This window comes from Cyclobacterium lianum, assembly GCF_900143075.1.
GTDB classification, from domain to species: domain Bacteria; phylum Bacteroidota; class Bacteroidia; order Cytophagales; family Cyclobacteriaceae; genus Cyclobacterium; species Cyclobacterium lianum.
Genome location: NZ_FRCY01000003.1, coordinates 173,014 through 230,684 on the forward strand (window position 1 = coordinate 173,014; position 57,671 = coordinate 230,684).

Sequence of the window (57,671 nt, forward strand, 5' to 3'; positions counted from 1 at the left end):
CAGGTCGCTCTTGCCTTCATCCTTTTTTCCCTCCTGTGCGCTAGCGTTAAAACCAAACATCGTCAAAAATAATAGGAAACCAATAGAAAATCTCGTCATATCTAAAACGTCTGAAAGTAAAATGGATACCAATTTATAAAATATGTAAACCAAAGCAGGTATTTGGGCAAAAATAAGCTTCCTCGTCTGAATGATCAGTTTAACCTGAAAATATTCCTGAAATATTATGTAAGCGGACAACAAACCGGGCTTCAATGACCCGGTTCGTATATCAATCTCAAAAAGGAACTGAATCTTTCATTTTTCCGGCTGACAGGTACACCGGTGACAATACCGATAAGCAGATTTTCTGCTATACCCAACCTCATTTGTGGACGGATTACCATATCAAACCGGCCTTCTTCCAGCGCTTTGTTAAATTCAATGCCGATAAAATTTCTGGTACCGCTGATCATGTAGTGAAAGTTGGAATTGATCTGCCAGGAAATATCCACTCCGGCATGGCCGTAATGGTCCTGAATAAAAGGACCGGTATAAATCAGGCTGTGGTAATTGGTTCCCCATCTCTTTGCAGCTATGAAAAACGGATTGTACGCATTACCCGAAAAAACTCCTTCATTCCGGTATTCAGAAAACTGCTTCATTTCAAACTCGTGAATATAGCCGATAGCAAGGGATGTTTTGTGCTTTTCAGAAACGAAGAAGGAATATTGCCCGGCAATTTTCAAACTATTTAAACGGTTTCCGGGAGCTCCTTCACTTCCATTTATCGGATAATAGAAAGAAAAAGGAAGCTCCACTTCCAGGCCCAGCCTGTCAACCGGTGCCCATTCGTATTCTACCAATGCCAGATATTCGTCAAACCGCTCCCGGTCAGTAAGGCCAAGCCCTATATTCCATTCCTTTTCACCCTTTCTGGCACCCAGATCCCTTATCAAATCGATATAAAGGGGTTCTGCATGCAACACCTTTGGTGGAGATTCACCCTGCTCTGCATCGGACAGATAAATACTGTCCAATTCAATTTTTTGAATATTTTCTTCTATTTGGGCCATAGCGATGCCATTCAGGCCAAACAGCAAATAACTGATTGCTACCAATCGTAAGATCATTTTGATATCGTTTGTGGATAAATGTTAAAAAAAAGAACCCCTGATCAAGCTCAGGGAAACCTGTACGCTCACTAAGAAAAAAATTTCGGAGGAGGTGAAAGCGTTTTACGGTAGCCGGATGGCAGAAAATCGGTAAGGAATGGCAGGAAATTTTCGGCAAATACTAACGAATTCCGTAATTGAAAAGGTGTACATTCGCCGACAAAATGAAGGTCGGTTTTAAGCTGCTTTTTTTGGCTGGTTTCCTGACTGCCGTCAGCATCCTCTTGTTCAGGTATGGCATTTTCCATACCCATGCCTATTTCCAGAATGATTTCGACAATACTTTCCTGATCATTGATACTTAGATCCTCAGGAACATCGTCTCTATGCTCATCTGGCATATCCACGCTGCAGTTGAACAAATAGAGCGCCATCAAAATACAGACTTGCCTTAAAAATACAGAATTTCTGATGCACTGTATCATGAGCGCAAAGTTATAAATTTTATATATATGGCTCCTTCAATGTGGCAAGAAAACTCACCAAGTCTCTGATTTCTCTTCTGGAAAGGTACTGTTTCATGTCAGGCATACTGGAGGGCGCATCTCTTCTATCTATAATATGGGATTTCATTATTACCGTATCTGGTTGATTTCCCATTTTTACGGTAATGCTATTGTCATTTTCGGCCACCTTTATACCTGCCAGTTTCTTTTCAGTTTCCAGCTCTATCGTTACTACCCCGAATCCCGGGGCCAGCCTTTTGCTCGGGTCTATCAACGCCTCTAATAATTGTTGTCTGTTTAATTTTTCTCCGATGCCGTTCAGCTTTGGGCCGGCATTTCCGCCGAAATCGTCATAAGCGTGGCATTTGATACACTGACCTGTGGCATGCTGGAAAAAAATCCGTCTTCCTTTGGACTCATCCCCTCCATACATGCTGCCACTGTAGGTAGCCAGCAAATCGTCTTCAGACATCTCTGATTTGATTTTTTGGTACCGATTCAATAGATCCTCACTTTCCAGGCCTTCCATTGCTTCATAAAATTCCAGCTCTATTGCCGGAGGTAAAGTTCCCTCCTCCAATTGGTCGAGCAAATTTTCGAAAATGGGATAGGCGCTGCCGGCATCTAATCTGGCCAGGGTATTTACAGCTGCCTGCCGTTCTTCCACCGTACGTTTCTGGATAACGTCTTCGAGTAAAGAAGCCTTGGTCTCACCGGGTAAGTTTATCTGTTCCATGAGGCCCAATCCGGCCACCCTTACATTTTTTTCTGCATCAGACAGTGCCGTTTCTACCGCCTCTTCCAGCGGTGCCTTATCAATTTTTGCAATGGCCCGGATACTTTCTTCTCTCACCGATGCAGCCGGATCGGTTTTAAGTATAGCCAACAGCCTTTCGTTCGCCTTAACAATATTCAATTGGCCTAATGCTTTGACTGAAGCCTGCCTGATGGAAGGCTTTGCATGCTGGGTCAGTTGAATCAGCAGATCCTGACTGGCCGCCTGTAGTTCACTCAGGTTGCGGCTGATTTCACCTCTGTACCATCCATCTACCCTGTCCAACACCGATGGGGCGTGCCAGGTACTCAGTGCTTCCAATGCCTCGATTCTCATGTTTTCAGGAGCGGAATCTTGGTTGATATATGCCAGCAGGTTGCTCATGGCTTCATCAGAGCCCCAGCGCAAATTGGCATTGATCGCTCGTCTGAGGAGCGGCTCGGACTGGTACTCCCGTGCCATCAAAGTATTTGCAAGCGCCGGTATGGCTTCCGGTATAGAGAAATCATCATTTATCGCTCGGGCCGCTTCTGCTACAATGTACTCATCGCTGTCGCTCAAAAAGGCTGCAATATCCTTATGTCTCAATCGCCGTAGCGCAAGCACCGCACCCAGCCTTACCGCTGCGGATTGGTGCTGAGCCAGCTTGACAATGTCCTCCGGACTAGCTACCCTTGACAGTGCGAGGCTGGCAGCATGCCTGATGTAAACGTCCTCATCGTCATTCTCCTGCAGCAATTCCACCAATCCGTTTACTGCATCGCCGACACCTATCCTGCCCAGGGCTTCTGCAGCAAAGAACCTCACCCTGGCTTGTTCATCGTCCAATAAGGGCAGGATGTTTTTCCCGGCAGGACCGAATCGCAGATCACCCAGCCACTTCGCTGCCTGTGCCCTGATCTCATCGTCAGCATCATTGAGGTAAGGCAGCAATAATTCAGCAGCACTATTGTCTGTTCTGGCATATTGCGCGATCCCCCAAATCGAATGAATCCTTGCCAGGCGATTGTCAGTTTCAGCAAGCTTTGCCCGGAGGACATCTACACCCTTCGCTCCTCTTTTTACCAATTCGAATTGGGCCTTCTGCCTCACCCGCTGGTCCTCAAAACCCAACAGACCGGACAATTCGTCAAAAGACAATGCCTCGTAGTCCGCAGACAGATGACTTGCAGTCAGCTTACTGAGTTCCTGGTCGGATGTCTGGTCATTCAGTTTCCATATGCGTCCATAACCCTTATTTACCCATCCATCGATCCAATCAGAAAAATATAGTGATCCTTCAGGGGAAAAGTCCATTCCCGTGGCCAGCACACCTTCCAGTATTTGTTCCGATTCATCCAATTCGAACCCAGCCCCATTTGGGCTAAGGCTAAAAGCATGAATGCCGGACCTTGCTGGATTACCGGCAAATTCAGCAACAAAAAACTTATTTTTCCATTTTCCGCCCAGGGCTGTTCCCGGGTTGTACACCATACCGGTGGGTCCATTGACATAATTGGCAATGGTCGGGATGAAATAGGCTGCCTGCTCCTCGGTTCTCGTCAAATGCATCTTTTCATCCATCCAAACCTTGTACTCGTTGTTTTTGGGATCACGGTATTTTCCAAACTGCCAGTTGATACGCCAGCCGGTGTCAGAACCTTCCACCAGGTAAACTATCCTTTCCCGCTCACCCCTGTGGTCGCCATCGTTATCTACACTGATCAGATTGCCATATTCGTCAAAAGCAAACTCATGGGTGTTTCGAACCCCATAGGCGAAAATCTCAAAATCGCTGCCGTCCGGATTGGCTCTCGCGATCACACCACAGTTGGGGTATTCGTGGTGATTTCCCTCCTTGTCTACACCGTTAAAACCAATATCACCTATTCCCCAATAAATTTTGCCTTCCGGACCGACCTTGAGGCCAGACATGTTATGTCCCCCAAAGCCGATATGTACGCCAAAACCGTGTACCAGGGACTCTTTTTTATCCATTGTACCATCGCCGTTGGTATCTGTAAGCCGCCAAAGATCCGGCGCCACACCCACGAAGAGCGCATCATCGTAATACAAGACAGCGCCGGCGACATCCGACACTTCCTCGTTAAAATCTTCCACTACAAGTTGCGAGCGATCTGCCCTGCTATCCCCGTCGGTGTCTTCTAACATGAATACGTTTTCCTTTTCTACGGTAAGGTCTTTCCAATCATGCGAACCATCCCCGTTAATATCAGGCAGCCATTGATTTTTTTCGCTATTTTCCGGCGCCAATTCCTGATGCAGAAAATTTCGTCTGTCAGCGACATCCTGAAGTTTTATCGACGAAATTTCCCAGTCCTGGTGGCTTCGGATATCGAATTCCGAGATCTTTCTTCGGTTGGTTTTGGAGTAGAAAACGCGCCCCTGATCATCTATTTGCATGGATATAGGATCCGCTACCAACGAATCAACTGCCCAAAGATCCAATTCCAGATCCTCATGAAACTGAGGCTTTACGAGGTTTTTTATGGCAGCTGCCTGTTGGTCTACCTGATCTTTGCTCAATTGTTTGATTTCGGGCGGTGGTGAACCTTTGGAACAGCCAAAAATGGAAATCCCAACCGAAATAAAAATGGCAAAACTAATAACTAAATTGGGCTTATTGATACAATTAACTTTATCAAACATACAATAACAACAAATTATAATGCAGTCCTGTTAAGGGTTTTCTTTACTTTAATTAGTGGTTGGAATCGATTTAATAGTCATCTGTCAGCGTAGCCAGAAAACTAACGAGGTCTCTGATCTCCCTCCTACTCAGCAGCCCTTTCATATCCGGCATGGAGGAAAGGGCATTGGTCCTTTCTGCAATGTCAGCTTGCATTATTTTTCTTTCGGGATCATTGCCGATCTTCAATGTAATTTCATCCTCATTTTCAGCCAGCAATATGCCGGACACAGATTCATCACTTTTCAATTTGACGGTAACAACACCATAGCCGGGAGCTACACGTATGCTCGGGTCTATCAATGCCTGCAGCAATTGTTTCCGGTCGAGCTGTTTGCCTATGCCGTTTAATCTGGGCCCGGCATTACCTCCGAAATCATTGTAGGCATGGCATCGGATACATTGTGCCGTTTGATGTTGGAAAAAGATCCGCCTTCCTGCCCGGATATCTCCTCCCTGCAGGCTTCCGCTGTAGGTAGCCAGCAACTGATCTGCATTCAATGCCGCATTGATTCCCCTGTATTTTTTCAGCAAATCTTCATTGTCCAGTGCCTCTAATGCCTCTACCAGTTCTAATTCCATACCCGGTGCCAGTCTTCCCTTCTCCAATTGATCCAAAAGGTTTTCAAAGACAGGTACGGAATATGCTTCCTCAACTTGTGCCAGGGTCAGCACAGCAGCCTGCTTTTCCTCCATGGTCTGCCTCTCTATTACTTCCGCCAGTAGTTGTGCCATCAACTCCCCGGAAAAATCCATCGCTCCCATCAGGTCGAGACTGGCAACCCGCACATTTTTGGACCGGTCTGTTGCGGCCAACTCCAAAGCCAGATCAAGCTTCTCCCATTCAATAGCTCCCAGTGAACGAAGTGCTTCCTCGCGGACATTCTCGTCGGTATCAGTTTTAAGCCTGGTAAAGAGGCGCTCTGAAGATTGGGGTAGATTAATATTTCCTATCGTTTTTACTGCTGCCAGGCGCAAACCAGCATCTCTGTGATCTACCATATCTATCAATACATCGGCCGTCAGATTCCGGAGCATCATCGGGTCCCTTTTTACCTCACCACGAAACCTTCCATCAACCCTGTCCAGCACTGAAGGTTCAGCCCAGGTGGACAAAGTCTCCATCGCCTCAATGCGCATGGCTGCCGGGGCACTTTCGGCAGAAAGGTAGGCAATCAGATTTTCGAGCGCTGCCTGTGTGCCCAGCCTGAGGTTTGCATTAATGGCTCTTCTGAGTAACGGCTCGGATTGGAGTCCCTCTCTGTTCAGGATATCCGCAAGTGCAGGAATAGCAGGCTCGATAGAATAATCGTCATTGATTGCTCGGGCGGCTTCTGCGACTATGTATTCGTCTGCATCCTGAAGAAAAACGGCTATCCCCGGATCCGCCATCCTCCGTAATGCAACTACCGCCGCAATCCTAACCGCCCTGGACGGGTGATCACTTAATGCGATGATTTGACTGGTCTCGCCAATCCTTGACAAGGCAAGACTGCCCGCATGTCTCAGATAGACGTCCTTGTCGTCGTTTTCTTCCAGCATCTCAATTATAGGTGAAACACCCGCTTTGAATGCAATCCGTCCCAATGCCTCAGCCGCAAAAAACCTGGCTCTGGGATAGTCATCTTTCAGCAATGGCAGCATGGCGGTCCCTGCATTACGGAACCGCACATCCCCCAGCCACCTGCATACCTGAGCCCTGATCTCGGGATCATCGTCTTTCAAATAAGGCACCAGGGCCGCTGCCATCTCAATATTTTCCATACGGGCCATTTGAGCAATTCCCCAAATGCTGTGGACTCTGGCAAACTGATCGGATTCTCTATCCAACGCTCTCTGGAAGGCCTCAAAACCCTCTTTTCCCCGTAAAGCCAGGGCAAACTGGGTTTTTTGCCTCACCCGCTGATCTTCATGAGCCAGAAGGTCTTCCAATTCTTTTGTCGGTTTTGATTCAAAATCAGCTTTGATCAACCCTGCTGTTTCCTTGCGCAATTTGTCTGCCTTTCCATCAATGTCCTCCAGCTTCCAAACCCGACCATAGTCCTTTGTACCCCATCCATCTATCCAATCTGAAAAATACAGGCTTCCATCCGGGCCAAAATCCAATCCGGTGGCCAGAATTCCCCCCATGATTTTCCTGGTCTCTTTCAGGGCAAACCCTGCCCCTTCGGCTTGTAATTTAAAGGCGTGGATACCGGACCTGGCAGGATTGCCCACAAATTCGGCAACAAAAAATGTATTTTTCCAGGCTTTGCCAAGAGCGGTGCCTGGATTGTATACCATACCTGTAGGACCATTCACATAGTTGACAATAGGAGGTAAAAAATAAGCGGCCTGCTCTTCATGTCTGGGCAAATACATGCCTTCATCCATCCACACTTTATATCCATTATTTTTCGGATCTCTATACTTTCCAAATTGCCAGTTGATTCTCCAGCCGGTATCGGATCCATCCACCAGGTACACCAATCTTTCACTTTCTCCCTGATGATCCCCGTCGTTGTCTACAGAAATAAGGTTTCCGTATTCGTCAAAAACGAATTCATGGGTATTTCTCACTCCCATGGCAAAAATCTCAAAACCGCTTCCGTCCGGATTGGAGCGTGCGATGACTCCCCTGTTGGGGTATTTGTAGGTATTGCCTTCCTGGTCTGTGCCATGAAAACCGATATCGCCTATCCCCCAGTACACCCGTCCGTCCGGACCCATTTCCAGACCCGACATGCCATGACCGCCAAATCCTACATGCACCCCGTAGCCATGAGAGATCGAGGTTTTATCCTGAACCAACCCGGTTTTTTTATCCTCCTGAAGGCGCCACATGTCAGGCCCTGCACCGACAAACAGTTCGTCCCCGTATTTCATCACTGCTCCTGCCACGTCGGTTACTTCCTCGTGGAGGTCTTCAAATACCAACTGATATTTATCGGCAAGCCCATCGCCATCTGTATCTTCCAGCCTGTAGATATTTTCCTTTTCGACGGTCATGTCCCTCCAATCCCGTATCCCGTCCCCGTTCAGGTCTGCCAACCACTGGTTTTTTTCGCTGTTTTCGACAGAAAGTTCTGCTCTCAAAAAAGCCCTTTTATCTTCGACAGACTGTAAGGATATGGATCTGATCTCCCAATCCTGGTGCCCCCGAATGTCAAATTCAGAATTCTTCTGCCTATTGGTCCTGCTGTAATACAAATTGCCCTGATCGTCAAAATCAATAGAAATCGGGTCAAATACCAATGAATCCGATGCCCACAGTGAAACCTCCAGGCCTTCCTCCAGCTCCGGTTTTACCAGATTTTCGATTTCATTGGCCAGATTTCTGGCAGTTTCCTGATTTATTTGTTTGATTTTCAGGTCTTCAGGAGCAGGACTACACGAATAAAAAAATACCAACCCCCCGATGAATAAAGTCCTCACTTTTGGTGAGAAGCCTGATTTAACTGCATGCATGAATATTACCCAGGTAAATTTTACTTTGATTATTATAATAACGAATGCCTAAAACAAAGCACTATATTTTTCGCTGTGAAATATAAGCAAAAGATAAACAGTGAAAAATCAATTTTTTATAAAGTTGCTATTTGTATCGTACAACAGCTATTCCTCTCTTTTAATGGTAAGCTCAAGGTGGCCAGGGTCCCGCAGCTTCAACTCGCAATTATTGAGCGACCTGAAATTGTGGTAGGCAGTTTTCCAGATATGTCCTTTTTGCGCTTTTTTCAGATTCGGTTGCTTATCTGTCCCTCCGGAAAACCAGCCACCATGTTCGTGGTCGATCAGGTTATTTTGAATATAGGTCCATTGCTGTTTGAATTTGGAAAAGTAATCCAACGGGTCGTCAGGATATAAATCTGCCATGATTAGCAGGGTATTCAGGCCCTCAGCCTGAGCCCACCAATTTTTTGTATCCTTTACGATTTCCGGTGATTCTAATCCGGGGAAATAGTATCCGCCATCATAAAATCCGCCGGTCTGTTCGTCCCATCCATGGTTCAGGGCATGGTCCACCATGTGTTTGCCTATCTGCCAGGTTTTATCGTCGTTTGTCAGGCCCAACACATGTGATGCCTCCATCATTAAATAGGCAGTCTCCACATCGTGGCCAAAGGATACGTGGTCGATATTGTGGTGCTTTTCTATGACAGCCCGGCCTTTATCCTGAAAACTTACCGGAGCCCAATCCTCCTCCAAAAAAAGCTGAAGGTATCCCTCTTCCTGCACAATCTTATCTCTGATAATCTTAAGCAGCCCCTCAGTTCGTTTCTTCAATAAGGGATCTTTCCATACCTGGTACAATTCTGTGAAAGCTTCCAGCAAATGGATGGAGCTATTTTGATCTTTGTAACCAATCGTCTCCAGTGAACTGGTCTGCTCGTTTCTTTTAAGGGGCGTACCGTCCCGTCCCAGAGATTGAAAATAGCCACCATATACCGGATCATAGCTGTTTTTCTCCAGCCAATGGAACGCTCTTTTTGCCAATTCAAGTGCATTAGGGTCGCCTGTTGCACGGTGATAGGCCGCCAATCCATAAATACCAAATGCATTTCCGTATGCAGTTTTGGCTACCGGATTATCTGCGATCACATTTCCTTCCCTGTCCAGTAGTGTATGAAAACCACCCTCAGCATCATCCCAAAATTTTTCGGATATAAATCTCAAGCCCAATTTCGCCCCGGTTTTATAATGAACGGTATCCGGATACCGTTCGATGAGTTTGGACAATGTCCACAAATGCCTGGCCTGAGAAACGATCATTTTATTTTGAACAGCAGCGGGTGAAAAATCATACTCAAAACTACTGATATATCCTCCGTAGATCGTGTCATAGGCTGAAGGGTACCATTTGTTGATCATTTTCTTTTCAATGGAATGCTGGATCTCTGTCGCCAGAGTCAACCTTTCCGTACGCTGAGCGAAAACGGTACAGCAAAGCAGTAGAAAAAGTGCCGGCAGGGGGAGTATCGATGAATATCTCATGGAAGTTTGGGTTTATTAATTGACAGAACGATTATAGGGCGGAGTTGCTAAGCCGATGCACCAGATTTATCTGTTACTGAATTATTTCCGACGTACTTTCCAAACCCGGTACAGAACAATTACGAAAATAGGCAGGAGAATTACCGGCCAGTAGTCCATAAAGGGTATGCCCTCGTCCTGACTTTGGACTTGAGCCAGTGTCCCTGTATTGATGCTGAAAAGATGGACTGAGAGTAGAGAAATTGCCATATCGTAAACATTTAAATCCGGTTTCTCAATAAATATTTTATTCGATTCCTTGTTTTTTTATTTATGTTTTGAAATTTAATTAAAAAAATGGTATTACCCTTTAAATCTCGAATTTTTAATAGACAATACTGTAAAATCCGTAAAAAAGTGCTTTTTTTGCAGTGCCAAACTTGTTTCTACCAATCTACACCACTAACCGCTGGCAATTCTTTACACTACTGGATTTTCGAAGATTAGAATCTATCTATAAACCACCAATATGATTTTAGGAATATTAAAAGAACCTTCACCGGAAACCCGGGTCTCTCTTCACCCGGAGGCCGTAAAGGCATTAAATGCAGCAGGTAACAAAATCCTCATTGAGAAGGGCGCTGGCGAGGCATCGTTTTTATCAGATGAACATTTCTCTGAAGCGGGTGCGGAACTGCGGTCAAGAGCAGAGGTCCTGAAAGATGCAGAAATGATTTTCCAGATCAATCCCCTTTCCTCCGCGGATCATCCTCAGCTAGGCAAGGGTAAGATTTTATTCGGCGTGTACCAGCCTCTTGTGGAAAAGGAATTGATGCATACCCTGGCAAAAACCGGAGTAACGTTATTCAGCATGGATTCTATTCCGAGGATCACACGTGCGCAAAGTATGGATGTACTTTCCTCCATGAGTACCGTGTCGGGTTACAAAGCCGTGTTGCTGGCGGCAGCCCAGTTGCCCCGCTTTTTCCCTATGCTAATGACTGCAGCTGGTACCATAGCTCCGGCCAAAGTATTGGTAATTGGAGCGGGTGTAGCGGGACTGCAGGCAATTGCGACGGCAAAAAGGCTTGGAGCAGTAGTAGAAGCTTTTGATACGCGTCCATCTGTCAAGGAACAAGTGGAAAGTCTGGGTGGAAAATTTGTTGAGGTGCCGGGAGCGGTGGAAGACAAAGCGGCCGGTGGATATGCTGTAGAGCAGTCCGAAGAATACAAGCAAAAGCAGTCGGAAATGCTAGAGAAATCCATCGTCAAATCGGACGTGGTGATCACCACGGCGCTAATCCCCGGAAAAAAAGCCCCGGTACTGATCACCAAACCGATGTTGCAGAAAATGAAAGCCGGCGCTGTGGTAGTAGACCTGGCAGCCGCAAATGGAGGCAACTGTGAAGGGGCGGTAAACAAAGAGACCGTGATTGTAGAAGGGGTAACCATTATTGGCAACTCATCATTGCCGGCTACCATGCCGGAAGATGCCAGCAAAATGTATAGCAAAAACGTTCAGAATTTGCTCAAGCTGCTGCTGAAGGAGGATCAGATCAACCTGAATTTTGACGATGATATCGTTAAGGGTACCTGTATCACTCATGATGGCAACATTGTATATGAACCTTTATTAAAGTAAAAAAATGGAATCAATAATAGATTATATATCAAGCAACCAACAAGAGTTTTATGTTTTTATCCTTGCCATTTTTGTTGGGATAGAAGTCATCTCAAAGGTACCTACCGTATTGCATACCCCGTTGATGTCAGGATCAAACGCCCTGTCGGGAGTAGTAATTGTCGGATCAATCATTGTCCTGGGCAAAACCGATCCTGCAAATTACCTGGCTTTGGTCCTTGGTTTTTTTGCTGTTTTGCTGGCTACCCTGAATGTTGTTGGGGGCTTTGCAGTCACCAATAGAATGTTGGAAATGTTTAAAAAGAAACCCGGTAAAAAATAACATGATGATTTTACAGATAATAGATATTTGCTACCTGGTAGCGGTGGTGCTTTTTATCATAGGAATAAAATTGATGAGCCACCCTGATTCCGCGCGGAGAGGAAACGGCATAGCACTTTCAGGGATGGTTTTAGCCATTGTCGCGTCGTTTTTAACCCCGGGACTGAACAACCTTATCCTTATTTTTATTGCCATGGCACTTGGTACAGTCGGCGGGCTGTATTTTGCCAAATCCGTACAAATGACCGCGATGCCACAACTGGTATCCTTCTTTAATGGAATGGGCGGTGCTGCAGCAGCACTGATCGGACTGGTTGAGTACGGTGATCTGCCCGTGACTGATATTGGAAAAGGCGCCGTCCTGATGGCCAGCCTGATCATTGGATCGATTTCCTTCTCCGGGTCCATGGTGGCTATGGGAAAATTGCAGGGGGTAATCAAAGATATCCGCATCAATAAAATCCTGGGATTCCTGGTACTTGCAGCCGCTGTCGGGCTGGCCGTATATGTCCTGTATGCCGGTGAGCCACTCCCCATGTTGGTTTACCTGCTTATTTTACTCGCTTTGATCTACGGCTTGCTGTTTGTATATCCCATAGGCGGAGCCGATATGCCTGTAGTGATATCCCTTCTCAATGCCCTTACGGGTGTGACAGCAGCTACTACAGGCTTGCTGTATGACAATAAGGTGATGCTGATGGGCGGAATACTTGTAGGCTCGGCAGGTCTGCTGCTCACCCTCCTGATGGCCAAAGCCATGAACCGTTCGGTGTCGAATATTCTGTTTACTTCCTTTGGAACAGCATCAGGAGCATCGGCACCGGGTCAGTCCGGCGATCAGGTAGCCAAAGAGATCAATGCCTACGATACAGCGATACTTCTTGCTTATGCCAAGCGGGTAGTCGTTGTACCAGGATATGGACTTGCCGTAGCGCAGGCCCAGCATGCGGTTCATGATCTGGAGAAAATTCTCGAAGAAAAAGGTGTAGAAGTACTGTACGGTATTCACCCGGTAGCAGGACGTATGCCGGGCCATATGAACGTGTTGCTTGCTGAATCCGATGTGCCTTACGATAAGCTGATCGAGATGGACGACATGAACGAACAGCTTCCCAACACGGATGTGGTAATGGTGATTGGGGCCAATGATGTAGTCAATCCGGCAGCTAACGATGACCCTTCCAGTCCCATCTACGGTATGCCTATCCTGGAAGTAAATCGGGCCGCAAATGTAATTGTCATCAAAAGGAGCATGAGTTCTGGTTATGCAGGTATTCAAAACGCGCTGTTTTTTGATGCGAAGACCCGCATGCTTTTCGGAGATGCGAAAAAAGTCCTGAACGGACTGGTGAATGAAGTGAAAAACATGTAGAGAAAGTAGGGCTGTCCATCAAGCATGGGCAGCCTTATTATTGCCTTAACCGGACAGCAATGAAAACCCGGTAAATTTTAGGGATTCAGGGAGAAAATCCTTTCGGAAAGCACCCATTTCTCTCCGGGATCTGCCCAGGGAAGTGCTTTTTGTAACTTTCCCATCATTTCTTCCCATTCCTGTACGGCTTCATTTCCTGCGTCCATCCGGGCCTTATTTTCAAATGAAAACCCTTCATTTACCTCCATAATCATAAAAAGACGATTTCCGGTCAGGTAAATATCCATAACCTCTATCCCGGCATCACGAATACTTTTTTCGATGAGCCGAGGTATATTTTTGTGGTGCTCTTTGTATTGCGAGATGACCTTCGGATCATTTACGAGGTCCAATGCCAGACAGTAACGTTTCATTTATCGCCGATTTGCTTATAAATGGTAAAATTTTTCTGCATTCTCATACCAGATTTTCCTTTGCGCAGCTACCGATAGTTTCTCCAGGTACTTTTCCAAAATACCGGTAACCTGAGCGTAGCTGGCAGCCAACCTGCAAACGGGCCAGTCAGACCCAAACATCAGTCGTTCCTCTCCAAAATACTCCAGCGCGATATCCAGAAACGGAAAAAAATCGCTTGCTTCCCAGTTTTCCCAATCTGCTTCAGTGACCATCCCGGAAAGTTTACAATAAACCTGGGGATGAGCTGCCAGGTCGCGCATCTTGTCTTTCCACTCCTGCAGATCTTTATGACTCATGTCCGGTTTGGCCATATGGTCTAATACCAATCTCCCCTCCGGAAAATTACTTGCCGTTTTTATGGCTCCAGCCAATTGAAACGGCAAAACAAGCAGGTCATAACTGTAACCTGCTGCAAAAATCTGCCCCAGTCCACGCTGAAACGCAGGTTTAAGGATGAACTCTGAATCAGATTCATCCTGCAGCAAGTGCCGGAAGCCCTTCAATTTCGGAAAAGGTTGATAGGATTTTAAGGTGTCAGCTAACTGGTCCGAAGTCAAGTCCACCCAGCCAATCACTCCCAAAATAAACGGAAACTTATCGGCCAGATCAAGTAAATAGTTTGTTTCTTCCCGGACCGGGCGTGCCTGAACGGCCACAGTTCCTTTCACCTCGTTGGCTTCCAATTCGGGATAAAGCTTTTCGGGAAGACAGTCTTCCTTCAAGATTTGCATTTCATCGCTGATCCACGGAAAATCGTTCGCGTCATAGTGCCAGAAATGTTGGTGGGAATCTATCTTTTTCATGCGTTACATCGGTATTTGAGTTAGGGGTTCTTATACATAAAGGCGTTTACATTCATACCGGCACCAACAGAGGCAAACAAAGCATACTCAGCACTTCGAAGTTGATGGCCCTCCATTTCGCCCCTGATTACTTTATCATAGAGAATAGGAACGGTGGCAACCGAATTATTACCCAGCTCCTGAATACTCATCGGCATCAAGTCTGCTGGTGCCTGGTCTATGCCGTAGAGTTGAAAAAGACGGTCAAGGATGTTATGGTCCATCTTTGCATTCGCCTGATGGATCAATACCTTTTTTATGTTTTCTAAGGACACACCTGAACGATCAATGCAGGTTTTCAGCGTAGGCGGAACAGTTTTGATGGCATATTCATACAGCTTTCTGCCATTCATTTTTAAAAACAGGGTATCATCACCGTAGCCCTTATTGTAAGAGGTGCCCATGGTAAGTAAATGAGCATGGTCCAGGGTATCAGATCTGGTCAGGTGATTGATGATCCCGACCGGTTCCTCCTGGTTCCTTGCTTCCAGGATGACGGCCCCGGCACCATCAGAAAAAATCATGCTGTCCATATCATGTGGATCGGAGATTCTGGACAGGTTTTCTGCTCCAATGACCAAGATCCGGCTGGCATCACCGGATTTAATATAATAGTTGGCCTGAATCATACCCTGTACCCATCCGGGGCAGCCGAAGGGCAAATCGTAAGCAACTGTAAACGGATTTTTAATGCCCAACTTATGCTTAACCCTGGCGGCCAATGTGGGACAGATGTCCACTCTAATATTGTTCGGTAAAATATCACCAAAATTATGGGCCAAGATGATATAATCAAGCGATTCCCGGTCTATGCCTGCTGCTTCAATGGCCTCAATAGCGGCAAAATAGGCCATATCCGATGTCATCAGGCTGTCTTCAAGGTATCTACGTTCCTTTATTTCAGTGATCTTTTGCAAGGTAGCGACGATATCTTTATTGGGTTTTGTCAGTGGTACCCCCTGGCTGTCATAAAATCTCCTGGTTAAAAAGTATTCATTAGGGATCCTTCTATTGGGTAAATATTTGCCTGATCCTGTAATTACACTATTAATCATACTTTGGCTAAGATAATACTTGTCTATACGAATTGAAAAAGCAATAAATATGACATTACAGATGTTAAAAAACAAGCCAGCGATAAAGAAATCTCCCGGGGTCTGATTGGTGCCGGTACACATCAATCGTCCACAGCCCACAGGGACCCAAAATGCAAAAAAGGGTGATAAAAATCACCCTTTTTCTAATGCCTCTGATTTTTGATCAAATATTCGGTTGTGGGGTTGTCCTCAGATAAGGCTTAATTTCCTTGTGACCCTTCGGAAACCTGGCTGGAATATCTTCATTCTTAATAGCTGGCGCAATGACCACATCTTCTCCATGTTTCCAGTTTGCTGGTGTTGCCACAGAATAATTTGCTGTTAATTGAAGGGAGTCAATTACCCGGAGCAGTTCATCAAAATTTCTACCTGTACTCGCCGGATAGGTAATGATCAATTTTACTTTTTTATCATTTCCTATGATAAAAACAGAGCGAACAGTAAAATTTTCATTGGAATTGGGGTGAATCATGTCGTACAATTGAGACACCTTCCGGTCTTCGTCTGCAATAATTGGAAAATTTACCGTGGTTTGCTGCGTCTCATTGATATCGTTGATCCATGATTTATGGCTATCTATGCCGTCCACACTTAGTGCAAGCATTTTTACATTTCGCTTGTCAAATTCTGCTTTTAACTTGGCTGCTGCACCAAGCTCTGTTGTACAAACAGGTGTATAATCTGCCGGGTGGGAAAACAATATTCCCCAACTGTCTCCCAAATACTCATGAAAGTTGATTTTTCCTGCTGTGGATTCAGCGGTAAAATCAGGGGCGGTATCTCCTAATCTTAATGACATAATTTTATTTGAGTTTAATGATTTATAAAAGGTTAATAGATTTTTCTATAGGCTTTGTAGGGAAACAGATATAAAGTCTAAATAGTTTGTTCCCTGCCGCTTTTCTTCATGTCATTAATTTTTACAGCTTATTTTCAAAGGTTTGGGCATTCTCTGGCAATAATTTTTTGGTGGGTTTTGGTTTGTTATTGAAAGGCCCTATATTTGCATCACCTTTAAGAAAAGAGGATATTTTTGAATGAAGGTCCGTTCGTCTAGGGGTTAGGACGCATCCCTTTCACGGATGAAACACGGGTTCGATTCCCGTACGGACTACACCTTTAATCCATTCTTTTGGTCCGTTCGTCTAGGGGTTAGGACGTATCCCTTTCACGGATGAAACACGGGTTCGATTCCCGTACGGACTACAACAAATATTGTCGATTTCTCTTCGAAGAGAATCACTTTATTTGTGGTTGTTAGTGGTTAAAGTGAATAAAAAAACCTGGTCTTTTGACCAGGTTTTTTTTATTTCACCCTATTTCCTTTACCCTACCGTTTCACAATTAACCTGAGCTGTAGCTGCGCGCCATTTTTTGCATTTAGCCTGATCAGGTACACTCCCTGCTCTAGACTCTGTAACGGTAGTACGTATTCAGACTGAACGGTATCTCTGACATCTTTTACCATCACCTGTTGTCCCGTCATGGTATAGATACTTATCCATTCCAATGCGATATCTCCTTCCAGTTTAATGATGGCTTCCTGATTCGCAGGATTTGGATACAAGGTTACGTCAGGAAATTTGAGCGAATATTCCGGTCCGCCCATTTCAGCTTCCGGGGCTAACCTGGACGAAGAGATGATCTCATCATTTTTAGAAGAAATTCTCTCGACTACAATTCCAGATACGTTAGCATTGTTTGCGGAAGCGATGAAGTCTATTTTCAATGTACCATCAGAGACCTGAATATTTTCAAACGTCAGCTCTGTTGGCAGATTGTTGCTTTCTACGAAGATGTCAAAATTGTCCTTTACCAAGAGGCCTTCCAGGTAAATGTCAAACACCCGGTTACCAACCCCTGCGGCAGGGCCACCTTTACCGTACCAGGGCTCGGTATGGTAAGTAACCACCCTGTAGGTCCCGTTTTCCACGGGAATATTATAGGTTAAGGACTTGGCGTACCGTTCTGAGCGGAAGATAAGGGGCTCGCTGCTATCACTGCTAATGAATGTGTTGCCGCTATTGTAATAATCGGGAAATGCTTTATCTCCAAGGAAATTTCGTTGCTCATACGTTGTATTCAGAGAAGATCCTGTATTTAAACTTAGCGTCCATGACGGACCTGAGCCGTCTCTTGCAACGATTTCTATCTGAGAAACATCCGACAAACCCTCGCTGTCAGTGACCGTCAGAGAGGCTGTATAGGTTCCGGGATCTGCGTACAAATGTACAGGACTAATTTGCTGGCTGCTGGTTCCATCACCAAAATCCCAGAAATAATCCAATGCACTTTGCCCAGAGGAAGAGGAACCATCAAATGCTACTTCTAAAGGAGCGACTCCATCGTCTGGTGTAGCCAGTATCACGGCATTTGGCGCTACCTGTCCATTAGATTGTGACTGGATGGAGAAACCGGAAATACTGGCGTTATTGGCACCGGCTATCAGATTGATAGTTAACACACCGTCATTGACTTCAATATCCGTGAAAATCAATTCCATAGGCTCATTCCCGCTTTCGACAAACAGGTCAAAATCATCCTTAACCAATTCACCTTCAACCAATATATCATACACCCGTTGACCGGCGGCTGCTGCAGGGCCTTTCTTTCCAAACCACAATTCATTGTGGTAGGTTTTGACGGTATAGATCCCGTTCTCTACAGGAACAGAATAAGTGAAATTAGTCGAAAACCTTTCCGTATGGAACAAGGCATTTGGCGCTGCACTGCTGTTGGTAAAGGTAGAAGAACTACTGAATGACACGCCAGATGTTGACTCTCCCTGGAAATCCTCGTTTAAATAATTAACCGTGTTATTAGTACCGGAATTGACAAAGAGGGAGAATTCAGGATGAATCACGGTGTCATCCGCAACATTGATGACCATTTCGTCAATGGACTGGTTACCATTTTCGTCCGAAACAGTTAATTTCACCGTATACTGGCCAGCACTGGTATATTCATGGCTCGGATCTGCCAGACTTGAACTGCTACCATCACCAAAATCCCAAGTATAGGTCAATGCGCCATCTCCGTTTGAGTTACTACCGGTAAAATTAACCAATAAGGGTACCGTACCGCTCTGTACATCTGATTCAAGTACAGCTTGTGGTAAGGTGGTACCGGTACTTTCCTCCGATATGATCGAAAATCCGGTTATGGTTCCATTGTTTGCGCTTGCAATCAATCTTATCTCCAGCACACCATCGGTTACCGAAATATTTTCGTGGGTGAGGATTATTGGCTGGTTTCCATTTGCCACAAAGAGATCAAAATCCTCTCTGACTACATTTCCTTCTACCAGAATATCATAGACGCGCTGCCCTGCTTTACTTTCAGGTCCGTTTCTTCCAAACCACAACTCGTTATGGTAGGTTTTAACCGTATAGGTACCATTTTCTACCGGGATGGTATAGGCAAAATTTGAACCAAATCTTTCTGTATAATACAGCGCAGAATAGGCACCGGAATTATTACTGAAAGTACTCGAACCTGTATAACTTACTCCCGAGTTGCCTTCCCCAAGGAAGTCTGTTCCATTCAGATTTACCAAATTATTGGAACCCCCGTTTACATGCAGTTCAAATGCACCTGGAGCGCTTACATTGATTGAAATCTGGTCAGTTGCCGATTCACCTTCCTCATTGTAAACCGTAACACTGACAACATAATCACCCGGACTTTCAAATACGTGAGTCGGGTTCTGCTCGGAAGAGAAACTTCCATCCCCGAAATCCCAGAAAAAGGTGAAGTTTTCTGGATTAGCGATATCATTTGTGAACGATACCGTAAGCGGGCTGTTACCAGAGCTCGCAGATGCATTTATATTTGCAACTGGAAAATCACCCAGTTCACTTTGATTGACAATCGATAAGCCGGAAATGCTGGCATTGTTTGTCAGAGCTACCAGGTCCAGGTCCAACTTACCGTCTCTGACTTCAATGTTTTCAAAGACAAGGGCCATGGGTTGATTGTTGTTCTCTACAAACAAGTCAAAATTTCCTTTTACTTTACTATTCTCCAGATAGATATCGTATACCCGTTTGCCGGCGCCTGCGGTACCTCCGCCAGGTTGTCCAAACCAGGTTTCAGCATGGTGGGTAGTGATGGTATAAACACCGTTTGGCACTTGAATATCGTAGCTCAACTCCGTTGCGAACCGTTCGGTTTGATATAAGGCAGCAGCCTGAATATTTGTATTTTTGTACACACTGCCTCCACTATGAATATCAGTAAGGTAAAAATCCCCTAAATAGGTCTTGCCGTTAAACACTACATCGTCAAATGTTCCGGAATTGAAGTACAGCGACACTTCTTCAAAATCTCCATCTCCCTGCAGCGGAATTTTCGTCTGGCCATTCCTGCCCCAGTTTATCACCAACTCCGCATTTCCTTCCAGCGCATCTCCTTCATAATCCAGCAGCAGATCAAATTCATGTCCTGGTTTCCAGAAAACGTTGCTGGGCAATTCCCCGGCGAGGATGATAAAATCCTGGGCGTTTGCTCCTTGTAGTTCCACAGATCTGATCCAGAGTCCGGTATTTCCATTTTCCAATGACACCGAGAGCTCTTTCGGTTGACCTTTTCTAAACAACAGGGAATCGTCATAGATCAATTTTCCGTTGGCCAAGGGTTCGCCGATCGGCTGATCGAACCCGAAATATTCCATGTTCTTCTGATTGCCCCCTCCCCTGTTTGGCGAGCCACCGAGTACAAACAAACCTTTTCCGGAGACGATACCTTGTGTACCATGCCGCGCGAAATTCATGGAGTCCAGGGCCTGCCAGGATGCTGTCAAGGGGTCAAACATCTCCGTTGTGGCAAGAGCCGTAGAGCTGCCAGGTATTTCCCCACCCGCTACGATCAATTTATCGAGATAATTGTTTACGATAGCTCCGGCTCTCGGTGTAGGCAGGTTTGATCCTGCCGGCAGCGTACTCCAGGTCTGGGCATTGAAATCATATACATCTACCTCAGGAAGCACAGGCGCGAAGGTACCTCCCGCACCGCCGGATTGTCTACCCGATACCACATACATGCGGCTTCCGATTTTGGTTGCGAAAAAGTGATCCCTTGCCCTAGGAGCATCTTCCAAAACGCTCCACTCTCCCGTCTCCGGATCATAGCTATCAAAATAAGGTACAAAGCCACCGTTATGCCCCTTCGTGTTACCTCCTATCAGGTAGAATTTACCGCGATGCTCGACCAGACCGGCTGATCCTCTTCTTCTGTTTTCCGGAATTTCTGGTCCTTGTATCCATTCTTCCCGAACGGGATCAAACATCCAGATATGGGAAGCTGGAATTTCATCTGGAAAATCGTTTGTCTGAAAGGCTCCGATCACCCAAATCAAGCCATCATAATGCAATGCCTGAAAATGATTGAAGCTATGGGGGTTAATGTTGGACAAGGAGCTCCATTCATCTTTTGCATAATCGTAGATGTCGATGGTTTTGGCGCTTTCCCTGCCGCCCATGAGGTAGAATTTATTTCCTGCTTGCACAAAGCTGTTTTCATGTCTTCCGGTGTATGCCGTATTTTCCTCTTTCAACGTCCACTTTTGCTCAGACAGTTCAGGACTTATCGTCCAGGTGAAATTGAAGGAAACCGCATCCGAATGAATTGCATCTTCATCGTCGATCGTTATGGTCACCCGATAGGGGCTATTGGCCAATGCACCCTCTTCAATTGTTCCGTAAATGGTACCATTTGTAGGCTCCAGATAAATGCCTGGTGGTAGCCCGTCGGCCGAATAATTCAGGTTTCCGTTACCACCGGAAGCAGATACAAACATGCTACCGTCCAGCTCGTACTGAACAAAATCTATCTGGTCTTCTACTTTCTCGAATACAATAGGTATTTGAATAGGTTTACCTATGATTTCAATACCGTTCAGCAGAGGGTTTTCCTTCTGCTTCAGGTATACAATGTTCAGTTCTCCGTCGGTAATTGTCACGGGGTATTGTTCCATACCTCCAATGAGGTGGCCAAACCTTTCGATGAGGTCCAGGGAGGATTCTACTTTCTGCCCTTCAATTTCGATATCAAAATACCTCTTTAACAGGGTGGAAGTACCTTCAAAACCATTCCCCATATACAGGTTGACCAAATAATCTCCGTTAGGCAAAGGAATCTTGTACTCCATGTTCGCATCCTGAGTGTATCGTTCCTTATTAAATATTTTTACATATTCGTCGTCGGAAACATAATCCGGGATGGATGCATGTCTGCCGGAAGCAGTAAAGGAGTTGGTGGCTGTTTTTCCACCAGACACAGAGAATAAATCAGAATTTTCAGGCCCTGCCAGAGAATTGGACAACCAATTGGGCAGGTCACCATTACCGGTGATGACGGGTCCCCCGGCGTTGATCCTAAGCAATATTTCAAACTCCTGCTCAACCTTTACAGCAAAGGTTTGTTCAACAAAATATCCGTTTGAATCCGTAGCCCTCACGGTAATTTCGGCGCTTACCTCATCATTTGGGATAATCACCCTTAAAATATTATCGATTATTTCTGCACCAATTACCGGATTGGTATTTTTGGAAATCGAATAAGTAAGGTTATTCAGTCCGTCATCGTCTGCGAAGTATTCATCAAGATTCCGCTCAACGTCCGGATCACCCAGCAACCTGCTGATATCCCGCAGCGTGCGTATGCTATAAGGTACTTCTCCGCTTACCTTTATATAATTCCACACTCCAATGAAGCTTTCTGCGGGATCATGTGAAGAACCATATACACCGATGGCAAGCGGAATATCCAATTGCCGGATGGCAGCTTTTACGGTACCTTCACTTTCGATAATACCAAGAGAAATATACGGCTCATCGTTATATTTATATTTTGGCTCGACGGTACCGGCATAGGGGTTTACCTCAAAAGCCAGTTCAATTAAGGTATTCGCATCCGGTCTTTCCGATGCAGGAATCTCCAGAAATAGCGGGTTTGCATCTTCGGTATCGTTTATTTCCTGTGCAGCCAGAATGCCTGCCTTTGTAAATACCAGTTTTATAAAATTGCTCTGGGTACCGTCTCCAATCTGTATACCGATTTCACCATTGCCGTCGTAATCGTACAACTGCCCCGGAGAAGACAGGCCTATTATTCCGGAAGTGATTGTATAATTTCCGGTTTCAATCCCGGCATTAACCCCCAACTGAAAGCCTTTATCCTGATTATTGACCGTCCCATTTGCGGTACCCCCTGTCATGGAAAGTTGTATGGCTCCGGCCGTTCCTCCATAGATATCAGGATCCCCGGGGCTATCATTGCCTTTATCCAGCCAGTTGAGCCAATTTGGATTCTCCACCCCATTGTTCATGAGTCCGGTGAGTCCCAGGCCCAGGTATCCGAATTCCTGCCCCGACGCATCCGATTGATTGGTGAACAATTGGTTTTCAAGAGGCAGATCACTGGGGTAGCCGATTTGAAATGGATCAAACTTGTCAGCTATCCCATCGCCGTCGTCATCCAGATCATTCAGGTTGGAGACAAAATCCTTATCGTAATCATCTGGGGCAGAAGCACCCGAGCAATAGTCGGTTCCGTTATCGATTTCGTCCTGATTGGTATAGCCATCGTGGTCATAGTCGGCTGCGGGGTCAAAATCCGGATCGTTTTGTGCAATGCAAAAAATTTCGTCTTCGGGAGTCAATACCATGATCCGATTATCAAAAGTAGCCACCCAGACTGTTCCGGGAAAAATTTCGCTATCGCCATTGGTAGCAATACCCAGAGCATTTCCACCATTGAGATTCCATTTTCCAAATTCTGCCTCCTTCAACGATCCGTCTGCATTGAGGTGGATTAAATGAAGTGTCCCCCCGTTTTTTCCAACAATCAGAGAGCCCTTCAGGGCACCGTCAAAATTGCTCGCTTTGTACTCTGCTATCCCATTAGAATTGTTGGGAAAAACAGTGACGATATCAGGCTGCGGTCCGTTGCTATTGGTCAGGGTAGGAGCAATAAAATCCGCCTCGGCTGGATTTGCTTTATTTGGGGGCACAGGAGGCCAGTTTGCAGGGAGGCTATTGGCCGCATATGCATCAAAACCAGGCTGGCCTGGTGCGATCGGTTCAAGAATCTGTGTCCTGAATTGGTCTGAAGGAGTAAATAATGGTGTGATATTGGCATATCCACCGTTGTCACCGACAAACTTTGTATACAAGCCAGCACCCCCTGGGGTATAGGGAAAAGCAGCCCCTTTCGGATAGCTTGTTCCGGGATTGGCCCGAATGGGCGTTGGGTGTCCACCATAATAAGATCCAGGAACATAAGTATCCAGGTCGGTGGTAACTAAAAGCAAGTGGTCCTGGTTGTCAACAAACTCTCCATCCACAGACGGATTGAGTGGACTTGCCCCCGGTTCGCCAGGATCATAATTATTACTTACCTGCGTGGCATCTCCTTCTCCCAGAGGCAAACCACCCCAGTTGATATTGGCGCCATTATCCGTAACAAATAATTTGCGATCTTCAGTAACGACCAGATCATAGGAGTTTCTGTACCCTGGTGAAAAAATCTGTACAGGTCCGTTTTCTGTCACCATCCCCATATTAAGACCATCATTACCACCGAATGGATCATTCACATCGATGCCGTCATAATTGGGATCATTTGGGTCGTATATGGCATTTTTGTTTTCCCTGCTGGGATCATCCAGTGTAGGAATATCATATTTAAATGACCTGCCTGAATTACTGTCTGTCTGGGTAGGCAAAGCTTCAATGGCGTCCAGGTCAATGCTCAGGATCGCCGCTGAAAGTGCGAATTCAGTTATGTAGGCAAAATTCTTTGAGGGAGCTCCCGCATTGGTCAATCCCCCACTGGCCACCAGAAGGTAGGGTTTTCCATTAAGGGTGGTAAACTCCAGGCCATTGGTAGAATGATTTTCCTCAGACCTTGGCAGTCCTCTTACCAAATCAACCACCTCCCATGTGGTCCCCGTCCAACTGATCCGGGTAATGACCCCGGAATTGGTATCCAACACTTTATCACCACTAGGGCCTCCCCACTTCGGGTCACTGGAACTCACGTAAATTACCGGATTTTCTGACGTACCCACCACGGTAAGTCCGGTAATTTGCCGGTTGTTTCGGTTATCGTACGCCAATAATCCGGTATCGTCGTGATTGGGAATACCCTTCACGCCAAGGAGTATTTCTTCTCCAACCACATCGTATTGATTTGCACCTGCCTTCAGTACCGTATAGATTTTAATCTCTCCCTTCAGTTGTGACACATAAAGCCGCTCATCCGGCCCAAATTGAAGTGAGGTTCCGGAATTGATTTTGTCAAAATCGTTGAAATTTAATTGAGTTTGATTAAAACTTACTGTTTGGGCGGTCAGGTCGTTTTGCCATACTGACCAAAACAACAAGACGATAGCAATGGCTAGAATAGGGTTTTTAGTAGCTGTGTCCATGGATACCAAATAATAAAGGATGTAAACTATTTTTTAATACTATATAAAAGTATGATGCTGTTTCAATCCACAATATTAAATATTTAATCTAATAAAGTCAAACTTAAAAAACGTTTTATTTGATTTAAAATACATTTTTATCAGTTCAAGTATGCTCTTTTAACACTTTTTGGCACAAACCCGCAGTAAACCTGTTAAATGTCTATTTTTGTGTTTTACTATGAAAGAACAAAAGAATTACTTTCTGCTCGTTTTGATTCTGGGGGCGTTGAGTACCATCAGCCCGTTTTCGGTAGACATGTATTTGCCGGCTTTCCCTGCAATCGCTACTGATCTGCGAACAAGCATTTCCAATATTCAATTGTCGCTTACCAGCTACCTTACCGGGATTGCCATCGGACAGCTATTTTATGGTCCTCTTCTGGATAAGTTTGGTAGAAAAAAGCCTTTATACGCCGGATTATGGATCTACGTCGTGGCGTCTATCGGATGTGCTTTTGTTTCCACCTATGAAACCTTGATCATCATGAGATTTGTTCAGGCCATAGGGGGATGCGTAGGCATGGTAGCAGCGCAGGCACTGGTCAGAGATCTCTTTCCGGTGACAAAAATCGCCCAGACCCTGGCCATGCTTACCCTGGTGATTGCTGTTTCACCTATGGTTGCGCCTACGATAGGCGGGTATGTTGCCGCACATTTTCACTGGCATTGGCTGTTTATTTTGCTTGCACTTATCTGTTCCGGCATTATCGTTTCATGCAAATGGCATCTACCCGATGGGGCTGCACCAGATCGACAGATTTCTCTCCGGCCGGTGCAGGTCTATAAAAAATATATCGAGGTACTGAAAAACAGGCAGTTTCTCACCTATATTCTGGTAGGTGGTATAGCCGGTGCGGCACCATTTGCATACATCGCCGGATCCTCAGATGTATTTATCAACATCTATGGATTAACGGCTACCCAGTACGGTTGGCTATTTGCTTTCCTCTCTATTGCCATGATCGGTGCCACCCAACTCAACCACATTTTATTGAACCATTTCAGCAACCGGACCATCGTGATCACTGCGCTGGGATATCAGCTTGTCATTGGGCTGATCATCATCCTTGGCGTCTGGACAGAAGCTTTTAACGTATGGGTACTGATTGGCATCCTGTTCATTTTCCTGACGGGGCATGGACTGAGCGTACCCAACGCTGCTGCGCTGTCCTTAGCTCCCTTCTCTAAAAATGCCGGAAGCGCATCGGCCATGATGGGTTTTATGCGCATGGCTATAGGCGGCCTTGTTACTGCACTGGTCAGCGTTTTTCATAATGGAACTGCCATGCCCATGGTAATTTTAATGGCTGCATGTATCCTGATCGCGGGATCGGTACTCCTCATCCATTTTTATATTACCGGAGAACTGCGCAGGTGGATTGAGGGACTCGGTCTGCAGCTTTCCGCGGGCAGAGGAAAGTAGGTGATGCTGGAATATTTTCCTAACTTTGCGCTTTGTTAAATTTTCAGTAGCGAGATATCATGATTTCAGTAGATAATTTATCCCTTAAATTTGGAAAGAGAACCCTGTTCGAAGAAGTCAATTTAAAATTTACACCAGGCAATTGTTACGGCGTAATTGGCGCAAACGGAGCAGGTAAATCCACATTCCTGAAGATACTCACCGGGGAGATAGACAGCACTACTGGTGTGGTCAACATCACTCCCGGCCAAAGGATGGCTGTCCTCTCTCAGAACCATTTCGGTTTTCAGGAAGAAGAGGTACTGCGCACCGTGATCATGGGGCACCGGAAGTTGTTCGAAATCATGACTGAAAAAGATGCCATTTACCTCAAAGAGGACTTCACGGAGGAGGATGGCAACAGAGCTGCTGCCCTGGAAGCAGAGTTTGCTGAAATGGACGGGTGGAACGCAGAAAGTGATGCCGCTGCACTATTGTCGGGATTGGGCGTTACCGAAAGCCTACACGGCAAGCTGATGAAAGATCTTTCCGGAGACCAGAAAGTACGGGTTTTGCTGGCTCAGGCCTTGTTTGGAAACCCGGATATCCTTATCCTTGATGAGCCTACCAACGATCTGGACACCGAAACCATCGGTTGGCTGGAAGACTTTTTGATCAATTTTAAAAATCTGGTGATTGTAGTCTCTCATGACCGCCACTTTCTGGATCAGGTAGCTACACATATCGTAGATATTGATTTTGGTAAAATCAATATCTACTCCGGAAATTATTCCTTCTGGTACGAATCTTCTCAACTGGCTGCCAAACAAAAGGCGGATCAAAATAAAAAGGCTGAGGAGAAACGAAAAGAGCTCCAATCCTTTATCGAACGCTTTTCGGCCAATGTCGCAAAATCCAAACAAGCTACTGCCCGGAAGAAAATGCTCGAAAAGTTAAATGTGGACGAGATCAAGCCGTCTACCAGAAAATATCCGGGCATTATATTCAAGCCGGAAAGAGAGGCTGGTGACCAATTGCTTCTTACGGATCAGCTCGCGTTGAAAAATGAGGAAAAAGTCTTTTTTACTGATGTCAACCTGATGGTAGACAAGGGCGACAAAATCGCCTTTTTATCCCGTACCAAACAAGCCGTGACCAAATTTTTTCAGACCATCATGGAAGAAATCCCGGTCCAATCAGGAAATTTCAAATGGGGAGTGACCATCAATAAAGCATACATGCCCAACGACAATTCTGCCTATTTCAATTCAGACTTGAAATTGATAGACTGGCTGAGTCAATACAGCGATAACCAGGAAGAAGCCTATGTAAGAACTTTTCTGGGTAGAATGCTTTTTACCGGAGAAGAATCTTTGAAAAAGGCCTCTGTGCTGTCGGGAGGCGAAAAAGTACGGTGCATGATTTCCAGAATGATGCTCCAAAACCCAAACTTTCTTGTACTGGACGAACCTACCAATCACCTGGATCTGGAATCCATTCATGCACTCAACAATGCCATGATCGATTTTACCGGTACCTTGCTGTTCTCGTCATTCGACCACGCTTTTGTACAGTCTGTTGCCAACCGGATCATCGAATTTACCCCGAAAGGTACCATAGATAGAAGGATGGACTATGAGTCCTATCTTGAGGATCCTGAGATTCAATCCTTGCGGGAGAAAATGTATGGAACAAATAAATAGGGGCTGCTTCTACTGATCTTAGTCATCAGCTATCTTTTGCTGACAAAGGCTATTGGACATGTTCCTCCCTACTGGTTGAAACCTCAGTCGATTTCATGCTTTGACCGAAGAGGCCAGCACCTTGCTTCTGGTCTGCTTGCTGGCTGTCCATGCAGCAGGAATATAATGGAAAAATGCCTCCCCCGCTGTCGCAAAATATTCCGTAATTCTGTCATTGAGGTTCTACCTTTTGCTTTATTTTCAATTGACCGCCATACCTATACCCCATTACCTTGCGGCATTGCGGCTATGGTTATGTACTCTCATTTACATCCTAAACAAACTCAACATGGGCAATTACCCACAGATAATCCTTAAAAAAGGCAAAGAGGTTTCTATAAAAAGGAGGCACCACTGGATATTTTCCGGTGCCGTTGCCCACAGTCCCGCTGACCTGGATGAGGGTCAACTGGTAAAAGTTATGGACTCCAGAAATCAGGTTTTGGGTATGGGTTTTTTTGCTGGCGGCTCTATCATGATCAGGATGATCTGCTTTGATGATCGGGAAATCGACAGATCCTTCTGGCTGGAGAAAATTTCGGCAGCACTCCGTGCTAGAAAGCTCGTCTTTGGGTCCCTGACCGGTACTACCAACGCTTATCGGCTGGTGCATGGTGAAGGTGACGAGCTTCCAGGACTGGTCATTGATCATTATGCCGGTAATCTGGTCATTCAGGGACACCATCCTGGGATATTTCGTGAACGTGAGAAAATCGTCGACGCGCTAAAAACGCTCTATGGTGGAGACCTGGTTAGCATCTACGACAAGAGTGCTTCAACCCTGCATCAGGAGGCCTCTCCGGGTCAGGGCTGGGTACATGGCAGCAAGAGCCGAATCCGGATCCGTGAAAATGATGTTTTTTTCGAAATTGATCTGGAAAAAGGCCAGAAAACGGGATTCTTTCTGGATCAGCGTGACAACAGAAAGCTTCTGCAACATTATTGTAAAGGGAAAAAAATCCTCAACACCTTCTGCTATTCCGGGGGCTTCTCTGTGTATGCGCTGAAAGCTGGTGCCGACCTGGTGAGCTCGGTAGACATTTCGGCAGAGGCCGTTGCTCAATGTAAAAATAACCTGGAAATCAATGGATTCGATCCCGTAACCAATCCTTGTGTAGTCGCCGACGTAATGAAATACCTGCGGGAAACTGACACAGATGCTGACATCATTATCCTCGACCCCCCGGCATTTGCCAAAAGTATGCGCTCCAGGCACAATGCCGTTCAGGCATACAAGAGGCTCAACGCACTAGCCATTAAAAAAATCAAAAGAGGAGGCATTGTATTTACCTTTTCCTGTTCTCAGGTCGTCGACCGGGAGCTTTTTGCCCACACCGTTACCGCCGCCGGCCTCGAATCTGGGAGGCAAATTAAGATCCTTCACCAATTATCCCAGGGAGCAGATCACCCGGTAAACCTTTTCCATCAGGAAACCGCTTATCTCAAAGGCCTGATCTTGTATGTAGAATAAAAATTTAAAGCTGCGAAATCATGTGTTTCGCAGCATTAAAAATTATCAGGCATTTACTCCCGTAGTACCCCCTCCTTTAAGAGTCAGTTCTACAGGCTTGTTGGTCTGCCAGGATCCGCCAGTAAAGTCGGGTATGTCTATGGAATTGGACCGATTGGCTACTGACCATTCGCTAAGCGGAGTAATCGCACTCCAGAGGGCCGCATCATACACGTCCTGATCCAGCGGAAGTCCATTTCTGAGGCAATCAATCAAACGCCAATCCATCATAAAGTCCATCCCGCCATGTCCTCCGATTTTCCTGGCCATCTCCCCGACTTTCTTAACGATTTCCGGCGTATACTTCTCTTCAAGCACTTTGACCTCATCTTCTTTCATCCATCCGTGACCAGTAGAAATGCCCTGAACAGGCCATTTTCGGGCCATGCCTTTTGTTCCGCTGACCAGGTGAATTCGGGAATATGGCCTGGGCGAGCTGACATCATGCTGGATCATGATGGATCTGCCGTTTTTGGTCTTGACCAGGGTAGTATTCATATTTCCACGGAAATTCTTGGTAGCGAATGATGCATAAAAATTGTCTTCTTCTGCCAATTCTTCCGCCTTTGCCCGCATATGGTAATCATTGCTGGAAAGCGAGCTGAGGTAATCCATTTGATCTCCCCTGTTGATATTCATGATCTGGCACACTGGACCCAGACCATGGGTAGGATAAATGTTCCCATTGCGGTAGTTTTCCTTGAGGCGCCACATGTCCTGATAGCCGGTATCCTTTTTAAAATTCAGTTCCAATAAGTCGTGTATGTAAGCACCTTCCCCGTGAATGATGTCCCCAAAGAATCCATCTCTAGCCATATTCAGGGTCATCAGTTCAAAGAAATCATAACAACAATTTTCAAGTTGCATGCAATGTTTTTTGGTCCGTTCAGAGGTTTCCACCAACTGCCAGCATTCCTCAAGGCTGATGGCAATGGGAACCTCCGATACCGCATGCTTGCCTGCTTCCATGGCATAAACTGCCATGGGAGTATGCCATTCCCAGGGAGTGGCGATGTATATCAGGTCCAGGTCATCCCGGTCGACCATTTTCTTCCAGGCGAACGTAGATCCGCTGTAGGTATCTGGCTTATGGGACGTGCCCTCGAGGCTTTTCACTACCTTTTGAACCATTTCAGGTCGCAGGTCACACAAAGCTTTGATCTCAACGCCTTGTATTTTGCTCAGGCGATTGACAGCTCCGGGACCTCGCATGCCAAGTCCGATCACACCCACCCGCACGACGTCGAGCTTTGGTGCTGCATAGCCCGACATGTTGAACCGTTGTTCGTATTTTCTTTTGCTCTGCACAAGCACCCTTTCCTGTTCTTCCCGGGACAGTCCGGTAAAACCAGTTCCCATCATTCCAATTCCGGCCAGGCCGGAGAGTTTCAAAAACTCTCTCCTTTTATTACTCATTTTTATTTTTTATTAATGGTGAATATAATACAAATAACAAGTTACTACTGAATAAATCTAAATTTTGAAAAAAATCTTCCGCTGGTATAGAAAATAGCACAAGTACCACATGATCCCCAGAGTAAATACCGCATTGAATAGTTCCAATATATTTTCCGGTAAACCCAGAACGCCCAGGGTTCCATAGTTGAAAATTCTTACAAAATCAGTTAACCAGTCATGCCCCAATATCTGGGCAAACAGGTAAATGAAAATTGGGTTCATGCCTACGATGATGAAAAAGAATGTCCAGCCTTTTACTTTCTTTACATCAATCAGCCAGAAGAACAATGCAAGAGCCAGAATCGCCCATCCACCGGATGCGAAAACAAATGCGCTTGTACTGATCCTCTTAATGACTGGAGTGATACCGGTCCAGTCCAGACCATAGCCCAGCATCAGCCCCGCAAGCCCCACCAGTACAAAATACCTTATCTTATCAGCGGGCCTAAATCGTGATGAAAGTAAAATATTTCCGCACATGGCTCCCCAGAGGGTGTGAGCAGCCGTGGGGACACAATTGATCGCTACCCAGCCCCCACCGTTGATTTTGCCCATCAACAAGAGGTCAGTGAAAGATCCGAAATTCTCGCCTTTAACAAATGGTGCCGCAGGATCATACAGCCGGTACATGATTTCGGTGAGCACCAGCAATCCAAGAGAAATAGCAAGTTGGACGGAAAGTGGCTTTCTGATCAAAAAGTAGGTAAGTAATATGGTAAAAGACAATTGGGTCAATACATTCCAGAGTTCAAATACCAAAGCCTCTGCATATACGCAATGTAAACCGGTCCCAAACAAAAATAAGATCAGGCTACGCCATATAATATGCCTGGTCACACCACTCCTGCTCTCTTCCTGAGCCAGCCGTTTGTTTAAAGAAAACGGCATGGCTACTCCTACAATAAACATAAAAAAGGGCTGTATCAAATCCCAGAACCGGAGGCCGTTCCAGGGATGGTGAGTAAACTGCAGAAAAAAACTGTGGCCAAAGCTACCTTCAGCAAACAGATCCAACAGCGCCCTATATATCAATGCAGACTCTGCGATCAGGAGAAACATCGTAATCCCCCGGTAAGCATCCAGAGAGCCCAGTCTTTGCTGATGTAATTTTGGGTTTGAAGCCATGTTTAGGATAGATAGACACCTCTTTTTATAATCCGAAAAGCCGGTGGATGTCAAATATAGCGTTTCATCTTACCGCTTCAAACAGTGCTTCATGAAAATATTATGAATGGTATTAATATTAAATTAAAATATTTATGTAATTTTCTTATTCGCATACATCCGTTGTGCTGGCAGATTTTGCCTGCTCTCAGATAGCCTGAATAGGGTATAGTACTGTGGCATCACCCAAACTGAGAAATGCTTTCTTTGGAGGTTTAACCAGACATAAAATTCAATAAATTGCGGTTATACCATGAGACTGTTGCTAGATACCAAGCTTAATTTCAATTGTTTTGCTATACTGATGATGGGATGCGTGGCCTTTTCTTCATGTGATAAGACGGATAAAACTGCACCCGCAAAAGAAAAACCAGAGACCAGTGTCAATACATTGTTGTTAAAAGACTATAAACCCGAATCAATGTATAACAGCCATGGCCCGTCCGTAGAAAAAGCTGCCTATCCGATCATTGACATGCATGCCCATCCCTATGCCAAATCAGAGCAGCAATTGGACGAATGGATACAAACCATGGACAAAATCGGTATCGACAAAACAGTGATCCTTACTTACGCGACGGGTGATACTTTTGATTCACTTGTGCAGGCCTACGGAAAATACGAAGACCGCTTTATTCTCTTTTGTGGCTTTGATTATACCGGGTATGATAAGGCAGATTTTGGACCAGCAGCAGTTAAAGAGCTGGAAAGGTGTTTTGCAGCCGGTGCTAAAGGCGTGGGTGAGTTGGGGGATAAAGGGAAAGGACTCTTTTATTCCAGACCGACAAAAGCCTTTGGAATGCATATCGATGATCCCAGAATGAAGCCACTCATCCGGAAATGTGGGGAATTGGGTATGCCCATTAGCATTCACGTAGCAGAACCCATCTGGATGTATCGCCCCATGGATGCAAGTAATGACGGGCTGATGAATGCATTTAAGTGGCGACTGGATGATCAGGAAGGAATTGTAGATCACGGGGGAATGATTAATATTCTGGAAAATGCCGTAGAAGAAAATCCGGAAACCACTTTCATTGCCTGCCATTACGCCAATTCAAGTTACGATCTCAGCATCCTGGGCAGGCTATTTGAGCGGTATCCAAATTTGTATGCCGACAATAGTGCCCGCTATGCCGAGACAGCTTCTATTCCCCGAACTGTCAGTAAATTTTATACCCGATATGCTGATCGTCTGGTTTATGGTACTGACATGGGCACCAGCGAAGACATGTACAAAACTACCCTGAGAATACTGGAAACTGCCGACGAACATTTCTATGACAGAAATATTTCTTCCTATCACTGGGCCATGCATGGATTTGACCTCTCCGCCGAGGTGCTGGAAAAGGTTTACCGGGAAAATGCTGTAAAGATACTAAAACTGCAACCCTAGGGTAAAATTTCTCTGATTTTGGCAGTATAGGCACGTGCATATTGATCCATTCCCAGGTCTGATGGATGGGTGCCATCTACGGTAGCATCCATTCCAAGGCCAATAGCGTCCTTTTTCAGGTAAAAAAGCCCCTGAATGCCCGCGTCCAATAATTCCTGATAGGTTTGTCTCGACCAGCTGTTTCTCTTTTGATACGCTTCTTTCCTCTCTGTATTGATTAGTTCATCTGTATATCCTGCATGATCCACAAGAAGAATGGGAGTGTGGGGTCTTCGACTTTTCAACAGTTTTACCGCATCTCTGATCCTGTTCTTCACCTCTCCCTGATCAAAAGTGTCCCGGACCAGATTCGGTAGACAATCCAAAATATACAGACTGCTTTCTATCTCTGCCATATATGCGATCAATGGCCTTTCGAGTTGACCGTTCCCTGAGAAACCCAGATTGATCACAGGAAGGTTGACATTCCGTTCAACGATGGCAGTCCAGGCCATTCCCGGCCTGGACGCACAAGCGCCCTGGGCAATGGAGGTGCCATATACGACGATGGCCTGCTTTGACGACTCTTTTGGTAAAATTTCAATGCTTGCACCTAGGGGAACACCTAATTCCAAATACGAAACCTCATTGTACAGTGGAAGGTACAACTCATACTGACGTACTTCCTGAAATTCATCGTTGATTATAAAATCATACAGTATGGTATCTGCAAACGAATAGTTTCCCTTTACCCAGACCCATTGTTCTGATGCTGTTTTCGCGTATAGATCCACACCGCTCACCCCAGTGGCCGGCATATGGGGCATGGCATGGCTACCGGATACACTGTACCTGACATTAATATTTTTCGCACCGGTTGTGAACTTTAGTTTTAGGCCTGCCGCATGCCGGGAAAGTCTCCATACAGGCTGCCGGACTTCTTCCCTAATGGTTTCGGGCAACCTGAAATAATCCGGGCTGGCTTCTGCTTTGCCATGGACGATATTTTCCCTGCCGGAGTCCAGGGGATTGATCCAGACCAATGGCTCTTGTGCGTATACCGAAAAACATAAAATCAGAGAAATTAATGGTGTAAAACTGAGTATTTTCTTAATCATTGGCAATCTCAGGTTGGAGTAACGAATTATATCCATCGCTTTATATATAGATTTTTAGTAGTTAGAACCTTCCCCGGTATATCTGGATAGCCTTCCCCATTTCCAAATCAATATTTTCATTGGGGTTAAAAGTCACCCTTGCGCGCTGTCATATCCGATGATTTAAATCGCATCGATTTCGGGTTAAATAATGATTTGTTGTAAATTTAGCATTTATTGCCTTCTGAATAAGATTAATTTAAAAAAGTGAAATTAAAATGCTGAAACCCCTCCTCACGGTATGGATATTTTCCTGCCTACTGACGATCAACCTGCAAGCGCAGCGTAAACCTAACGTATTGGTCATCCTTACCGACGACCAGGGATATAAGGATTTGGGAAGCTATGGTTCACCAGACATAAAAACCCTTCATCTGGATAATATCGCGAAAAGGGGAGTAAAATTCACCCAATTTTATGCAGGTGCTCCGGTTTGTTCGCCATCTAGGGCGGCTCTGTTGACCGGGAAGTACAATTTCAATGCGGGGCTTTTTGGAAACGTAGCACCTCCTCATCAGGATCCGGAAGGCAAGTCCGGACTTCCTGCGTCTGAAATTACGATGGCCGAAGTCTTCAGGGACAATGGGTACAGGACGGCACTGATCGGCAAGTGGCATCTTGGTCACATTCCAGAAAAACTTCCCAATGGTCAGGGATTTGATTACTTTTTTGGGCACCAAAGGGGCTGCATAGACAATTATTCCCATTTCTTTTACTGGAATGGGCCCAACCTGCATGACCTGTATCAAAACCAGGAGGAAGTATACCATCCGGGTCAATTTTTTGGAGACCTGATGGTTTCTGAATTGGAAGGGTTTGTAGATAAAAGCACTTCCAAACCGTTTTTTGCGTACTGGGCAATCAATATGCCCCATTACCCCTACCAGGGTGACCCCCGCTGGCTGGAGGAATATGCCCATCTCGAAACTCCTCGCAGAGAATATGCCGCATTCGTATCAACGATAGACGATATGATTGGAGAAGTATATGCTCATCTCGAAAAAACCGGTAAATTAGACAACACGATTATCGTTTTTCAATCAGACCACGGACACAGTGTCGAAGAGCGCGCATTTTTCGGAGGCGGAGATGCGGGTATTTTTAATGGCGCAAAATTCAGCATGCTGGAAGGAGGTATCCGGGTTCCGGCTATCATCAGCTATCCTGCAGCATTACCTCAGAATGAAAGCAGGGACCACTGGGCAAATAGCGTGGATTGGCTGCCAACCTTGGCCGATTTGGTTCAAATCCCTTTGCAGAACAGCGAGTCCATTGATGGCAAAAGCTTGCTACCTCTGCTGCTGAATAGTAACCGCAGCAGCCCGCATGAGATCATGTATTGGGGTACCGGAAATCCTGAAAATAAAAACCATCCCTGGGCGGTCAGGAAAGGACCCTGGAAATTATTGGGTAATCCAAGTGATCCGACGGGTAAGCTGACTTTCAGCGAAGAGGACAAACTTTATCTTGTCAACCTGGAAATGGATGAGACGGAGTCCAGAAACCTCTCCTCAGAATATCCAAAGGAGTTAAATGAACTGCACCGCCTGTATGAAATCTGGGTGCAGCCCTTTCTTCGGAAAAACAGGTAGTTTTTTTTCGAATCGGGAATTAAATTCTTTTCGAGATCCCTAATTCAATGTTAAAAAGAAGTGCGTTAGTATTTTCCGGCGGACTTAATTTTACGATTAATTTCAGGGTACTTGCTAAACTTTTAAATAAACTCTAAAACAGATAATAAAAAATGTTATTTTTTATTATCTGTTTTTATCTTTTTTCGAAACGATAGGGCAAATCTATTGTTTGTTATTATCATTTTTTATTTATTAAATTTCGTCATATTTAATGGATTCATATTTTTATACAATAATCTTTTGACATTCTTATGTGTGGTATTGTAGCATACATTGGTTCCCGCGAAGCTTATCCAATCATACTTAAAGGCCTGCAAAGGCTGGAATATCGCGGCTATGACAGTGCAGGAGTGGCGCTGTTGGATAACACACTGGAGGTTTATAAGAAAAAGGGTAAGGTAGCGGAACTGGAAGCTTCCCTGGTAGGAAAGAATCTACACGCTCAGGCCGGGATAGGTCATACCCGGTGGGCCACACATGGAGAGCCCTCCGACAGGAATGCTCATCCCCACCGCTCTTCTTCAGGAAAGCTTGCCATGGTCCACAATGGGATCATAGAAAACTTTGCGCCGATAAAAAAGGAATTGATTGGAAAAGGATATGATTTTGAAAGCGACACCGATACCGAGGTGTTGCTGCATTTTATCGATGACATCTATCAGAACGACGCAGAAAGTCTTGAGGAGGCAGTCAGGATTGCCCTGAAACGAATCGTAGGAGCATATGTAATTATCCTTTTAGATCAGGATCATCCGGATACCTTGATTGCCGCCAGAAAGGGCAGTCCGCTGGTCATTGGAATCGGAAAGAATGAGCATTTTCTGGCTTCAGATGCCTCACCCATCATAGAGTACACCAAGGAGGTCGTCTATATCAACGACTACGAGATGGCGATAGTGAAGCCAGACGAACTTGTACTTAAAAACCCGGGAAACGAACGTATTACTCCGTTTATCACCAAGTTAGATATGGAATTGGCAGCCATCGAGAAAGGTGGATATGCCCATTTTATGCTAAAGGAAATTTTCGAGCAACCCACGGCAGTGTTTGATTGCCTCCGGGGCAGGTTGGACCCAAAGACCGGGAGTATCCGTATGGGAGGAATCGACAAACACCTCGATTTATTGCGGGACGCGAAAAGGATCATCCTGGTGGGCTGCGGGACCTCCTGGCATGCAGGGCTTTTGGCAGAATATGTATTCGAAGAACTTTGCCGCATTCCGGTTGAAGTAGAATACGCCTCTGAATTCAGGTACCGAAACCCGGTTATCAATCCGGGTGATGTGATCATCGCAATTTCACAAAGCGGCGAAACAGCTGATACCCTGGTGGCATTGGAAAATGCCAGGAAACAGGGAGCATTTATTTTCGGGGTGGTGAATGTGGTAGGATCCAGCATTGCAAGGCTTGCCCATGCAGGAGCTTACACCCATGCAGGACCCGAAATCGGCGTGGCTTCAACCAAAGCATTTACAGCGCAGCTAACGGTCCTTTATCTCATTGCCATTAAATTGGGATATTCCAAAAATGCCATTTCCCAGGAACGCTATCTGCACCTGATCAATGAACTCGCCCTGATTCCGGAAAAAATTACCGAGGTATTGAGAAGTGCCAATCAGGTCAAATTGCTCGCTGAAAGATACAAGGATGCCCGAGATTTCCTGTTTCTGGGCAGGGGATATAACTTTCCCATTGCGTTGGAAGGAGCGTTGAAACTGAAAGAAATCAGCTATATCCATGCTGAGGGGTATCCTGCGGCAGAAATGAAACATGGTCCAATAGCATTGGTAGAGGAGGGACTTCCCATCGTATTTGTAGCTACCAAAGATGGTTATCATGAAAAACTGGTGAGCAATGCACAGGAAATCAAAGCACGCAAGGGCAGTGTCCTGGCAGTGATCAGTGAGCAGGATTCGGTCTTTGAGGAAATCGCTGATGCCACCATAGCCGTCCCGGCCGCCGATGAGATTCTGGCCCCTTTGCTGAGCGTTGTTCCCCTGCAACTACTTGCCTACTATACCGGTCTGGCCAAAGGCCTCGATGTAGACAAACCCCGCAACCTGGCCAAATCTGTCACTGTAGAATAACCCTTCTGGATAAACTGTCATGAACAAAATTACGCGCCATCCCCTATCTGCTTTGGGCTATAAGTTTGTTGAGCAACAATTTCTGCCCAAAGGGAAAGATGAATATTATCTCAGGAACAAGCAAAACAGGACTGAAACCGATTACCGGAATCTAAACGCCAGGGAAATCGAACTGCTAGTCAGAAACAACAACCAATCCGACGACTGGAACAAGATACTTGTAGCCGATGCCTTTAATCCCGACCTGGTGAAAAATTGCAAATTCTTCGGTCTGGTGCGAATTGGCAAATTGGAACCCTGCTTTCTGGAATACCACAACCTGCGAATGCCTGTAGGCATATACAACAGCACCATTATCAGTTGCGACATCGGTGACAATGTGGTGATAGACAACGTGCACTATCTCTCACATTATATTCTGGGCAATGAGGTGGTTCTGGTAAATGTCAACGAGATGGCTACCACCAGTCATGCAAAATTTGGAAACGGTATAGTCAAAGAAGGAGAACCAGAGGAGGTCAGGATCTGGCTGGAGCTGTGCAATGAAAATGGAGGACGCAAGGTAGCCCCTTTCAGCGGAATGTTGCCCGGCGATGCCTGGCTTTGGTCCAGGTACCGGGCAGATGAAGCGCTGCAAAGTCAGTTCCTGGCATTCACCCAGAAGGCATTCGACCACAAAAGAGGGTATTATGGTAAAGTGGGAGACCGATGTATCATAAAAAATTCATTGATCATCAAAGACGTATGGATTGGCTCGGATGCCTATATCAAAGGAGCAAATAAATTAAAAAACCTGACCATACATTCAACACCCGAGGCAAGTACACAGATAGGTGAAGGATGTGAAATGGTTAATGGTATTGTCAGTGAAGGGTGCACCATCTTTTACGGGGTAAAAGCAGTCCGATTTCTGATGGCTTCTCATTCCCAACTAAAATATGGAGCAAGGCTCATCAACAGCTATCTTGGCTCCAATGCCACCATTTCCTGTTGCGAAGTATTGAACTCCCTGATCTTTCCGGCCCATGAGCAGCACCACAATAATTCCTTTCTCTGCGCAGCCTTGCTGCAAGGCCAAAGCAACATGGCGGCAGGGGCAACCGTGGGTTCGAACCACAATTCGCGAGGCGCAGATGGTGAGCTTGTTGCGGGTAGAGGATTTTGGCCGGGGCTCTGTGTCAGCCTGAAGCACAATTCCCGCTTTGCTACCTTTGCGCTGGTGACAAAAGGAGACTATCCGGCAGAATTAGATATCCCATTGCCCTTTGCGCTGATAAGCAATGATGTCCACCGCAACGAATTGCGGGTAATGCCTGCGTACTGGTTTCAGTACAACATGTATGCTCTGGCCCGAAATGCATGGAAATACAAAGACCGGGATAAGCGGATTGAAAAAACACAGCATTTGGAATTTCATTTTCTGGGTCCTGACAGCATGAGTGAAGTACTCGAAGCGATTTACATACTGGAAAAACTCTGCGGCCTTGCCTTTTTCCGGCAATTCCCGCAGGATCAAACTCCAAATGTTGAATTGACCCGGAATAAGGGAAAGGAATTGCTTGAAACTAAGGATCCAATTTTACAGAGATTGGATATTTTTGCTGAGGGCTGGGAAAACAGCTCTCGTAAAGTCCGTGTCGTTAAGGTTATGGAAGCTTATCGGATATACAAGCAACTGCTCCTATATTATCCTATTCATTGTATACTGGAAAACCTGGATGAAGCCGCCCCGCTAAAACCTGAAGATATACATGCCATGATCGGCAATAAAAATACTGATTTAGCGTCCTGGAGCAATGTGGGAGGCCAAATGATCCAGGAAGCGGATCTTGAAGCGATCATATCATCAATAAAAAAAGGCAGGATCAGCAGTTGGTCCAAGCTCCATAAGCAATACAAGCATTTGGGAGATGATTATGCAAGCTCCAAAACCGTTCATGCATTTCGATTATTGATGAAGGACCAGGGATCAAAAGAGGTAAGCGAAGAGCTGCTGGAAAAAATGCTCTTTTCTGCTATCGAGTTCAGGTCCTGGCTGTCTGAACAGGTCCTGCTTTCAAGAAAAAAGGACTATGACAATAAATTCCGAAACATGGTTTACCAGAGCCTGGATGAAAGAGATCTGGTACTGGGGTCCTTAGACCACAACAGCTTCATTCGGGAAGATCGGGATGCCTGTCGGTCGTTTCTGGAAAAATCACACAGGTGGCTGGACAATATATCGACTAAAACCTTGAGATCAAAGTGAAATCATCCGGAGAAACAGACGATAACCATTCTTCACGGCTTAACTTACATTTTGAAGTACACGCCAATTGTGATGATCTGATTTTTTCAAATTCATTGGTTTAGGTTATTTAGAAAGTCATCCATCGCCTTTCGCTGGCTGCGCTTTGCCGGGGTCTGCTTCCTCAGCTCATCTTTCGTTTTCAAGCACTGATCGGGCTCCAAACGCTGAAATGATAGTGTCAGTAAAGAATAAATTTGTCCACAGGAACGTGGCGTTCATAGCATCGTCCAATGATCGCATACAGTTTTCACTGCCTGAATCGGCTACTACTCCATCACAGAACAACGTCCCAAAACGGACGAAACCTTCAGCTTTAGACGCAACATAATACCGCGCAGAGGTCTCCCAACAGGATCAGGACATCCTGTAGGCTTTTATATAGGGGAACATTGTGTTTTTTATTTGCTCAAATAATGCTAAATTAAGGTGTTTTGGATATTGGTTTCATTAAACAGATCGCTATGCCCCAAAGATACTCACTGGCAATCATGCTTGCGCTGGCATCTTTCTTTCTGGTATCGGCTGGTAGCAACGCTCAGCCTTGCCCGGAATCCTTGTCTTCCATTGAAGAAAACGCCAATTACCTGGAAATCAATTCCCCCGGAAACACAGTAAAAATTCCCCTTCACCATATCAGGATTTTTCCCGAAGGAAAAGAACGTATTTATATGTTATTACCGGACATATTGACCAATTCCTCTACACCGATTATCCGGTGGAACGAACTGGTATTAAAAAAACCACTTAACTCTTCCGAAAAATGGACCGGTACCATCGATAGGAAAAGTTTCTTTCCTACCCCCTGTATCCCTTTATTGGAAGATGCCCATTTTTCATCTGCCGAATCAAATCAGGATTTTATATATCAGACAGAAAACAATACGGTAAGTGTAAAAGGTAGTATTTCCTTTCCCCAAATTTCCGGGCGACAACTCATTATCCACCTGAATGTAGACCGGCAGACAATACCGTTGCCACTGATCAACGATCTTGACGGCCAACTTTTTACCCGGGAAGGAGCCATACCCATCACTTCCGGGGAAATCAGCTATATTCCCACTTCTCACATTTTAAAAGGCTCCGGAACGGCAGAAGGAACAGCCATAAACCAGAGTTTTGAGTTTCTCATTAAGGATTACAAGGGCGAACCCGGTATTTATCTTATCAATGAAGGGACAGATAGCCGCAATGCCTTTTTTGTCTACAAGGTAGAAGGAAAACCTGCAGGTAAATTGACTATCTTCAAATATGCGCTGAATCCCAAAGTTCTGGAATCGAGTGCTTTTTTTCGGCTGGCACCCTTTGATGTGGATGCTTTAGATTCTGCCGACCTGGTACCTGCTGCTACCTTTTTCAGCGAGTCAGTTTTGATTGACCCTAAACCAGCCCCAACCTTACTATCTGTGGCAAACAATGCCTTCGAAGGTAATGCTCCGAACCTGGAACAGCTTAAAAAATTGAAGAGCCCGGAAATTGCCAATCAAGGCCAGTGGACAAAATCAATTACATTTACATTCGAAAATTTACCCATCTGGAACTTACATTTTACAGAAGACCAACAGGGGGATAGCCTCCAAAACCTACAAATAGGATACCTGTCTCCGGAGAACCCTGATAATCAACCTGCACTTTCAGAGAGACTAACCTTCAATCAGGTAGAACAGATCAACGCAGGTTTTATGGAAATTTTTAAAAATTTTGATGAAACCAGCGATACCGTTCAGTTAAAAACGGCAATTTTAGAATTATTTTCGGCAAACAACCTTCCGACTGAGGCTACTATGTCAGATGATTTCGAACCCTTTCTCGTAACGACGATCAGTGGGTTTAGAGAAGCTGAAAGGTATGCCCTCACCAGCGGCACCGGGGATTTTAGCGCCGACATGAATACGCAAGGTTTGGAGCTGCTTCCTATAGATTTGATCTTAAAAAAAGATGGCCTCAAGCCAGTCTCCAGGTCTTTTGATTTTCACGGTACCAGCATCCTCATCCGGTATGGCACCGATAGTATAGAAGTAACGACATCAAATGAAACACAACGAAAACAGAGCACAAAAATACCAAACAGCAATTTGTTTGATATATACCAGTTCTATGGCATCATCAGCAGTCTCCCGCTTAAAGAAGATTACGAGGCAGACCTGTCCTTTTTTGATGTGACTCCCGTTTTCGTAACGCACCTGGGTCAGGAAACTACTCAGGAAAGATTGGTCATTCAGCCCGGCTTTGTCCATGCCTGGGTAAGGGTAATGGAAAGTTTGACTTATCAGGGGGAACCCGCTTTCAAGCTTAGCGTTCAATTCAACGGATTGTCCAATCCCTTGTTTGCCGAATTCTACGAGGAGAACTATACGGGCACCTACTATGTAAGCAGGTCTTTTCCCCACCAAATCATCCGTGCCAATTTTGAACAGGGTCTCGTCCTGCAATAGACATTTATGGTAAATGTTAACGTGTCAACAAAAAACCCACACCAATGAGAAACCTGATATACCTGGTATTGATAGCTATCTGCCTGATATCCTGCAAAGAGCAATTCGAGGACCCCAGAGAAGAGGAAATCAACGAAGCCATGGAAAATGGTTATTTGGCGCATGAAGGCTATACCAGAAGTATGAATTTTGTACGGGACTGGCTGACTTATGCAGATCCTCAAACCGGTCTGATACCAAGAAACCTCTCGGACAGTAAAGATATCTGGAATGCAAAAGATGCAGCTGCAGATAACTACCCATTCATGGTACTGACATCAGCCTTATTGGACAGCAATTTGTTTCATGGTCCAATGAAAAAAATTTTGGAAAACGAAATTCGGCTGACCAACCGGCTAGACCGTCTTCCGGATACCTATTCTTTTTCGAAAAAAGGATTCGAAACGGAGGCTATAAATAGAGACGAGCTGATTTTTGGTGCTTCTGAATATGTAAAAGACGGATTGCTTCCACTTACCGAATACATTGGAGCATCCGCATGGTCTGCAAGGATGATTGATCTGGTAGACGATATATGGAAGCATGCAGCTTACGATACGCCCTTCGGCCCTATTCCCGCTTTGAATGTGGAAGTGAATGGAGAACTGTTGCAGGTTCTTTCCAGAATTTACTGGATGACTGGGGAAGAAAAGTACCTGAATTGGGCCTTGCGCCTGGGCGATTATTATTTGCTCGATAACCATCATCCTACCGATGATTTTGAAGTGTTGCGACTGAGAGACCACGGTTGTGAGATTGTGTCCGGCTTGTGCGAACTGTACATCATGACCGCTTTTGCGGATGAAGACAAAAAAGCTGTGTACCAACCAGCCATCTACCGCATGTTGGATAGAATTTTGGAAGTGGGTACAAACGATGATGGTTTATTTTACAACCAGATCAACCCACAAACCGGAGAAATACTGGATGAAGGTATCGCCGATACCTGGGGATATACTTACAATGCCTATTATGGCGTATACATGCTGGATCAGCACGAAGCCTACAGAAATGCTGTCTTGAAAGCTTTGGAAAACCTGGACCAGTATTCCTATTTCGATTGGGAACGAGGAAGTGCAGACGGATATGCAGATGCCATAGAATCTGCCCTCAATTTGTATAATCGGGAGAAAGCCACCAAAACAGCGGATTGGATTGACAGCCAGATGCAGCACATGTGGTCGCTTCAGGATTCTGCGCACAGAAGTGGTACTGAAGCATACCGGGGAAAAGGCATCATCGAAGGTTGGCATGGCGATGGCAATTTTGCCAGAACTACGCTGATGTATTGTCTTTGGAAAAGTCAGGGCATCACAGCGAGCCCCTGGAACAAGGATTTGTACCTGGGCGCTATCCCCAAAGAAAACGGTGTTCTCACAACCCTGATCAGCGAAACACCCTGGAAGGGAAAAATTCATTTCGATGTGGACAGGCATCAGAAGGTTTTCCGGTTGCCGCTGGATTATCCCAGGATCAACCAATTTCCGGAGTGGTTTACAATATCTGCAGATAAAAAATACCAGGTCACTTTTTTTACCAGGGAAACCAGACAGATGTATACGGGAGCTGAATTGCTAGAAGGCCTTGAGATCAACCTTGAGCAAAATCAGCAGATTTGCTTTGCAGTATATCCGGTGGAAAACTAGGCCTGGTCCAAATCCCTGAAGACATCCAGCAAGTCAGGTAGATCTTTTGTTAGGGATGTTTCTCCAAATAGTCGCAATAGCTCTGGAGCAGCCTTTAGGACCGGAATAGAAGTGAAATGCCTATCGCGTAAATAATGGGTCAACTTCAAAACCATGAACCCATCCATCCATTGCCAGAATCTTTTAATGAAATTTTCTTCGGAGCTTGATTGTTTTCTCAATTCCAATATCCGTTGGTCAAAGTTTATTTCTTGCAAAACATCTGAGAGGACGACGGATAAGCCACCTGAATGGGGACCAGCGTCGTAAAGCTGAGGCACCTGATTGAAAAAAGATTTCAGACATTGATAAATTCGGGGATCATAGGTGAGCTTTTCCGAATTTATTCGCGCCGTAAATTCCAGTTGGGCCCTCCCGGTCCCGAAAGGCACCCGGTCGGATATCCTGCAGGAAGGGTAAACCCTGGCCGGTAGATAGATGAAATTGCTTACCGGAAGTAATTTGTGCATGAAGTAAAAATCCTCTCCCGCCTTTCTTCTGTTCATCCCTCCCGACCTGGCATAGGTCGTCGCCCGGACAGCCATGCATGAACCCACGGTGTGTCTGGCGAAGGGATATCCGGCCCACTTAAGTCCCTGGATGTAACAGCGCAGGTGCAATTCATACTGTATGATTCCACTCCTCAACGACAGGTCCCGTTCCTCTTCATAGCGGTGTTCGAAGTGAAAATGGGCCAATTGAAGGTTCGGATCATTAAATCCTGTACCGGCAACTGTAAAATAATCCGGTGAAACTTCACAATCAGCATCCAAACATAATATTGGCCCATCCCTTCCGATCAGATTCCAGCGGATCAGGGCCTCGTCCATGCCAATTTTTCTGGCCCATCCTGCACCGGCTTTCTTGGCATCAAGCCCCTCCGCAAGAAGGTAGAAAAGCCGGATCCAACTACAGCCATGAGTTATTTGCCAGTTGTCAATTTGCTCGACCGTCTTGTGGTTTATTTTTATGACTGCAGGATCGGCATTTTCTGGTGCGTTGATCACTACGATAATTTCTACCGATCCAGGAGGTACTTCACATTGGTATAGCGCAGCCAGCGTTTTTGTAATATCTGGTTCCTTGTAGGCCGGTATCACCACAATCATCGACAGGTCTTTCTCCGGAGGCTGTATTATCTGGGGAGGCATCACCTGAAAACGTCTGATATAGGTTGCGACAATCTGCTTCATGAGTCGAATTAAAAGGGGCAAAGTGCATTAAACTTCAAAAGTCGAAAAGAAATATTACTTTTGTTTTCTTTGCTTTCAAAAATTCTGATTTGCCCATAGTGAAATCAATCTTTCCTGACTACAAAGCAAGATAGAGTACGGTAGGGCATGGTATATAACAAAAACCGATGGTTTCCGGAATCAGGGGTAAAGCGAAAAAAAAAGTATTTCGAAATGCATGTGAGTCTGTCTCAGCCAGGCAGGTATGAGGTCAAGTACAGCAGCTATGGGGATCTATACCATGTGAGATTCGTAGCTTGTACCTTTTCTGCGGCAGGAGCATTAAAGAAGAAATGATAAACAGATGAAATCGAGCATGTCTCAAGCGACACATATAGGAATGATCATTCAACATGCGAGATTCCCCGTCCAACTGGTGTCATGCGGGCGGGCATGTCGCAACTTAAAGACAATTATTAAATCATGAAATATTCCATTGACCTTACGGTCTCCTCTTCCGGAGAATGGTTGGACGCTGTAATGGCAGATTTTGATGCATTCCTTCAGGATCATGCCGATTGTGAAAGAAAGGCCTCTGCCATGGCGACCTCCCTGATCGCAAAATACCCCGATCGGGAGAAAATCATACCCGATATGATCGAAACCGCCATAGAGGAACTGGAGCATTTTCAGCAGGTATTTGAACTGATGCAACAAAGAAAAGTAAACCTCAACAAAGAAATGAAAGAGGACCCCTACATCCGTCAATTGATGCCACTGACGCACGGGGGAACTCCGGAAAGCAGATTTCTTTCCCGTATGCTATTGGGTTCAATAGTAGAATGCAGGGGATGCGAAAGATTTCGGATGATCTCAGAAGCCCAGAATGATGTGGAATTGAAAAAATTCTACAAAAATCTCTGGACTTCCGAAGCCAAGCACGGAAATATATATGTAGAACTGTCTCTGGAATATTTTGATGAAAAAACCGTCTACGATCGGTTACATGAAATGATGGATTTTGAAGGCAGGGTAATCCAGAACCTGCCCATCAAGCCCGCCCTTCATTGATCATTGGTACCCTCCTGTGCAGCATCCAGCGAATCACCGGATCGAGCCGCTCTTTTAGCCGCCAGTTTCTGCTGGATGATGTCAGCAGGGTACTTGAGCGTAAGTTCCCTGATTTCATAGGAAAACTCATTGTAGAGCTCCTGCCAAATTTCTCTTTCTTCGGGGCTGTATTCATAAAACCCATGACCGTTGAATATTCCTCTGCCTCCCGCATCAACAATATCATTGATAACCCTGCCTGGGCTGGTATCATTATTCAGTGTGGGAAACAAGTCCTTCATCACCTCCCTGTAACTGCCAATTCCGGTAAAATCCATCCAGCGAAAAACTCCCATCATGGGTAAAAAATACCCGGCTACATTTCTGCATGCCTTATCGACGTCCTCTACTGAAGCATACTCCCCATCCACAAGGTGCATGGCCTCCCGATACATGGCATACATCAGCCGGTTGGCGATAAATCCTGGAAGATCTTTTTTGACCAAAACCGTTTCCTTCTGCCACAGTTCACCTAAATCATATAAAAACCTTGCCTTATTGAGGTCACTTTTTTCACCACAAATCAGCTCCAAAAAACGGGTCGTATAGGCAGGTTCCATCCAATGTAAACCAAAAAATCTACCTGGATTACTTACATGCTGTTGCAATACACTGATCGGAATCGCTGAAGTGTTGGTAGTGATAAATGCTTCCTTGTCTAAGATACCATCCAATTGCCGGAATACCTCGGCTTTCAGGTTTTTATCTTCTTTGACAGACTCTATCACCAACTGGCAGTCTTTCAGACTTTTTAAATCTCCAGCGGTGGTAAAGTGCTTCAGGTAATCTTTGGCTTCCATCTTTATCAAGCCCTTTTCGGCTGCAAGCTTCAGGTGGTTTTTTACCCTCTCAGCACCTGACTGCAACGCCTCCGGCAATAGTTCCACGCCAACGACGGGATGCCCTGCTATCAGCATACAGGCGGCGATGCTACTGCCCATCAAACCAAGACCAACAATACCTACCTGAAAATTACCCGGATCAAACGCTTTTGACATACTTAATGTGGATAAGAAGAAAAAAGAAAAATAGGACCAAATCGCATTGGAGCACTTATAAGGTCACCACCTTGCCGGTTCTAACCGACTCATCACAGGCAAAAGCGATCCTGAGGCTGTTCACGGCATCTTCCATATGATTGGTGAGATCAATATCCTCATGAACAGATTTCAGAAAATATTCCTGTTCACGTTTGCACAGGGCGTTGTGGTCCGGTTCATCCGTTAGATCTATCCATTCATCCTCATGGGCAAATTTTTCATTCTTGTCCAGATCGGCACGGTGATACAGCAAAGACTCTGTTTTGGTATGGGCTTCAATGCTATCAGATTTTCCACTGCCACCGGCTTCTTTGGCGACAATAGACACCGACCCTCTTGGTCCGAAGACATCCTTGATAAAAAAAGCCGTTTCGCTGACCATAGGGCCCCAGCCAGCCTCATACCATCCTACAGAACCGTCTTCAAAACGAATCTGCAAATTACCATAATTATAGTTTCCTGTTGGTATTTCTTCCGTCAACCTGGCACCGATAGCATATACCTGTACCGGTTTCGACCGCGTCATTTGACACATCACATCAATATAATGAACACCGCAATCTACGATTGGGCTCAGGCTTTTCATAAGATTTCGGTGCAGGGTCCACATCTTGTCTTCGCTCTGTTGGTTTAAATTCATACGCATGACCAGGGGTTTACCCAATTTCTGGCTCATCTCGATGAATTTTTCCCATGATGGATGGTGCCGCAAAATATAGCCTACCACCAGTTTTCGATTGTTTTTTTTGGCTGCATTGACTACTCTCCTGGCCCCCTCCACGGTATCTGCCAGCGGTTTTTCCACAAATACATGACATCCCCTCTCCAAGGCATCTATGGCAAAGGTTTCATGGGTATCGGGATAGGTGGAAATACTTACAGCATCGGGATTTGTCGCTTCCATGGCCGCGTAATAATCATCGTAAAGGGCGTAGCCGCCCCCCAGCTTTTCATTCAAAACTTCCTTTGATTTTCCGCCTGACACCAGGCCAGCGATTTCGTATCCATCAAGTTGGTGGTATGCCAGAGCATGGGAGGCACCCATATTGCCACAGCCAACTACTAATATTTTCATAGGTTTTTGGGACATGCTTATATTTTTGCTTTTTAAATTAGTTTCAGTACTTCCTGGATTTCAATTTAGAAATTTTTCTCCAAATCGAGAGAAATTCGGGCCATTTCTTTCCTGTAAAAAAAATGTCGCATGTCCATTCCTTTTTTGCAGATCAGCCACAGCTCCTGTCCGCACCTGATGCTAGCGTTGGTACAAGCCCTCAGGCAAGGATTCAAGATAAAAAATCAGGTCACTCAACTCCTGCCTGCTCAGCCCTTTCTCCAAACCTGCCGGCATGAGGGATTGGCTGGCAGGATTTATTTCCGTGAGGTTTTGCTCCTCTATTTTCAGGCTCGATTCCGGCCCTACTGCCAAAGTATAAGTTCCGTCAGCTACGCCCTTCACAATGCCGGTATAACTTTGATTTCTCGTCTTCAAAGTCATGCTTTCGTACTCTCTGGCAAAGCTTGCATCAGGATAGATAATGGCCTCCAGAATATCATGGCGGCTACGTATCTCACCTATATTGGTGAGGTCGGGTGCAAAGCCTCCTCCCTCACCGGCTACAGCGTGGCAGCTGCCGCAGGCGCCTTTTCCAAAAAACACTTCTCTACCGCGCTCCACATCTCCGGGTAAAAGCTGCATGGAAACCTGCTCCAGATGGGCCAGCCTTCCCTCCTGCTGATGTGCGATGCTGTCCAATAACAGTTCTCCCTTACCCTGAAATATTTCGGTGATTTGACTTATAGAGAGCTTGTCCCAGATGGCCTTCCTGTGCAATAATTGTTGCTCCAGATCATCCAGAAGACACTGATCGCTGATTGCAGGCAGGCTTTCCAGCAAATAATAAATATGCGTATCCGGAACCTGCGGAAAAAAGTCCCGGACAAACCAATCCAACTTCGGGCCGGAAAGGTTTAGGTTTCGGATCATACCGGCTATCAACTGTCTGGACTTCAATTGTTTCTCGCTCAGAAATCGGTTGGCAATCCATTGAAATTCCGCTGCTGATATTTCTTCTCCCATTGCGATCAACGACTGATAGGCCTGTAGTCTCAGAGAAACGTCAGCGCTATCTGATCTGACCAGATCGGACAGAGCAGCTTTGAAATAGGCGTCATTAAAGTTTGAAATGAGCTTTACGACCGATTCCCGGACATCAGAATCACCCTTTTCGAGAGACTTCAGGAGGCTTTCCTTTAAAGGTGGATACAGCTCCTTTGGTGGATGGCTACGCAATTGCTCAATGAGCATGAAATTTTTTCCTTCCAAGCCTGTTTCCAATTGACCGGCGAGAAATTCCTGAACCAAAGGTCGATTGACAAATTCTGGAAATGCAGTGCTGATGACTTTTTTTCCCCCTTCATTGCCCGCCAGAGTATCCATCATCAGCCTTATAAAGGATTGTTCCCATTCCGGATGGTTTTTCAGGATCCAGACCGCAGTTTGCTGCTGCAAGCTATCATCAGCTAGCAGCAAAGGGTAAATGTGCTGTTCTGCCAGCATTTCGGAGCCTTTTTGATCTAGGGCGATCAATGCTGCCCTGCTGAATTTCTTGGAGTCCAATACATCCAGCAATAGATCTTCATTTTTCATTTGGATCAACGCAAAAATAACTGCATGTTCGAAATACCTATCGCCGGGATGCCTTTCCAGTGCCCGAAGCAAAGGTTCTGTAGCCCTCGGACTGGCTATTTGTCCCAATGCCGTAGCAACCTGCCTGGCCAGGGGCAGTGAGGGATTGTCCCCCAAAACAGCCAGTAGTTTATCCACGGCAGTGTTTACTTCCGCCATGCCCAAAACCCGGGCAGCAGCAGCTTTTACAAGATCGCTTTCGTCATCCAAGCCCTTTTCCATTTGGTTCCAGGCCCGGGGATTCTGAGTTCTAAACAATAAAAAAACAGCCTTTGCCCGTACCTGCTCGTCAGGGTGCTCTTGCATCACCTGATTCAAATAAGGAATAGCCATCAACGGCTCCTTAAGCAATTTTTCTCCCGATTTTTCCCGTACTTTGACACGCGGGTCACCCAAGAGTGCTGCCAGTTGACCCATTTCCAGTTTATCCCAGGGTATTTTGTTCCCCCAAGGGTCATCCTGCTGATTGTTCAAAGATCGCTTTTTGATCCGGTAGATTCCTCCGCCGGCCTCGGGTTTTGCTGTACGGCTCAGGGGGCAGCCTGCAATGAACCATCCACCGGTATTCAGGAGCAAAAGATTGCCATCGGGTTCCTGCAGCACATCCGTAGGATGAAAATCAGCAAGACTTGAAGTTAAAAAATGTATACTTTCCGTATCAAAACTGGCTCCCGCAGCAGTGAGTTTTGTCTGGACAACCCTTCCGGTATTGAATTCAGCATGGAAGAGATCTCCCTCGTAGTCGTCCCCCCATGACCCGCCCTGGTAGCGCATCAGACCAGATGGAGATACCCGTGCCATTTTATGCATGACGGGCATCAGCTCCCCAGTCCTGACCAACTGGTCCTCGTCGATTACAGGGTGTGGCTTGGGATAGACCCCGCCTTCAACCCAATGCATTAGAGCATCCCGAAAACCACCCTGCGGATCCGTGAAGTAGGTCATTGTACCCAGCACCTCGCCAGAAGGCATAAAAGCAAGCTCCACGGCGTTGTCAAATCCACCTCCGGCAAATGACTGGAGCTGGCTACCATTTGGCAGACAGCGCCAGATTCTAGCTCCCTTGCCCTCAAAATGTACAAATTCTTTACTTAAAATATCAAATCCCCTCCTGGCGTCGGCCATGTATAGCCAGCCGTCCGGCCCCAGAAATGGACCGCTAAGGATGGCAGCGTTGTGGTTTAGCGTCCAGCCGGAAAGCAGTACTTCCTTTTCCTCGGCCCTCCCATCGCCATCTCTATCTGTAAACTTCAACAGGTCCGGAGCCGCTGTAACGATCAAGCTTCCGTCCAGATAGACACCACCCATAGGAAATGGCAAACTATCTGCATAAACCGTACGATGATCAAAAATACCGTCAGCATCCTTATCTTCCAGCAGCAAAATGCGAAAATCTGGACGATTCAATATATCACTGGTACTTTCTGTCGCACCACTTGATTCCATCACAAACAGTCGGCCGGTATCGTCAAATACTGCAAACATGGGGTACTTTACCAAGCCAGGTTGAACAGCATTTTCTACCAAAAATCCTTCAGGTACTTCAAAGCCATTCAAACTTTCTGTCGGCGACCTCCAGAAGAAGATGCCTATCCCGGCCACAAAAAGCAATACCATCACAAAAAAAAATATCCGGAATAGCTTGTCTGTTTTCATTTGCAAATTCGTCAACTGCTCCTGTCAGAAAGAGATTTTTTCTCTATCCAGCAAAAGTGGAAAAAACTGACCCTCTAACTTCTGTCCGGGAGGGAAAACAGGTACGCCGGCCAGCAATTCTTCCCTGGTGTTGGATTGGGTACCATCAGCAAATACATTCAGCACAAATGCCCGCCTGGACCTTTCTGATTTGTTTTCAAAAGAACCATGGACCATCAATGGATGGTGAAAAGTACCATATCCTTTTTCCATCTCAATGGGAATGGGTTTGAATTCCATTTTTTGGTCTTCGCTGAGGTAATTCATTAAGCCTTCCATGTTTCCCGCCAGCTCTGGTTTTTCCAACAAGCCCCATTGGTGGCTTTTGGGTACATAATACATGCAACCGTTTTCTGTATCAGCATCATCAAGGCCTACCCAGCATGTCAGGTGCTGCATGGGCACAGACCGGGTCCAGTAGGAGTAATCCTGATGCCAGGCCACCACTCCTCCATGTCTGGCCGGCTTGCAAAACAACTGGTCATGCCAGAACCTCACAGACTTGTCTTCCAGCAATTGGCTGGCGGCCATGACAAAAGCCGGATTCCATAGAATATCATGAAACCCTTCCTTGATCCGCCAGTGACCCAATGAATGAAACAGAACTGTATCCGGATCTGTAGATTCATTGGATTTGAACTCGTAAAAAAGCTCGTTGCCCGGATGGTCCGGATCTGTGAGCGCAGTCAGTTCTTCATTCAGTTGCTCGACCTGCCAGTGTTCCAGAAGTTTGATATGAGACAAATAACCATTTACCTTAAAAAAGTCAACTTGCTCTTTGCTGAGCCTGTATTTTTCCCATTCATTTTTTGTTTTTGGCCATTCAAAAAGTTTTGTCAGGAGCGCATGAAATTTAGATAAATCGTTTACCATAATTGCTTTCTAATGTTGTTTATGGAGTGGGCAATAGTGGAGCGATCTGTTCGGGAGAGGTGACCCCGGGTGGTAATGGCGTGACCGTGAGGTTTCGAAAATGTATGGGTGCTCCCTCAGATTCCAGGCAGATGTATCCTTTCTTCTGGCTGGATTGGCTGATTCCATTCACGAATCTTCCATTTACAGACAGTTTGATGACACCATCTACACAAACGACCACGTAAGTATTCCACTCGCCTTTTCCCAGGCAGCGGTTTTCTATAGATTTGCTTCTTGTCCCACGGGGATTGTCGGGAACGGTTTCTACTCCTCCCACTCCAAATAGCTCTCCGTGTACGTAGGCAATCGGTGGCAATTCGCCTTTATCATTTTTATTTTGATTGACCCAATCCAGCTCAAGCATTTGTACTTCTACGCCGTCAGGCAGGCGATTATCTCCCGGTACTGCGCTAGACCAGACAAAAGTACCGGAGTTGCCTCCGGCCTGCATGTGCTTCCATTCTACATACATGATAAAATTTTCATATTGCTTTTCAGACCGGATGACGCCGATAGGCAACCCTTCACATACCAATTCCTCCCCTTCAAATCTCCAGGTTTCTTCACCTGTGTTGACATCATACCATTTTAGGGCTGCTTCGCTGCTTTCCTTTCCCTGTATCAGGGCATTTAAATCCTGCTCTTTCCCAAAGTCAAATAAGTAATTCTGAGCAAAAAGCGCACCGGCTGAAAATAAACTAAACAGCAAAAGCGCACTTGATTTTAGGGCTATCCACATAAGTTTTTTATATCGGGTTCTGGGTTCATTTATACCACCTTTGTCACACCTGGCACGGCTGCGGGAGGGACGTCTACCACCAGGTCCCACCGGTAATCCTGTGCTGCGGGCCCAAGCTTATGATCGCTATTCATGGCTTCTTCCCAGGTAATGGTCTGCCCGCTATAGCCCACCATGCGTCCGAGGATGGCCAGCATCGTGCTATTGGCCATCAATTCCCCCTCGTTCATCGGCTGCCCGGCCCGAATGGATGCAAAAAGTTCTTCATGCTGGGTTTCATAAGGATTGTTGTACTCTCCTTTGTAATCCCATCTATCCTCGCCCATGGTAGCATGTACTCTTTTGCCTATGTCTACCGAGGCAAAACCTGATGTTCCGGCAATATCCACCTTATTGGTATTGGAGCAACCTTTTTGTTGCCTGCTGAAATGTACGCCCTTGATATTATTTTCGTATTCGTATTCTATGGCAAAGTGATCGTAGATATTGCCCCATTGCTCTTCCGTCCGGGATTGACGCCCACCGGTGCCTGTTGCCCTCAACGGCAGGCGATCTCCCAAGGCCCAGGACATCATATCCAGACTGTGCACCATCATTTCTACAATATAATCTCCTGATAACCAGTCATAGTAATACCAATTTCGCAACTGGTATTCCATCTCGGTCCAATTGTCCTGTCTGGGTTTGTACCAAAGTCCTCCACCATTTCTGGCCGTAAAGACCGTAGTGATGTCTCCGATTGCGCCTTCCTGCAGACGACTAAACAAGGCTCTTTTTGGAAAGTCGTACCTGAACGTAAATCCCGACACTACAGACAGCCCTTTCTCTTTTGCCTTTTTGGCAGAAGCCAGAACACTGCGCACACCAGGTGCATCTACCGCTACAGGTTTCTCACAAAACACGTGTTTGCCGGCATCTACTGCTGCCTTGAAATGTGCCGGCCTGAAAGCCGGAGGAGTGGTCAGAATCACCACATCTACCCCTGCATCCAGCACCTGCTGATAGGCATCAAATCCTACAAATTTATGGGCTCCGTCAACTTTGACTTGCTCCGGATTGATTTTTTTCAGGGATTGTAAAGATTCCTCAAGATAGTCTGAAAAAATGTCTCCCATACAGGTCAATACAGCGTCTTTATCAGCCTTCAGCGCCTGTGCCGCAGCACCTGTACCCCGGCCTCCACATCCAATCAATCCAACTTTCAGGGGTTCACGGCGTGCCCCGTAAGCAGCTTGCATGTTAAATCCCAAAGGCAATAAAGAACTGCCGATTACAGCAGTGCCTGTGGACTTTAAAAATTTTCGGCGGTTATCTTTTTTACTGATCATTGTTTTGAGCTCTTTGTGGGTCAAATACCCTCTTTTAGATGAATAAGCCCCAAAATACGATATGTCTTTTCAACTTCAAACAATTTTTACGTCAAAAGCCCGATTGGCAGGGATAAAAAACTTTGCCAGGGCAAACAATCCACAAAAAATAATATCTTTGGATAAATTGACAATAAACCATTCATGCAAGTTTCCAACCAAAATTCCAGTCTGAATGTATCCTGGCTGGAGAGCCAGATAACAGGTGAAGTACTGACCGATTCTTATTCACTGGGCATGTATGCTACCGATGCCAGCATATACCAGATTCTCCCTCTGGCGGTAGTGCTTCCCAGAGGTGAAGACGATGTGATCAAATCGGTAAACTGGGCTAGAGAAAACAAGCTTAGTATTTTACCAAGAGGGGGAGGCACCAGCCTGGCGGGCCAGACTGTAGGCAGATCTATCATCCTGGATTTTTCCAAATACATGAACCAAACTCTTGAAATCAATCAGACAGAGGGTTGGGTGCGGGTACAACCAGGTAAAGTTCGCGATGTGCTGAATGATGAACTGGCCCCAATGGGCTTGCATTTTCCGGTAGATCCAGCTACTTCCAGCCGGGCCAACATAGGTGGTATGGTAGGCAACAATTCCTCCGGTACAAAAAGTATCGTCTATGGAAAAACGGTAGATCATGTCATTGCGGCAAAAGTCCTGCTTGCCGATGGAACCATTCTACACCTGAAAAACACTAACCCGGAAACTTATGGGCAAATAGCTTCCCGCCCATCTAGAGAAGGAGAAATATTTTCTGCCTTCAAGCAGATCATCGACCGAAATCAGCAACTGATCAAAGAAAAATACCCAAAAGTGATGCGCCGGGTCGGCGGATACAACCTGGATGAATTTGTATATACCGATCAGTGGAACCTGGCCAAATTGATCACCGGTAGCGAAGGAACGCTGGCCACTACCCTCGAAGTGACTTTAAATCTGGAACCGCTACCTAGGTTTAAATCGGTCTGTATCGTCCATTTTGACGCCGTGCTGGATGCAGTAGGGGCCGTTACGCCCATACTCAGGTACAAGCCTTCTGCAGTGGAGATTCTGGACAAAATTGTGGTAGACCTGAGCAGGGAAAACCTTACCACGAGCAGGCACTGCCACTTCATCAGCGGCAATCCGGAAGCCATTTTGATTGTAGAATTTTATGGAGAAAGCCTGGCCGATGTAATGGATCGGCCCACGGCCATGATCAAGGACTTACAGCACCAGGGTCTGGGATATGCATATCCCTTGTTTCCCCAGGGACCGGAGTATGAGGATGTTTGGGTGGTTAGAAAAAAAGGCCTCGGACTGATGTTGGGGATCAAGGGTAAAAAGAAACCCCTGCCATTTATTGAAGATGCCGGTATTCCTACCGAACACCTGAAAACATACATAGACCGTACGCTGCAGATATGTAAAAAACATGGGACAGAAGTGGCCATGTATGCCCACGTAAGCGTGGGGGTCATTCATGTGCGCCCTATCCTGGATTTGCGCCAGCAAACCGATATCGAGCGACTCAAAGCCATTGCGGAAGACACCTTTAATCTGGTCATGGAATATGGCGGCTCCTGGAGTGGGGAGCATGGAGACGGATTGGTGAGGAGTGCGTTCAATGAGCGGTTTTTTGGTTCGGAGCTTTATCGGGCATTTATCGAGGTAAAGCGGCTTTTTGATCCGGATAACCTGATGAATCCCGGAAAGATCGTGGAAGCCCAGAGCATTGAGGAGAATTTACGGTACGGCACCGAATATAGA

37 protein-coding genes and 2 tRNA genes (2 of these 39 only partly in view) are annotated in these 57,671 nt (G+C 45.7%); 17 read left to right on the forward strand and 22 right to left on the reverse strand.

The features are described from left to right. From BUB19_RS05810 to BUB19_RS24105, 7 genes are all read right to left on the reverse strand, one after another. A protein-coding gene (locus BUB19_RS05810) for a hypothetical protein (protein WP_073093798.1) crosses the window boundary here: on the reverse strand, positions 1-99 show its start. It extends 1,233 nt beyond the left edge of the window; only the first 99 of its 1,332 coding nucleotides appear in the window; the start codon lies at positions 97-99; its stop codon lies beyond the left edge, outside the window. Positions 100-251: 152 nt separating this feature from the next. Further along, entirely contained in the window at positions 252-1,112 is an 861-nt protein-coding gene (locus tag BUB19_RS05815; RefSeq protein ID WP_073093546.1) for an HAEPLYID family protein, read from the reverse strand. A gap of 71 nt (positions 1,113-1,183) precedes the next feature. Further along, entirely contained in the window at positions 1,184-1,495 is a 312-nt protein-coding gene (locus BUB19_RS05820) for a hypothetical protein (RefSeq protein ID WP_143155920.1), read from the reverse strand. 103 nt (positions 1,496-1,598) lie between these two features. Then, on the reverse strand, positions 1,599-5,024 hold the full coding sequence (locus tag BUB19_RS05825) for a HEAT repeat domain-containing protein (RefSeq protein WP_073093550.1): 3,426 nt from the start codon (positions 5,022-5,024) through the stop codon (positions 1,599-1,601). A gap of 70 nt (positions 5,025-5,094) precedes the next feature. Further along, entirely contained in the window at positions 5,095-8,511 is a 3,417-nt protein-coding gene (locus tag BUB19_RS05830) for a HEAT repeat domain-containing protein (protein WP_073093552.1), read from the reverse strand. A 147-nt stretch (positions 8,512-8,658) separates the two neighbouring features. After that, complete coding sequence (locus tag BUB19_RS05835; protein ID WP_073093554.1) at positions 8,659-10,038, reverse strand: AGE family epimerase/isomerase; 1,380 nt, start codon at positions 10,036-10,038, stop codon at positions 8,659-8,661. A gap of 81 nt (positions 10,039-10,119) precedes the next feature. Then, positions 10,120-10,287 (reverse strand): hypothetical protein, encoded by a 168-nt coding sequence (locus BUB19_RS24105; protein WP_178371441.1) that lies wholly within the window; start codon positions 10,285-10,287, stop codon positions 10,120-10,122. Positions 10,288-10,546: 259 nt separating this feature from the next. Here BUB19_RS24105 and BUB19_RS05840 point away from each other — a divergent pair, with 259 nt between their 5' ends. The 3 genes from BUB19_RS05840 to BUB19_RS05850 are packed head-to-tail and all read left to right on the forward strand — an operon-like array spanning position 10,547 to position 13,353. Beyond that, positions 10,547-11,659 carry a Re/Si-specific NAD(P)(+) transhydrogenase subunit alpha gene (locus BUB19_RS05840; RefSeq protein ID WP_073093556.1) on the forward strand — a complete coding sequence of 371 codons (1,113 nt, stop codon included), beginning with the start codon at positions 10,547-10,549 and terminating at the stop codon, positions 11,657-11,659. A gap of 4 nt (positions 11,660-11,663) precedes the next feature. Next, entirely contained in the window at positions 11,664-11,981 is a 318-nt protein-coding gene (locus BUB19_RS05845; protein WP_073093558.1) for an NAD(P) transhydrogenase subunit alpha part 2, read from the forward strand. A gap of 4 nt (positions 11,982-11,985) precedes the next feature. Next, on the forward strand, positions 11,986-13,353 hold the full coding sequence (locus BUB19_RS05850; RefSeq protein WP_073093799.1) for an NAD(P)(+) transhydrogenase (Re/Si-specific) subunit beta: 1,368 nt from the start codon (positions 11,986-11,988) through the stop codon (positions 13,351-13,353). 77 nt (positions 13,354-13,430) lie between these two features. Here BUB19_RS05850 and BUB19_RS05855 read toward each other — a convergent pair whose 3' ends face one another. The 4 genes from BUB19_RS05855 to BUB19_RS05870 form a co-directional block, all read right to left on the reverse strand. Continuing rightward, positions 13,431-13,766: an L-rhamnose mutarotase gene (locus tag BUB19_RS05855; protein ID WP_073093561.1), complete on the reverse strand. Its 336-nt coding sequence runs from the start codon at positions 13,764-13,766 to the stop codon at positions 13,431-13,433. Positions 13,767-13,781: 15 nt separating this feature from the next. Continuing rightward, positions 13,782-14,612 carry an amidohydrolase family protein gene (locus BUB19_RS05860; protein WP_073093563.1) on the reverse strand — a complete coding sequence of 277 codons (831 nt, stop codon included), beginning with the start codon at positions 14,610-14,612 and terminating at the stop codon, positions 13,782-13,784. A gap of 20 nt (positions 14,613-14,632) precedes the next feature. Next, on the reverse strand, positions 14,633-15,706 hold the full coding sequence (locus BUB19_RS05865) for a 3-oxoacyl-ACP synthase III family protein (RefSeq protein ID WP_073093800.1): 1,074 nt from the start codon (positions 15,704-15,706) through the stop codon (positions 14,633-14,635). 205 nt (positions 15,707-15,911) lie between these two features. Beyond that, on the reverse strand, positions 15,912-16,547 hold the full coding sequence (locus tag BUB19_RS05870; RefSeq protein WP_073093565.1) for a peroxiredoxin: 636 nt from the start codon (positions 16,545-16,547) through the stop codon (positions 15,912-15,914). A gap of 243 nt (positions 16,548-16,790) precedes the next feature. Between BUB19_RS05870 and BUB19_RS05875 the strand changes: the two genes are divergently transcribed. Beyond that, positions 16,791-16,862: transfer RNA gene (locus tag BUB19_RS05875), tRNA-Glu, on the forward strand. Positions 16,863-16,882: 20 nt separating this feature from the next. Continuing rightward, positions 16,883-16,954: transfer RNA gene (locus BUB19_RS05880), tRNA-Glu, on the forward strand. 124 nt (positions 16,955-17,078) lie between these two features. Here the strand turns inward: BUB19_RS05880 and BUB19_RS05885 are convergent. Continuing rightward, positions 17,079-25,178, reverse strand: a complete 8,100-nt coding sequence (locus tag BUB19_RS05885; protein WP_073093567.1) for a malectin domain-containing carbohydrate-binding protein — start codon at positions 25,176-25,178, stop codon at positions 17,079-17,081. 220 nt (positions 25,179-25,398) lie between these two features. Here BUB19_RS05885 and BUB19_RS05890 point away from each other — a divergent pair, with 220 nt between their 5' ends. From BUB19_RS05890 to BUB19_RS05900, 3 genes are all read left to right on the forward strand, one after another. Beyond that, complete coding sequence (locus tag BUB19_RS05890; RefSeq protein ID WP_073093569.1) at positions 25,399-26,643, forward strand: multidrug effflux MFS transporter; 1,245 nt, start codon at positions 25,399-25,401, stop codon at positions 26,641-26,643. Positions 26,644-26,702: 59 nt separating this feature from the next. Further along, positions 26,703-28,325: an ABC-F family ATP-binding cassette domain-containing protein gene (locus BUB19_RS05895; RefSeq protein ID WP_073093571.1), complete on the forward strand. Its 1,623-nt coding sequence runs from the start codon at positions 26,703-26,705 to the stop codon at positions 28,323-28,325. A 328-nt stretch (positions 28,326-28,653) separates the two neighbouring features. Further along, positions 28,654-29,835, forward strand: coding sequence for a class I SAM-dependent rRNA methyltransferase (locus BUB19_RS05900; RefSeq protein ID WP_073093573.1), 1,182 nt, complete (start codon positions 28,654-28,656; stop codon positions 29,833-29,835). 45 nt (positions 29,836-29,880) lie between these two features. Here the strand turns inward: BUB19_RS05900 and BUB19_RS05905 are convergent, their stop codons facing one another. Both BUB19_RS05905 and BUB19_RS05910 read right to left on the reverse strand, forming a co-directional pair. Further along, a complete protein-coding gene (locus BUB19_RS05905; protein WP_073093575.1) occupies positions 29,881-31,290 on the reverse strand; it encodes a Gfo/Idh/MocA family protein in 1,410 nt (469 codons plus the stop codon). A 57-nt stretch (positions 31,291-31,347) separates the two neighbouring features. Then, complete coding sequence (locus tag BUB19_RS05910; protein WP_073093577.1) at positions 31,348-32,457, reverse strand: acyltransferase family protein; 1,110 nt, start codon at positions 32,455-32,457, stop codon at positions 31,348-31,350. 292 nt (positions 32,458-32,749) lie between these two features. Between BUB19_RS05910 and BUB19_RS05915 the strand changes: the two genes are divergently transcribed. Beyond that, positions 32,750-33,892, forward strand: coding sequence for an amidohydrolase family protein (locus tag BUB19_RS05915; RefSeq protein ID WP_073093579.1), 1,143 nt, complete (start codon positions 32,750-32,752; stop codon positions 33,890-33,892). On the opposite strand, the gene BUB19_RS05920 is transcribed toward BUB19_RS05915, so the two are convergent. Beyond that, positions 33,889-34,989: an SGNH/GDSL hydrolase family protein gene (locus BUB19_RS05920; RefSeq protein WP_073093581.1), complete on the reverse strand. Its 1,101-nt coding sequence runs from the start codon at positions 34,987-34,989 to the stop codon at positions 33,889-33,891. The two genes, BUB19_RS05915 and BUB19_RS05920, sit on opposite strands and share 4 nt — an antisense overlap. Positions 34,990-35,246: 257 nt before the next feature. On the opposite strand from BUB19_RS05920, the gene BUB19_RS05925 reads away from it, so the two are divergent. From BUB19_RS05925 to BUB19_RS05945, 5 genes are all read left to right on the forward strand, one after another. Beyond that, entirely contained in the window at positions 35,247-36,620 is a 1,374-nt protein-coding gene (locus BUB19_RS05925) for a sulfatase-like hydrolase/transferase (RefSeq protein ID WP_073093583.1), read from the forward strand. 293 nt (positions 36,621-36,913) lie between these two features. Then, positions 36,914-38,749, forward strand: coding sequence for a glutamine--fructose-6-phosphate transaminase (isomerizing) (glmS, locus tag BUB19_RS05930; RefSeq protein ID WP_073093585.1), 1,836 nt, complete (start codon positions 36,914-36,916; stop codon positions 38,747-38,749). 19 nt (positions 38,750-38,768) lie between these two features. After that, on the forward strand, positions 38,769-40,997 hold the full coding sequence (locus tag BUB19_RS05935; RefSeq protein WP_073093587.1) for a DUF4954 family protein: 2,229 nt from the start codon (positions 38,769-38,771) through the stop codon (positions 40,995-40,997). Positions 40,998-41,500: 503 nt separating this feature from the next. Further along, positions 41,501-43,471, forward strand: a complete 1,971-nt coding sequence (locus BUB19_RS05940) for a hypothetical protein (RefSeq protein ID WP_073093589.1) — start codon at positions 41,501-41,503, stop codon at positions 43,469-43,471. Between the two features lie 44 nt (positions 43,472-43,515). Beyond that, the gene (locus tag BUB19_RS05945; RefSeq protein WP_073093591.1) at positions 43,516-45,156 is read left to right on the forward strand and encodes a hypothetical protein; all 1,641 of its coding nucleotides are present in this window, start codon (positions 43,516-43,518) and stop codon (positions 45,154-45,156) included. Here BUB19_RS05945 and BUB19_RS05950 read toward each other — a convergent pair. Then, positions 45,153-46,388: a glycosyltransferase family 2 protein gene (locus BUB19_RS05950; protein WP_073093593.1), complete on the reverse strand. Its 1,236-nt coding sequence runs from the start codon at positions 46,386-46,388 to the stop codon at positions 45,153-45,155. The two genes, BUB19_RS05945 and BUB19_RS05950, sit on opposite strands and share 4 nt — an antisense overlap. Before the next feature lie 147 nt (positions 46,389-46,535). Between BUB19_RS05950 and BUB19_RS05955 the strand changes: the two genes are divergently transcribed. Continuing rightward, the gene (locus tag BUB19_RS05955; protein ID WP_073093595.1) at positions 46,536-46,724 is read left to right on the forward strand and encodes a hypothetical protein; all 189 of its coding nucleotides are present in this window, start codon (positions 46,536-46,538) and stop codon (positions 46,722-46,724) included. A gap of 126 nt (positions 46,725-46,850) precedes the next feature. Continuing rightward, complete coding sequence (gene miaE / locus BUB19_RS05960; protein ID WP_073093597.1) at positions 46,851-47,438, forward strand: MiaE family protein; 588 nt, start codon at positions 46,851-46,853, stop codon at positions 47,436-47,438. On the opposite strand, the gene BUB19_RS05965 is transcribed toward miaE, so the two are convergent. The 6 genes from BUB19_RS05965 to BUB19_RS05990 form a co-directional block, all read right to left on the reverse strand. Then, complete coding sequence (locus tag BUB19_RS05965; RefSeq protein ID WP_073093599.1) at positions 47,432-48,475, reverse strand: 3-hydroxyacyl-CoA dehydrogenase family protein; 1,044 nt, start codon at positions 48,473-48,475, stop codon at positions 47,432-47,434. The genes miaE and BUB19_RS05965 overlap by 7 nt on opposite strands. Before the next feature lie 55 nt (positions 48,476-48,530). Continuing rightward, a complete protein-coding gene (locus BUB19_RS05970; protein ID WP_245802785.1) occupies positions 48,531-49,592 on the reverse strand; it encodes a Gfo/Idh/MocA family protein in 1,062 nt (353 codons plus the stop codon). Between the two features lie 180 nt (positions 49,593-49,772). After that, positions 49,773-52,862 carry a PVC-type heme-binding CxxCH protein gene (locus BUB19_RS05975; RefSeq protein ID WP_073093603.1) on the reverse strand — a complete coding sequence of 1,030 codons (3,090 nt, stop codon included), beginning with the start codon at positions 52,860-52,862 and terminating at the stop codon, positions 49,773-49,775. Between the two features lie 24 nt (positions 52,863-52,886). Next, complete coding sequence (locus BUB19_RS05980; RefSeq protein WP_073093605.1) at positions 52,887-53,774, reverse strand: phytanoyl-CoA dioxygenase family protein; 888 nt, start codon at positions 53,772-53,774, stop codon at positions 52,887-52,889. Between the two features lie 19 nt (positions 53,775-53,793). Then, entirely contained in the window at positions 53,794-54,555 is a 762-nt protein-coding gene (locus BUB19_RS05985) for a 3-keto-disaccharide hydrolase (RefSeq protein WP_073093607.1), read from the reverse strand. Between the two features lie 29 nt (positions 54,556-54,584). After that, positions 54,585-55,883 carry a Gfo/Idh/MocA family protein gene (locus BUB19_RS05990; RefSeq protein WP_073093609.1) on the reverse strand — a complete coding sequence of 433 codons (1,299 nt, stop codon included), beginning with the start codon at positions 55,881-55,883 and terminating at the stop codon, positions 54,585-54,587. A gap of 183 nt (positions 55,884-56,066) precedes the next feature. Between BUB19_RS05990 and BUB19_RS05995 the strand changes: the two genes are divergently transcribed. Then, positions 56,067-57,671, forward strand: partial view of an FAD-binding and (Fe-S)-binding domain-containing protein gene (locus BUB19_RS05995; RefSeq protein WP_073093611.1) — the 5' portion only. The gene runs 1,275 nt beyond the window's last position; the window shows 1,605 of its 2,880 coding nt (coding positions 1-1,605); the start codon lies at positions 56,067-56,069; its stop codon lies off the right edge, out of view.

Excerpts from the sequence above, each read along its gene's own strand:
- BUB19_RS05815 (WP_073093546.1), bottom strand. The coding sequence starts at position 1,112 with ATGATCTTACGATTGGTAGCAATCAGTTATTTGCTGTTTGGCCTGAAT.
- BUB19_RS05820 (WP_143155920.1), bottom strand. The coding sequence starts at position 1,495 with ATGCCAGATGAGCATAGAGACGATGTTCCTGAGGATCTAAGTATCAAT.
- BUB19_RS05825 (WP_073093550.1), bottom strand. The coding sequence starts at position 5,024 with ATGTTTGATAAAGTTAATTGTATCAATAAGCCCAATTTAGTTATTAGT.
- BUB19_RS05830 (WP_073093552.1), bottom strand. The coding sequence starts at position 8,511 with ATGCATGCAGTTAAATCAGGCTTCTCACCAAAAGTGAGGACTTTATTC.
- BUB19_RS05835 (WP_073093554.1), bottom strand. The coding sequence starts at position 10,038 with ATGAGATATTCATCGATACTCCCCCTGCCGGCACTTTTTCTACTGCTT.
- BUB19_RS24105 (WP_178371441.1), bottom strand. The coding sequence starts at position 10,287 with ATGGCAATTTCTCTACTCTCAGTCCATCTTTTCAGCATCAATACAGGG.
- BUB19_RS05840 (WP_073093556.1), top strand. The coding sequence starts at position 10,547 with ATGATTTTAGGAATATTAAAAGAACCTTCACCGGAAACCCGGGTCTCT.
- BUB19_RS05845 (WP_073093558.1), top strand. The coding sequence starts at position 11,664 with ATGGAATCAATAATAGATTATATATCAAGCAACCAACAAGAGTTTTAT.
- BUB19_RS05850 (WP_073093799.1), top strand. The coding sequence starts at position 11,986 with ATGATTTTACAGATAATAGATATTTGCTACCTGGTAGCGGTGGTGCTT.
- BUB19_RS05855 (WP_073093561.1), bottom strand. The coding sequence starts at position 13,766 with ATGAAACGTTACTGTCTGGCATTGGACCTCGTAAATGATCCGAAGGTC.
- BUB19_RS05860 (WP_073093563.1), bottom strand. The coding sequence starts at position 14,612 with ATGAAAAAGATAGATTCCCACCAACATTTCTGGCACTATGACGCGAAC.
- BUB19_RS05865 (WP_073093800.1), bottom strand. The coding sequence starts at position 15,706 with ATGATTAATAGTGTAATTACAGGATCAGGCAAATATTTACCCAATAGA.
- BUB19_RS05870 (WP_073093565.1), bottom strand. The coding sequence starts at position 16,547 with ATGTCATTAAGATTAGGAGATACCGCCCCTGATTTTACCGCTGAATCC.
- BUB19_RS05885 (WP_073093567.1), bottom strand. The coding sequence starts at position 25,178 with ATGGACACAGCTACTAAAAACCCTATTCTAGCCATTGCTATCGTCTTG.
- BUB19_RS05890 (WP_073093569.1), top strand. The coding sequence starts at position 25,399 with ATGAAAGAACAAAAGAATTACTTTCTGCTCGTTTTGATTCTGGGGGCG.
- BUB19_RS05895 (WP_073093571.1), top strand. The coding sequence starts at position 26,703 with ATGATTTCAGTAGATAATTTATCCCTTAAATTTGGAAAGAGAACCCTG.
- BUB19_RS05900 (WP_073093573.1), top strand. The coding sequence starts at position 28,654 with ATGGGCAATTACCCACAGATAATCCTTAAAAAAGGCAAAGAGGTTTCT.
- BUB19_RS05905 (WP_073093575.1), bottom strand. The coding sequence starts at position 31,290 with ATGAGTAATAAAAGGAGAGAGTTTTTGAAACTCTCCGGCCTGGCCGGA.
- BUB19_RS05910 (WP_073093577.1), bottom strand. The coding sequence starts at position 32,457 with ATGGCTTCAAACCCAAAATTACATCAGCAAAGACTGGGCTCTCTGGAT.
- BUB19_RS05915 (WP_073093579.1), top strand. The coding sequence starts at position 32,750 with ATGAGACTGTTGCTAGATACCAAGCTTAATTTCAATTGTTTTGCTATA.
- BUB19_RS05920 (WP_073093581.1), bottom strand. The coding sequence starts at position 34,989 with ATGATTAAGAAAATACTCAGTTTTACACCATTAATTTCTCTGATTTTA.
- BUB19_RS05925 (WP_073093583.1), top strand. The coding sequence starts at position 35,247 with ATGCTGAAACCCCTCCTCACGGTATGGATATTTTCCTGCCTACTGACG.
- glmS (WP_073093585.1), top strand. The coding sequence starts at position 36,914 with ATGTGTGGTATTGTAGCATACATTGGTTCCCGCGAAGCTTATCCAATC.
- BUB19_RS05935 (WP_073093587.1), top strand. The coding sequence starts at position 38,769 with ATGAACAAAATTACGCGCCATCCCCTATCTGCTTTGGGCTATAAGTTT.
- BUB19_RS05940 (WP_073093589.1), top strand. The coding sequence starts at position 41,501 with ATGCCCCAAAGATACTCACTGGCAATCATGCTTGCGCTGGCATCTTTC.
- BUB19_RS05945 (WP_073093591.1), top strand. The coding sequence starts at position 43,516 with ATGAGAAACCTGATATACCTGGTATTGATAGCTATCTGCCTGATATCC.
- BUB19_RS05950 (WP_073093593.1), bottom strand. The coding sequence starts at position 46,388 with ATGAAGCAGATTGTCGCAACCTATATCAGACGTTTTCAGGTGATGCCT.
- BUB19_RS05955 (WP_073093595.1), top strand. The coding sequence starts at position 46,536 with ATGGTATATAACAAAAACCGATGGTTTCCGGAATCAGGGGTAAAGCGA.
- miaE (WP_073093597.1), top strand. The coding sequence starts at position 46,851 with ATGAAATATTCCATTGACCTTACGGTCTCCTCTTCCGGAGAATGGTTG.
- BUB19_RS05965 (WP_073093599.1), bottom strand. The coding sequence starts at position 48,475 with ATGTCAAAAGCGTTTGATCCGGGTAATTTTCAGGTAGGTATTGTTGGT.
- BUB19_RS05970 (WP_245802785.1), bottom strand. The coding sequence starts at position 49,592 with ATGAAAATATTAGTAGTTGGCTGTGGCAATATGGGTGCCTCCCATGCT.
- BUB19_RS05975 (WP_073093603.1), bottom strand. The coding sequence starts at position 52,862 with ATGAAAACAGACAAGCTATTCCGGATATTTTTTTTTGTGATGGTATTG.
- BUB19_RS05980 (WP_073093605.1), bottom strand. The coding sequence starts at position 53,774 with ATGGTAAACGATTTATCTAAATTTCATGCGCTCCTGACAAAACTTTTT.
- BUB19_RS05985 (WP_073093607.1), bottom strand. The coding sequence starts at position 54,555 with ATGTGGATAGCCCTAAAATCAAGTGCGCTTTTGCTGTTTAGTTTATTT.
- BUB19_RS05990 (WP_073093609.1), bottom strand. The coding sequence starts at position 55,883 with ATGATCAGTAAAAAAGATAACCGCCGAAAATTTTTAAAGTCCACAGGC.